Genomic DNA, 57,671 nt, shown 5'->3' with positions numbered 1-57,671 from the left:
CAACAACACAGCTTCTCGCTGTTTTTTGGTCATCTTCTGCACCACCAACAGAAACGAATTATCAATCATCCGCTCTATTTCTCCACGAGGTACAGAGCCGTCCAGGATCACCGTGTTCCAAAGTCGCTTATTCATATGATAACCGGGGATCACAGCCTCAAAAATATCCCGCAATGCCTGCGCTTCATTCGGATCACACTTCAGATTTAGCCACCAATGACGCGTTTCACCTTCGCTATATCTGCCCGGTGACAAGGTGGCGAACATTTTGTCTTTCACTTTAAACACATCTACATCGGGTCCAAAGGGTTGCCCAACAGAAGAAAAAGGTTTATTGAGCAGGTAGGCGTGTGCTTGTGTATGGTCCATGTTCCATTCCTTTACAGATATATAAGCACACCATACACCTTCACTTCACCTATGCCAATGCACTAAATGACAGGCTCGCACGCACCATATGTCGCGAATATATGCTTATAGAAATGCGCTTTATGGGCCATCAATAATGCAGCACGTTTATGGGGAAAATCAAACTCAAACTGTTTGTCATAACCCAGCTCCGCCATGCGGGTCATCAGACGCGCGTTATCAGCTCTGGGTTCCAGCACAATGCGTTGAGTTTTTGGCTGACTTTGATAGATAAGATGGCTAAGACTGGTCATCCAGCCTCTGAAATTCTCTGGTCCTCGGCAACTTTGCTCACCCACTAACAGATGTATCCCGCGGTCATAAGTAGTCGCTTCATAGTAGTGTGCCAGCTTGTCTTTCGCAGCCCAGTATACTTCCAGGTAGGCAAAAGGCTGCTCGTCAAGGTACCCTATCAAAGGCAAAGTGTGGGTATCGGCTAATTTGTCACTCAGATATTGCCATTGCATTTCTTCACTCCAGGCTTGTTGCCAGAAATGTGCAACCCGGGGATCATTCATCCAGCGGCAAAAGCGTGGCAAATCATCCGGGCTGATCAGCTTAAGTGAAAAGTGTTTATTAAAATAAGGATTGAAGTACTCGGCCAGCACGGCTCCCATTTCCCGGGGTTTGTCCTGCTCAAGTCCGGTGGACCATAAATTTAAGATATTCATAAATAAAATAGTAACTTTGGCGGATAACACATATGAGACGAACACAATGCAGACAAATTTATATCACACACACTTAGTGACACATCCATTTCACATAGCAATAACGCAGTCGGTTTTTACTTTGCCTGAACCGGGCACTTTATAACAAACCCATTTTCTACATCCGATTTAAATCCCACCTTTTCATACAACTTGTGCGCGCTGTTCCTGGTCGCCCCAGACAACAACATCACCTTATAACAATGCTGTTCCCAGGCACACGACAACGCCTTTTCGAGCACCCGCTCACTAAGCCCCTGACGACGAAACGACTCCGCGGTAATGACATGTTCAATGATGCCAAATGGGCGGCACCCGTTGGTGAGTGTCGGAACAACGCCCAACTGACAGGTTGATGCAAGCTGCCCATCTACCTCAGCAACCACAATACTGACGCCCGGGTTATTCAATATCCCGACCCAGGTCGATTCAAGTTCCTGCTCACTCACATGGGGGTCATGTCCACGTAACTCTTTATACAACTTCACAATCCCGGATAAATCTTCTCGTGTTGCTACTCGAATGTTGGTCATCTTTGCACCTCGTCCTTAATTTCAGTAAGCGTGTTTTTGGGCATGCATTTGAAAACGCAAGACTCTGATTTATTGTACTGAGTGACTGTTTCACCATTGCATCAATCACTTTAGCGACTATTAAATTAACCTACCCAAGCTAAACATGTATACAACAGTATTCAGCCATCGGATAAAAAGAAAGGGCTCTGTTGAGCCCTTTTCAGTTCACTGAGATAACAGATTAAATCTGCGGCAATGACTGACCTGGGACCCAGGGTGCCCCTTTGGCTTGCAGCTGCTGCTCAAACGCGGGAATAGTCTCGCTCAGAATGGCCTGCAGTTCATTGCGGATAGCTCTGAGTTCTTCCGTTGCCAGATCCACGCTGGTACGAATAGCCGGGGTCGGGCCATACGTCGAGAAGCTGGTGCCAATCAGAGCGTGGAATAGGCGGTCACCTACTGTAGCCTTATTATTCGAGGCACCCACCTGGTTTTTAGCTGGATTACCGTTCAGGCGGCTATCCAGTGCCAGTAACTGGCTGCGGATGGTCGCAAACTGGCTGTCAAACTCACCCAGCTCCACGGACGTGCGATCCAGTGACTGTTCAAGCATATCCAGGCGCTTCACGGCTTTACCCAATGCCTGACCTGTGGCACTGGCTACGCGCTGCACATTGGCCAGCTCTTTCCAGAACGTCGCCACTTTTTCGCCATCAATGGCTTTTAGCGCATTACGCTGGTGCAACTGTACCACTTTAAAGGTTTGCGGCGCCGCTAATTGGGTGATCTGGCCATCGACCTCTTTGCTCATGCTAACGCTGTAGATGCCTGGTGTCACCAGTGGGCCCTGAGGGTTAGGCGAGAAATAATTGCCCTGTACGCCTATGGCCTGATGCGCTGGCCAGCGCAGATCCCAGTTAACCCGATGCAGGCCTTTTTTGGCTTTACCCTGTACCTTGCGGATCACATTGCCCTGCTCATCGCGAATAGTGAACCAGATAGCAGGCTGCTGTTGACGCACCTCAGCTTCGAGTTTATCCCATGCTGGCACACCCACTGACTTATCATCTTCTTTCAGAGCTTTTTCTGTTGCCTGGCGCTGTGCCTTGAGACTCTTGATGTCATCTTTCAGGTAGTAGGTAAAATTGGCCCCAAAATCCGGATTCGGCGCACGGTATTTATTACCACCTTGAGTGCCCACTTCACCTCCACCGAGCGGGCTGCGCTCGATGTACCATAGCGCATCACGGGTTGGGAATAGCAAAGATCCCTGCTCCAGCTTGTCTTCTGACAGGTTACGCAGCGCCCGATAGTCATCCAGGACAAAGAAACCCCGTCCAAAGCTGGCCCCCACCAGATCATTTTCACGACGCTGGATAGCCAAGTCGCGGAACGAAATCGTGGGCACATTACCCGTCAGCTCGACCCAGCGCTTACCGCCATCCACTGTAAAGAACAAACCAAATTCAGTCCCAGCAAACAGCAGATCCGGATCGACATGGTCTTGTACTACACGCCAAACCAGGTGTTTGTCAGGTAAATTGCTGGCAATAGACTTCCAGGACTTACCACGGTTGGTACTTTTTAGTAAGTAAGGCTTATAATCGCCGAACTTGTGGTTATCCAGCGCAATATATACAGTATCAGGATCGAATAAGTCCGCTTTGATGTCATTGATAAATGCTGTATCTGGCACCCTAGGTAATCGTTTGACATCCACTTTGCGCCAGGACTTGCCCCCATTTTCGGTGATCTGAATATGGCCATCATCGGTACCGGCATACAGCAAACCTTCCACCAGGGGAGATTCAGACAAGGATGTAATGGTGCTGTATTGTGACATCGCAAACATATCCCAGGCACCATCCCAGCCCTGCTTACCACCCATGATAGGCTGATGAATACGTTCTCGATTCTTAGTCAGGTCACCCGAGATGGGTGTCCAGCTGTCACCCCGGTCTTCCGACTGCCACACCCTGTGTGAGGCAAAGTATAAACGTGACGGTTTGTGTGGGCTGACCAGAATGGGGGCATCCCAGTTAAAGCGTTCAGGCTTTTCACCCTTACCCGGCTGAGGCTTAATATAAACTACTTCACCTGTGGTGCGATCGTAGCGAGTCAGGTTGCCCTGCTGCCACTGCGCATACACAATATCCGGGTTACCTGGCTCAGTGGCAGGTTGGTGACCATCACCAAACAGCACCACTTTCCAGTCGGTATTGAGAATACCGTGACTGTTTAGAGTACGAGACGGGCCACCCTGAGTATTATTATCCTGTGTCCCACCGTAAATATTATAAAACGGCTTATCGTCATCCAGTGCCAACTTGTAATACTGAGTGACAGGTAAGTTTTCGTGGTAGCGCCAGTGCACGCCACTGTCGAAGCTTTCATATAAACCACCGTCAGAACCCACCATCATGTAGTTCTTATCACCGGCAATAAATTCCATGGCATGGTTATCGCCATGCTTGTCCTTTTCTTCCATCCGATTAAAAGATTTGCCACCGTCTTTGGACTCATGCAAACGTACACCAGCCAGGTAGATATGGTCAAAATGGTGAGGACTGGCGTAGAGTTCCTGATAGTAATGTGGCCCGGTGCCACCAGCGACGGCATCGGCCCCTTTAACCCAGGACACACCCCGATCAGCCGAACGGTAGACGGCTCCTGTGCGGCGGTTCAATTCAATGGCTGCATACACTACATCCGGGTTTATCGGCGAGACTTCGAGGCCGATTTTGCCCATTTCTCCTTGCGGTAATCCTTGCGCCAACTTTTGCCAGGTTTTGCCCCCATCGGTAGATTTATGTAACCCGGAACCCGGACCACCACCATAATACGCCGCCACAGTACGATGGCGCTGCCAGGTCGCGGCATACAATACGTTGGGATCACGAGGATCAATAGCAACATCGGTCACGCCGGTCCAGTCATTGTCACCCAGCACTTTGTCCCAGGTTTTTCCGCCATCGGTGGTTTTGTACAAACCGCGCTGACCACCTTTGCTCCACAGTGGACCCTGTGCAGCCACCCACACTGTGTTTGAGTCGGCTGGGTGCACAATGATCTCTGAAATATGGCCAGAGTTTTTCAGCCCCATATTGGTCCAGTTCGCGCCACCATCATGACTGACATAGATACCATCACCAAAGCTGACGTGGCGACCACCGACGTTTTCACCCGTGCCTACCCAAACGGTATTGCTATTCTTTGGGTCCAATACCACAGCACCGATTGAGTAAACGGGCTGATCATCAAAAACGGGTTGCCAGGTCACACCCGCATTATTCGTTTTCCATACTCCGCCGGAACCAACCCCTACATACCAGACACTGGTATCTTTGGGGTCAATGGCGATATCAGCGATACGGCCTGACATAAAGCCAGGACCAATATTTCTCAGCTCTAACCCTTTAAAAGTGGCAGCAGAGAGTACCCCTTCGTCCCCTTTGGCAGCCAGCCCAGGTAAGCTACAGAGCACAGTGGCTGCACCGAACAATGCAATACGCATAGTGCGGCCAAGTTTTAGTTGATGCATACATTTTCCCTATTTTTATTTTTGGATTACCCAGAGTGTTACAACATCACACTTTGAGAAACTTATTAACCGTATGTTACTTCCTTGATTGGTGCAATAAGTGTGCGTTGGCGCTCAAATAAAACGCGATAAAAGCCCGAGGTGAGAAACCTAAAGGTCAGTTCCATACAAAAAAATGGCATTTAGAGGCATGATTTATCTAGAAAAGCCCCTCTTAAAGGGAGCGTGATCGCTATGTCGGACAAAGTCTGCCTGACCCGATTCTTATTGCCCCTTTCAGGTTCGATATCGCTTGGCGTGAACAATTTTGTGAATTACTGTTAATTATTCCAAGCAGTGGCTCAAGGCACTGCCAGAATAATTAAACACCACATACCCGAAAAAATGCAGATATAAGCAGAGTTGCGCTTTACACTCCAGCTGGCTGCTTTTGCTTCATCAGGGCCACAGCCAGGCCAGAGGCGATAAATGTCGCGCCAGCTCCCACATTCAGGCCCAACACAAAACGAGGCTTATGTTGTAACCACGCCGATAGATGAGATGAGAAAACCCCCATCAGCGCAAACCCCACTGCTGTCAGCAAGGCAAACCAGATACCATAGCCAAGCATTTGAGTCGTGACTGAGCCCAACTCAGGATTCACAAACTGCGGCACAAACGCCAGCACAAAAATACCCGGCTTAGGGTTCAGCGCGGCAGATAGAAAGCCCGTGGAAAAAATTCGCAGTAATGGCTGAGCCGGCGCATCGTTCAGTGAAAACAACTGACGGGTCCTGAGCACCTTTACGCCCAGCCAGATAAGGTAAGCCGCTCCAACCAGCTTGACCGCATAAAAGGCAATCTCCGAGGTTTGGATCAGCAAAGTCAGACCAAAAGTTGCAGCCAGAACATGAAATAATATCCCGGCACCTGACGATAGCCCGGACACAATGGCTGCCAGCCGCCCCTGGCTCAAACCGCGTGCTATCGCCAGCAAATTATCAGGCCCGGGCGAGATCACCAGCAGCAGGCATGCCAGGGTATAGGTCAGGAAAACATCAAGCGGAAACATACAGGCTCCTTATTGTAGGTGTTTACTGAGCCTATATCTTATCGGGACATCGCGTCAATCGATTACATACCAGCCAGAGAAAGAAAAAAGACTATTTAGGTCCGCATACGCAAATGATAGTGGATATCATTTGTATTTTTAGAATAATCCAGTATTATGCCCGGGAAAAATTATTTATAACTCTCTTACTCTCTGGAAGCGTGACGTATGAAACTGAATATTTTGGCTAAATCTGTCGGATTAGCGCTGATCTCTGCTGCTACGGCATCAACTTCAGCCATTGCAGATGAAGCAAAAGAACTGGATGTTATCGTAGTACAAGGTCAGAAGATTGACCGTACTTTGCAGGAAACCCCAAGCAGTGTTGCGGTTGTTACCAGCAAAGATATGGAACAGAATAATTTGCAAAATATCAATGATGTATTTGCAATGATGCCGAATGTCGCCGGTGACTTTAACCAGGGTTTCAGTATTCGTGGCGTCGATTCATTCTCAGTTTCCGGTGGGGGTAATAGCTTCTTAACCAGTATGTACCTGGATGGTGCACCACTGCCATTTCGCATGGTAAAAAGCGGCGGTTTGTCTGTCTGGGATCTGGCACAGGTTGAAGTGTTCCGTGGCCCGCAATCTACCCTGCAAGGGCGCAACGCGCTGGCAGGTGCCATCATGATGCGTTCACAAGACCCAACTTATGAGCCAAGTGCAAAGCTAAAAGCAACAGTGGGTCAACATGGCCAGCAAGAGTATGCTTTTGCCGGTGGCATGGGTCTGGTAGAAAACATGCTAGCATTCAGAATCAGCTACGAAGACAAACAAACCGATGGTGATATAGACAACATCACCCGGGGTGACACCGCCAATTTTGAAAACAGCGAAACACTGCGTGCCAAACTGTTATTTGAGCCAAACGATGATGTGGATGTGCTGTTTACTTACACCAACAATGACAACCGCTATGGTGCGCAGTTCGCCATGTATGACTTTGGTGGCACACCATTTGACCGTCAGGTTAATTATAATTCACCTATCTGGGAAGAAACCAAAACCGATATTTATAACCTGGAAGCAAGCTGGGACCTCAACGAGACAACGTCGCTACACTCAGTCACAACCTATAACGAGTCTGACTATCGCTACAACTGGGATGGCGATATGCTGCCGACCCAGCTGGTAAAAGACAACTATGACCACCGTATCGATGAAACCTTCAGCCAGGAATTTAGAGTGACCTATGAATCTGATGCAATTCAGGCTGCATTTGGTATTTATGCGTCACAAGTTGACGTGGATGATAAAGCACAAGGTCAGCGTCTGATGACCCTGGAGCAAGCGGTCAGAGCACCCGATCTGGTTACCGCGGTAACAGGCCTGCTAATGCAACAAGGCCTGCCTGCTGAGATGGCAGCACAAACAGCGGCAGCGGTTGCGCCATTCTACCCAGATATTGACCCAATTAATCTTGAACTCAATTATGGATTGACGCAGAAAATCAAAACGGCCGCAATTTATGGCGACCTGACCTGGTCTGTCACAGACCAAGTTGACCTGCTGGCCGGACTGCGCTACGACACTGAAGAGCAAACCAATAGTGCCAACAATGCTTACAAGATCAATAACCCAATGCCAGATCCAGCTCAGGTTCCGGCACAAATTGCACCGGTTATTAGTGGCATCAACGCCTATCTGCACGGCTTTGCACAAGCCGCTTCTGGTGTAGAGCCAGCAACCAAAGAAGACTTCAGCGCATGGTTGCCAAAACTGGGCGCGACTTATCACTTTAACCAGGATATGTCGACCAGCTTCATCTACCAAAAAGGCTATCGCTCTGGCGGTGTCGGATTTAACGTCGCACGCTCAAATATTTTCAGCTACGACCCGGAATACACCAACAACTATGAGCTGTCTTTACGCTCTGTGTGGCTGGATGGCAAACTGGTAATCAATGCCAATGCCTTCTTACTGAAATGGCAAGATCAGCAGGTAATCAAGCGTTACTCTTCATCACCGTATGACACAGAAACCATCAATGCCGCAGAATCAGAAGTGAAAGGGTTAGAGACTGAAGTATTCTATTACCCAAGTAGCAATTGGTCTGTGACCGCTGGTGTGGGACTGGCAAAATCTGAATTTACAGACTTTGGCCACCTGACTGGGCGTGCATTTGAAGATGCACCTGAGCTCACGGCGAACCTGGCGACCAATTACGCCTTTGACAATGGCCTCTATGTGAATGTCAACGCAAAGTACACCGACTCAAGCACGGCATACCTGGATCCAGCCGCTTCCTTAACAGCAGAAAAGTATGCGGTTAATTCAGATCCAATCAATGATCAGCATACGATTGTGAATACGCAGCTGGGCTACAACTGGGATAACTACACCGTGCGCCTGGATGTGAGAAACCTGTTTGATAAAGAATATGTCAGCACCTACTTTAAAGATGCCGATAATCAGGGTAACCCGTTCACCAGCTACGGTCAGATGTACCTTGGTAAATCTCGTCAGGTGTCATTAACGCTTCAGATGGATTTCTAAGCGTTTACGAACACCCATATTTAAAAGCCGCCATCGGGCGGCTTTTTATTACAACAGATTTTTGCCATCAAATTCACTAATCGAAAGCAAACGTGGGTCCAGTCCCTCTACGCAACCTAAGTTCACTCGATAAGCGCCCGGCTCGTATGTCGTGTCATGAAATGGGTAAATCCCACACACCTTACAAAAATAATGATTCACAGCACAATCGCCCCAATGGTAAGTACTTAACTGTGCTTTACCTGATAACAGTGAAAACGCTTCTGATGAGAAGCTTTGCTTCGACATAATCGCGTTTTTTCTGATACACACAGAACAATTGCATTGTAATGCCTCTGTGATCTGTTCACTTTCAAACTCAAATTGCACCGCTTTACAGTGACAACTTCCCGTATATTTCATTACTTTTCCTTATATCACCCACAAACACTGTATATAAACACATGAAAAAGTAAAAGGGAAAATTGCTCGGTGTGTTACAATCAGCATAAAAAACTTTTGATTCCCTTATCTATCATAAAGTTAAAACATGGATGTGTATGAAAATCATTGTTGCCGATGACCACCATATTGTCAGGCAGGGACTGCTTGCTCTTATTCAAAAAGCGCAAATTGGCACCATCATTGCCGATACCGATTCAGGCGAACAGGCATGGTCTCTGATCCGCTTACATGAACCAGATATCGCAATTTTGGATATCACCATAGGCGACATAAGCGGGTTGAGTATCTGCCGCCGCATACAGGCACATGAACTGAAAACACGGGTGATCTTCCTTACCGAGCATAAAGATATCAAAGTCATCGACCATGCCCTGGAGGCAGGGGCATCGGGTTACTTGCTCAAAAACGATACCTTTGCCACTTTGGTTGATGCTATGCAGGCCGTATATCAGGGTAAGGGTTACATCAGCCCCGCCAACAAAAAACAGCTACATCATTACCGCACCAACAAGAATGAATATGAGATCACATTCAGAGAAAAAGAAATAATCCGCCACATTGCTCAAGGGCAGACCAATAAAGAGATTGGCGAAGCCCTGTGTATTTCGGCCAAAACGGTGGATGCACATCGTACCCGAGTTATGAAAAAGCTTGGGGTCAATAAAGTTGTCCAGTTAGTGCGCTTCGCAATTAAGGAAGGCTTATCACTATAAATCAAGACTCACATTATCAGTGTGAGCGACTAACCAGGATAAGCCACTGTACCGCACTTTTCTGTTCCACCGTTAAATAATAGGGGAAATACCCTATTCATGTCAGTTGATTAAGCTTGTACCTTTGTTGGGCATTTCATAGAGATGTAATTTCAACTTTATTTAAATTGGTGCTCAAGGAATAGATAATGAAATCAATAATTGTAAACCCAATAAAATACGCAACTACTCGCAAAACTCCACTTAGCTTATTAACACAGATCACCTGTAAAACGCTGTTTATAGGTATGTGTGGATTACCCTTGCTAAGCTATGCTCAAACTCCACACAAAGTAGGTCCAGCTTTTACCGTAAACACTTATACTGAAGACCATCAGAGTATACCTGTGGTTAGTAAACTTAAAGACGGAAAATTCATCTTTGCTTGGTCCAGTTATGGCCAAAGTGGTGAGGGTATCTGGGCTATTTATGCTCAGCGCTTTGATGCTACGGGGCAGCCCTTAGGGGGCGAGTTTAGGGTGGATAGCACAACATTGGACAATCACTTGTCTCCCAAAGTGACCTCTTTAGAGGATGGCAGTTTTGTCATAGCATGGCTTGACGGCAGTGGCGATAACATCATATATGCAAAGCGCTTTAATGACGAAGGTACGCCGACAGGGGACAAGTTTATTATACACAGAAGCTCAGCAGAATATATGTCCGACCTGACAATCGGCTCTCTCAGTAACGGTAATTTTGTTGTCAGCTGGGGTGATAAGTTCACGGAATCTTATAAAGACAGGGCCAAAGTGCAGGTGTTTGATACTAGCGGAAACCGCGTAGGCTCGACAATCACGATGAGTAAATATTCACGTAAAGTATCTACCACTGGTTTGCCTGACGGTGGCTTTATGGCTGTATGGGAAGGCTCCGGCTATAACATTTACGCTCAGAGATATAGCGCCACGGGGAGTGCACAGGGAGCTGAGTTTCTAGTAAGCGAAGACACTAACCTTTCACATTCAAGGCCCAGCGTCAGCCGTCTAAGTGATGGTGACTTGCTATTCACTTGGCAAAGCTTCGCCCAAGGTAACATCCATGCCAGACGTTTTGATACCAACGGGACTCCCAAAGACGATTCATTTCTAGTAAACACATTTACTGAGGATAGATATTCATATCCAGCAATCGATGCACTTGATAATGGTGGCTATGTCATTGTCTCACAGAAGGTTGATTCGGCACGCTCCGATGATGATATTTTTGCCCAGGTTTTTTCAGCAACCGATGAAAAGGTAGGTGAAGAAACACTGGTTAATAGTATCACGGATCTCCGACAGTTTATCCCGGTTGTTAGCGTGACGGATAACAACGACTTTGTCGTTGGCTGGATACATCAGGAGCCATCCGGTAATTACGATATCAGAGCGCAACGATTCCAGCTTGAAGCCGTTCAGGCTAATACAATGACAATCACGCTGCCACAAACCACAGTGTTAGAAGGTGACGTGGTCACGCTGCCCCTGCAAGCAGCTGGTGCTGACATTTACGGCCTCGATGCCATCGTCAGTCTCAGCGACACCACCCAAGCGCGCATTTCTGGCGGGGAATATGGCGAGTTCCTGCCCTCCGATGAGCGTCTATCCGTGCCCATGGGTATCAATGACAATCAATGGGATGGTGCACTGGCGCTGATGGCCCCGGCCACCGCCAAATCTGGCGAAGGTAACTTTGCCACTGTTACCCTGATTGCCGAGCAAGCCGGGGCGGTGAACCTCACCTTGCAAGCACAAATGACCGACCAGCAAGGCAACTACCTGCTCCAGGGTAATACCGATTATACGTTTACCATCGAAGAGTCTGTGGCCTTGACCGGTAATGTCGCCGACTTAGGCATTGCTGGTGACTTTATTTACGTCACCCTCACTATCAACGGCCAGCGCGTCACCATTAACCCGGATGGCAGCTTTTCCGTGCGCGTCGGCTTGGGCGACGTCACTATGTCTCTGAGTGCCCCCGGCCACCTCACTGCCGAGAAACAAATCACACTGGCTGCGGGTCAGGCTGACATCGACTTCGGTCAGATTAACCTCGTCGGCGGTGACAGCAATGGCGATAACCTCATCGACATTGCCGATCTGACCCAGTTGCTGGGTGCTTATCGCTCAGTAGATGGCCAACAAAACGGTTATGTGATGGCCGCTGACTTTAATCGTGACGGTGCCATTAACCTGCAGGATTTAACCCTGCTGGGTGCTCACTTTGGTAAACAAGGGCCGCAAAGCTGGTAACACTACCTAAGAGGCTGCTGCGTTGCAGCCTCATTTACTTATTTTTAGGGAGTAAAAGTATGAAATATATAATGTATATTGCCACGTTAATGATGAGCATCAGTGCCTTTGCAGAGCAAGGGCGCATTTACCTACAGACCGCTAATCCACAAATCAAAACCGGCAGTGAGTTTTATGTCGATGTAATGGTAGAGCATTTACCTGACGTATACGGCGTGCAACTAACCCTGAACTATGACGCCAAATCCATCACCTTGGTAGATCAGGACACAAAAACCAAGGGAGTTCAGCTAGAGCACGGTAATTTTCTTAACGCCAAAAGTCTGTATGTATTGCAAAATCAAGCGAATACACAACAAGGAACAATACAGTATATCGTAAGCCAGGTTGCACCGACAAAAAGCGCTGCGGGTAGTGGGCGCCTTGCCCGGCTGTATTTTAGTGCACCTGCGGACGCCACGGATACCGAGCTATCCATTCAGGTTGCTGAGTTTGGTACGCGAAGTGGAGAAAAATACACGTACACCCCTCATGCTGCTTTGAACCTGAGTTTTGATACCCGCTATCAAATCCAGGCCAAACCCGGCATTGCGCTCAAAGCCTGGGGACTGGGATTAGCTGCATGCTTTTTACTGCTAGCATTGGCGTCAACCCTGTTTCGCAGAAGCCGCTTGGAGACTAACGCTCAGCCAACAACTTAAGATGATCTGGTATCGAGTTTCACCTTGATTAAATATCGCAGCCCGCTTTAGGTATAGAGACACGCTACTTTTAGACATATACTCAAAGCGAGGCTAATCCATCAAGCTTTTCAGTTCGTGTCGGCCCGGACGAAGTCATTCTGTCGTTACGCTGACACGTTAGTCCCCCCGAAGCTCATCGGTATTCAGATCATTTGTTAAATCAATACTAAATACTTATTTAACCTGCGCGTTCAGAACATTTCACACGCGCTATTTCATGAATATATTCATCACTAATTTTTACCTTGCTAAAATTGTAATCCTTTCTTTTCATTATAATTATGATCATTTATCCTAGCAGCGTGCATACAAACTAGGCTCTAAAAAGAGACCAAACTATAATGTAAGGAAATAGTACTATGACACTTTTAAATACCCGCTCAAATACAACTCACCCGTCATCATCAATCAAAAAGTTTGCCCGCAATGCTGTCATGCTTGGCTTGCTTGGCCTGCCGTTACTCAGTAACGCGCAAGCACCTGTACAAGTTGGAGACCCATTTGTTGTCAACAATTGGAAGGATCAAACACAATACTTCCATGAGACCGCCGTACTGAAAGACGGCAGTTATGTCGCGATTTGGACAGGCAAAGACCCAATGTTTGGACAGGACCCGGTGTTCGCTCAACGCTTTAATGCAGATGGCACACTGGCTGGCGGAGAAACTTATTTGAGTTACTCTCCAACGCATCGCCACAACTCTGCTGCTATCAGCCCACTCAATGACGGCGGTTATGCTACAGCCTGGGCGCGTTATAAAGACAATTCAACTGATTTAGTTGTCCGCACCTTTGATGCGGACGGCACCCCAAGAATCGACGAATTAGTGATTAAATCTGTCCAGATGGACTTACTTGGCAGTCCGACAGTAACCACACTTAGCAACGGCGAATTTGTTGTGGCCTGGGCCCATGCCAATCCGATCGCAGCCAATAGCGACATCTATGCACAACGCTTTCTTGCCAATGGTACACCTGCCAGTGACGCATTTATTGTCTCCAATACCGTTGAATATGAACAAAAACTTGTGTCGCTAACCGCATTAAGCGATGGCAAATTTATGGCCTCCTGGCATGGTCAAGGAATAGGTGATGACCACGGTGTGTTTATTCGTACATTCGCTGCTGATGGCACACCACTCACTGATGAAACCCTGGTCAATGACAATAGCGACGGCCAGCAACAAACCGCAGCAATCGATACGCTGCCAGATGGTAGCGTTGTCGTGACTTGGGTAAGCTTAACAGCTGACAGCACAGACATTATGGTCAAACGTATGAATGCTGATGGTACTCCGGCTGGACAACAAACTTTGGTAGATCAATCGACAGTTAACCTGTTCACCATCCCTTCTGTAGCTGCTCTGAGCGATGGCCGCTATGTGCTGTCCTGGCAGGGAGAAGACGACGTTGCCAGCCCCTCTTATCTATATACCCGAGCGTATAACGCCAATGACACCGCGACTGGCGACAAAGTGGCAATATTGAGTATGCACTATGCTGGTGTACAAAATCAGGTAACCGCACTATCTGATCAGGACTATATTATCCACTGGTCAGATGAAAATGTATTTACTAGCATGGACGTATTCGGCCAGCACATGACACTAAATGGTGGGCCTGCAACTGCACTGACACTCGAATTACCGCAAACCACAGTCCTTGAGGGGGATACAATTACCCTGCCACTCACTGTATCAGGCAGCGATATTTATGGTATTGATGCGTCAGTCCGTGTCAGTGCGATGTTCGATATGGCCCGCATCACCGGCGGAGAATATGGCGAGTTTTTACCGTCTGATGAACGCCTGTCGGTGCCCATGGGGATCAGTGACAAGCTTTGGGATGGTGCATTGGCTTTAATGGCCCCTGCCACAGCGAAAACAGGTGAAGGCCAGTTTGCCTCTATCCAGTTACTTGCAGAGCAAGCCGGGTCGATCGACCTGATTGTCAACGCTAAAATGACTGACCAAGAGTCTAACTATTTACTGAACAATGAAACCACTTACTCTTTGACTATCAAAGAATCAGTGACCCTAACTGGAAACGTTGCAAGCCTTGGCGTCACAGGTGACTACAGCAATGTTGTGCTTCGCATCAATGGTCAGCTTGTCACCATTAATCCAGATGGTAGTTTCTCGGTACGCTCAGCACTGGGTAACGTAACACTGACACTAGAAGCGCCAGGATATCTGAGTGCCGAGAAGCAACTCAACTTCTCAGCGGGTCAGGAAGATATCGACTTTGGACAGATTGAGCTCGTCGGCGGAGACAGTAACGGTGATAACCTCATTGATATTGCTGACTTGACGCAGCTACTGGGTGCTTATCGTACTAAAAAGTCAGACAACAACGGCTACGTTTCTGATGCTGACTTCAACGGAGACAATGAAATCAACATCCAGGACTTGACCTTAATGGGTGCCAACTTTGGCAAACAAGGGCCGCAAAGCTGGTAATACACTCTGAAAGACCATAGCCAGCTATGGTCTTTCATTCTGATGTAGGACAACAAAATGATAAAGAGCTTGATATTAACCACTTCATTTTTGCTGGGCTTCGCCGCGCACGCGACCGAAGGCAGGGTGTTTCTTGAAACCTCGAGTACACAAATCAAGACAGCCAGCGAATTCTATGTTGATGTGATGGTCAAAGATCTGCCAGAGGTGTATGGCGTGCAGCTATCGGTCACTTATGATCCTAAGACATTAACGCTCATTGACCAGGATCCTAAAGCCACTGGAGCACAGCTTGAACACGGGAATTTCCTCGATAAGAAGCGCCTGTACACTTTGCGCAACCAGGCAACCGCCGAGGCTAATGCAGTTCAATATATCGTCAGTCAGGTGGCTCCCGCTGAAAGTGCTTCAGGAGACGGGCGGTTGGCACGGCTTTACTTTTCAGCCCCAACAAACGCGACCAATACCGACATTTCTATCAAGCGCGTCGAATTCGGTACTCGACATGGTGAGAAACACATTTATCAAACAAACACGCCTCTCAACCTGAGTTTCGATGCACAATTTAGCCAACAAGAAAAACCCACTCCAGAGATGCCAGATTGGCTAGCGGTGCTATCGGCATTACTACCTGTCAGCATCATTGCCATGCTTTTCTGGCGCAAGATGAAATCGCGAGGAAGATCTGAGCAGAGCGCGTGAACAACACCGCTGAAAATGCGTTAAGTACTCATCTGTGCTTGTACTGCGTCGGACAGTACCCTCTCGATACTGAGGCCGGTCGCAGCTTACTGTGCTTGGTTACTCGTGCACTGACACGCTGACGCCATAACCGAAAACTGGCAGGTTTTAGGTTATGGCGCATCAATCGGATAAGTGCTGATTCACTTAACCCAAATTGATGTTCAATTGCTTCAAACGGCGTTCTGTCCTCCCAGGCCATTTCAATGACTCGAGATAGGTCGTGGCTGCTTAGTTGCATTATTTTTCCTACAGTATTTTCTCTTGTTATATCGCATGACTAATACGCACCACAAAGCCCCCTGGTTTAATTAAACCCGCTTTTTGCAACGGCCTGGATTAAGATTCTTTTTATTTTGCATCACCGCCAAAAGGTGTAAGCACTCACACTCAATCGAGTTACTATTGCCAAAGTGACCGGGGGCTGGATCTTTAAAATGGCTCATTTCACCTTGCGTAAAGACCGCGCTAAAGCACGACTTTACAAGATTGCCGCGAAGCTTTGCTTCGGTCTTGAATAAGCGACGAGTGGACACACGTCCGTGTGGAGGGCTTCCGGCTCGACGTCCATGTCTCGCGTTCGCAAAAAAAGAGATACTTAATCTCTTTTTTTGCTCACCCAAACATCTTCGTGGAGGGTGCCTTGATAGCTGACTTTGGTCGGGTCGAAGTGGATTTTTTCGGTCGATTTTTTCTGGCTTTGGTAGTCTTTCGTCAAATTCATGATGGTAGGCGTGAGCTGCACAATGGCGTAGATGTTCACCAGTGTCATCAAACCCAATGCCATGTCTGCAAGGCTCCAGACTTGCTGTAAAGTGGCACTGGCGCCCCACAACACCATCGCCAAATATACGGCGGTGTAACCCAGCCGCCCGGCTTTATTATCGAGTTTGAATAAGTGTAAATTGCTCTCCGCGTAGGCGTAATTGGCCACGACAGAGGTAAAAGCGAATAAGGTAATGGCGGCAGCAATCAGGTAATCACCTATTTCACCAAAGTGTGCCTGCATTGCGTTTTGGGTCAGACTGATACCTGCCATTTCTCCACTGACGGATACACCAGACAATAACACCACCACAGCGGTACAGCTACATAACACCAGGGTATCAATAAAGACCCCCAACATTTGCACATAGCCTTGCGCAACTGGGTGATTGGGCACAGGCGTTGCCCCAGCTGCGGCATGAGGCACACTACCAGCTCCCGCTTCGTTGGAATACAGCCCTCGCTGAATACCATTTTTAATCGCAGCGCCCAAAGCGCCAGCCCCCGCTTCGGTCAGACCAAATGCCGACTGGAAAATATCCAGCAACATGGCAGGCACCTGAGCAATATTGATGAGTAAAATGAGTAAAGCCGTTGCAACAAACGCCAGGCCCATAAAGGGCACAATCAACTCAGCGAAACGGGCAATGCTGCGCAGGCCGCCATAGACAATCGAGCCAGCCAGTACTGCAATCACCAACCCAGTGTATAAAGGATTAATAGAAAATGTGTTATTGAGCGCTTCAGCAATGGTATTGGCTTGCATGGCGCTAAAACTAAAGCCATAACCCAGGAATAAACACAGGGCAAACACCACTGCCAGCTTAGGTTTTCCAAGCCCGGCCCGAATATAATAGGCAGGACCACCACGAAACTCTCGATGCTCATCGCGGACTTTATAAAGCTGGCCCAGCACACTCTCCGCAAATCCGGTCGCCATGCCAAGCAGGGCTATCACCCACATCCAGAATACCGCGCCGCTGCCACCCAGAGAAATGGCCATCGCAACCCCGGCCAGATTACCCGTGCCGACCCGGGCAGACAGGCCGGTACACAAGGCAGCAAAGGAACTGATCCCAGAGCTGTCACCACTCATGCTGCCCTTCATCACACTGAACATATGGCCAAAGTGGCGAAACTGGACCCACTTCAATCTCCAGGTAAACCAACATCCGGCGATCAGTAACAGATAAATGAGTATCTGGCCCTGCCCCCACAGAAGATTATTAATTGGGTCAACGATAAATGCCATCATACTCACCTGCCTGTTGTTATTGTTTTGTAGTACTTATTTGTTCTAACGCCGGGATAAATGCACACCGGCCAGCATGCAACGTACCGAGCCTCCGGCCAGTTCAATGGCAGACACGTCCAGCGGTAATAACGTAACACATGATTCGAGCACCGCAATTTGCTCGGCTGTCAGCGCATCATATGCGGTTTGTGACAGCGCCAGTATGCGCCCGCTGTTTCCGTGTAGCTCAAGCGCATTGCCACAAAACGCATTGATCTGAGCCTCACTCAACTCTATCAGCTTTTTGCCGGCAAGCTGCAACCTTTGTTTAATTTCTGCACGCCGGCCTGGTTCGACTATCATCTCAAAGCCGCCCAGTGCGTAGTCACTCCCCACGCACAACAACACGTTAGTATGATAAACAGGCACTCCCTCTTCACTGAGCGCATCAAACACCATAGGTTCAAAGTTGAAATGACTGCAAAAGCGTTCCAGCACATGCGAATCGGTGCGTTTTGAGCGCGCGGTGTAAGCAACCCGCTCAATGTGATCCAGCACCATCGCACCAGTGCCTTCCAGAAACAAATCGTCATATTCCAGGCCAGAATAATCAATGACATCCTGCACCCGGTATTCACGCTTTAATAGCTCTATGATATCAGCGCGCCGCTCGCGACGACGGTTTTTGGCATACATGGGATAAATGGCGATTTGCCCACCCGCATGGGTTGAAAACCAGTTATTGGGAAACACTGAATCAGGCGTATCAGTACCCAAATCTTCAAACAAGTGCACCCGCACACCCGCTTGTTCGAGCTGTTCAGCCACCCGAGATACCTGCTCGTAAGCCAGCTGGCTGATACTACCGTCAAACTGCTGAGCCTGAGATTGAAAACTGTTGTCGGCCCGGGTTTCTTCATTGGGCGAAAAGCAATGTGGCCGGATCATCACAACGGCATTGGGGGCTTGTGGGAACATAACTAAATACCTCTAATACTGATACTAAAAATGTACGCCGCTTTTATCTTCCAAAAAAGCAGGCCAATGGCTTAAACACACCAGCAAAACAAACCAGGTGCATCAGCTAGACGTATGAACAACGGAATACTTTTTCACCAGTTAACGTCCATAAAGAAAACAGCCGCAAAAACTATAGCAGTGATTTACTCCCTTACCCAAAGCACATACACTAGGCGCTGGCTTTACGAATTCAGGAAGTAGTTATGATCACGGTAGGTATCGACTTAGGCACCACCAATAGTGCTGTCAGCTATTGGGATGGTGAAAAAAGTGTATTAATTCCCAACTCTCTGGGTGATTACCTGACCCCATCGGTGGTCGGGGTGGACAATAGCGGCGAGATATTAGTGGGTAAAGCGGCCAAAGAGCGGCTGATCTCACACCCACTAAAAACCACGGCATTATTCAAACGCTATATGGGCACACAACGCACAGTAACGCTTGGAAAGCAGCATTATACCGCCGCTGAGTTATCATCACTGGTGCTCAAATCACTCAAAGCCGATGCCGAAGCCCAACTATCGCAACCTGTTACACAAGCAGTGATCAGTGTGCCAGCGTACTTCAATGACTATCAGCGTAAAGCCACTAAGCTGGCCGCAGAGCTGGCCGGGCTGGAAGTACTGAGACTGATCAATGAACCCACAGCCGCGGCACTGGCATACGGTTTACAATCACAAGAAGATGACACCCATTATCTGATCCTGGATTTAGGTGGCGGTACCTTCGATGTCACCATTCTCGAATACTTCGATCGCGTCATGGAAGTCAAGGCGTCGGCTGGTGACAATCATCTGGGCGGCGAAGACTTTACCGGTTTACTGATCTCGGACTTTTTGCGTCAGCATCAGTTAGAGCCGCAACAACTGAATGAACACCAACAACAAAACCTGACCCGACTTATCGACGAGTGTAAGTGCGGTTTAAGTGGCGAAAAGCAAACCCAGTTTGACATAGAACTGTCTAACCAGACCTTGCGCTATGAATTAACCGAAGAAAAAATGCGCGAGATCTGCCAGCCTCTACTCAATCGCTTGCTGACTCCTATTGAACGCGCGTTTAACGATGCCGGACTGTCTCCCTCAGACATAGATCATATTGTCATGGTAGGCGGTGCATCGCGTATGAATATCTATAAACAATGTCTGATCAAAGCACTAAAATGCTTCCCCACAACTCAACTCGACCCGGATCTGGTAGTCGCCCTCGGTGCTGGTATACAAGCCGGTCTGGTTGATAAAGATGAAGCACTGGATGATGTGGTACTGACCGACGTATCCGCCTTTAGCCTGGGCACGGGTACCCACAATGAGCACGATCATGATGGCAAAGTGGGTAACTACTTTACTCCCATTATTGAACGCAATACGGTATTACCATGCAGCAAAGAAAATACATTTTTCCCTGTCCATAAATCCCAGGAACACCTGTTGATCACAGTCTATCAGGGGGAAAGCCGGTATGTTAAAAACAACATCAAACTCGGCGAAATTGATGTGCCGCTGCCCAAGGCAGATAACATCGAGGACAAACTAGTCCGGGTACGCTTTACGTACGATGTAAGCGGCCTGCTGGAAGTAGATATTACCGTAGAGCAAACTCAGCAAACCATTAGCCAGACCTTTGAACAATCTTCCTCTGTGTTGTCGGACAAAGAAAAAGCCCAGCTGAAAGAAAAAATGCAAAAGCTCAAAGTCCATCCGCGAGATCAGCAGCGTAACCGCCTGCTAATGGCTAAACTGGAACGTATCTATGAACAAAGCCGCGCTCAGTACCGTGAACAAATTGCTGAGCTGATCGCATTCTGGGAAGCCGCGTTAAGCGCTCAGGATAACCAACGCATTGATCAGGCTTATGAGGAAATTACTCAGTTTTTAAAAGAGTTAGGTGAATAAAGTGACAGAAAACCCCTGGGAAATACTGGGTGTCGACCCCAGTGCAGACAAAAAAGCCATAAAACGCGCCTATACAAGTAAGCTCAAGCTGTGTAAACCCGATGAAGATCCGGAAGGGTTTCAGCGGCTGCGTGCCGCCTATGACGCAGCACTGGTACATCTGGAAGCACAGCCTCAGCAGCGAGTGAAATTAAGCGCAACAGATGAACATCCATCAGCACATGCAGAACCCGAAACCGTCACGCCGGAGATTTTACCAGACACAACCCCGGCGGCTCAGTTTGAGCCACCCCAGGCACAATCCAGCTCGCCGCCTCAGCTCGATTCAGAGATGCAGGAGTTTGACACTGAGTTAACAGAGTTGCTGGACAATTCGTATCGCCGCAATCAACAAGGGGCCTGGCAGTTGCTCATTGAGCACCCAGCCTGTGTCAATGTACAAAGCCGCCGGGCCGCGTCGCACCGAATATTCCACAGCGTGCTGAACTATCAAAAGTCAGAACGCGCAGAAGTCACCCCGCTGGACATAGAAGTATTGGTATTTCTGAGCCTGCATTTTGACTGGGCGGAAGATCAGGAACTGGAGCAACAGGTGGGTCATCCCGACTTTTACAATATGACCCATAAAGAGATGCCAGAACCAGAGATCCGCATTGAACCGGTGGGTGATACCAGCAACATTGCCAACCTGTTTATTGGCCTGACCATACTCTGTGCCCTTGGCCTGATCATGATTTCTATCTAAGCGTCTGGTACCTCTGCGGTCTGTTTAACTGACTGAGGTAACAGGCCGTGACTATGTTTGCGCCACCAGGTGGCCAACACAGAGCCACTGACATTGTGCCAGATCGAAAACAAAGTACCCGCCAGTGCACTGGCGGGGGCAAAAAACTTCATCGCCAGCGCAACTGCCAGTCCGGAGTTTTGTAGCCCCACTTCCAGTGCAATCGTACGACAGCTCGTTTCAGGTAAACCCAGCTGCTTCGCCACCAGATATCCGAGCGACAAACCCGTCGTATTATGCAACACCACCGCCAGCGCGACTATCGGCCCTATGGTTGGTAAGGTTGCCGCATTTAATGCCACCACAATCGCGATGATCAACACAATTGCAGCCACGGAGAATAGCGGTAAAAGCGGTGCAAGCCGCTGAATAGATGTGCTAAAAAAATAATTGAGGAGCACACCTGTCAGCACAGGGAACAACACAATTTTGAGTAAGTTCAGCATCATACCTGCCAGTGGAATATCAACCACCTGACCTGCCAGTAACTCAACCAACAATGGAGTCAACACCACACCCACAAGGGTGCTCATGGCCGTCATCGAAATAGACAGGGCCACATCACCTTTGGCCAGAAAACACATCACATTGCTGGCTGTCCCGCCTGCGACACAGCCAACCAGTACCATGCCTAAAGTCAGATCGGCATCAAACTGAAACAACATCGCGATCAGTAACGCCACCAGTGGCATTACGCTAAACTGCAACACCAGACCTATCAGCACCGCTTTAGGCTGACTCAGTACATGACGAAAGTCTGCCGGTGTCAGGGTTAATCCCATCGTCAGCATAATAAACGCAAGTAATGGAATGATGGTGGCTTTTAAAGCGACAAAAGGTTCAGGTGTATAAAATGCAAAGACACTGAGCAAAATCGCCCAGAGTGGAAACAGTTGGATGATAAAACGCAGCATATAAGGCGCTCAGTATGGCAATCAAGATGACTCAGTTATACCGTAATTAATCGGGAAAACAAATCCTGCCTCTGTGGCTCGTTTTTTATCACCTATATGATAAGGTTAGGCCCTGTATCGTGGATTTATGCGAAGGACTGACATGGCCGAGTACCGCTTTTTATCTTATCGTTTTGATTGCCAGACTCATACACTAAAACGAGGAAAACAACTTCTGGAGCTGCGCCCCAAAGCTGCCAAAGTGCTAAGTTATTTGCTGCAACATGCCAATACCGTGGTCTCCAAACAGGAGATAATCGAAGCCGTGTGGGGCCATCCTCATGTGCAGGAGCATCGCCTGTTTCAACTGATCAGTGAACTTAGAAAGCTGGCCCCCGAACAAGACCTGATCCGCACCTACCCTAATCAGGGCTACAGTTGGCAGGTAAAAACCAAAGTGGTTTTGCCGCCCTCGCGTCAGCGGATCGCCCTGGCAGCATCATTGCTCCTGTCTGTTGGCGTCGCCAGCGGCGCTTATCTGAACAATCAGCCTGCATCCTCCAGCACACCGGCGCTGCTGCCAGCTTTGTCGGCATACCACAAAGCCATTGTGGCCTTTGAGCACCAGAAGTACCCGCAGGCGCAGCAGTGGCTGACTTTCAGTTTACAAGAAAACCCTGAGTCAATTGAGGCGCAATTGCTGCTGGCCGAAACCTTATTACAAATGAATGAAACAGCGCAGGCACAGCACTATGCCAGTCAGGTGGTTCAGCACACGGCAGTGAATAGCTATTATTTTTCACAAGCGTCAGATCTGCTCAGCCGGCTCTCAGTCAGTCAGGCGCGCTTCTCCGAGGCGCTAAACTTCGCCATTCAGGGACAGCAAGCCATAGATCAGCAAGCAATTTGCAGCGCGGTGGTCATGCGACAGCGCATCGCCGATTTGATCGTCGCGCAACCGGAATCGTTACAGTCTGCAACACTGCACAGTGCCACAGCACAACTCGCTCACGGATCAGCCCCCACCAACACAGCGCAAAATATCGACTCACAGCAGTCCGAGCTGTGCAAGCAGCTCACCCAACCCGGGCCAACTTCGATGCGACTTTGTACACCGTCCAATGGCGCTCACATAGGTCGAGAGAGACTTGCTTAACCAGTTGATTTGATTACTTTGATAGAAATTTATAGGTCATTTTAAGGCGAATTTAAAAGCCATTGTCAGCCAGCTTAGTTATAACCAGGGCATCTTTTTTGTCAGCTGGATATTTACTATGACCTTGTCTACTTCTGTTTCAACGTTTCTGCTTGGCACAGCATTACTGAGTGCCTCTCCTTTGGCCGCAGAGCCAAACACCCCAACGACTGCCAAAGCAGGCTCCCCACAACAACAAGCCAAAAATAAATTGCGCGCGCTGGTCGGGACAAACATCGATTTTGACCTGCACCCCTATTCAGATGACTTCTTTCGCCTGACACTCGGTAACGAACACCTGCTGTTGTCAAAAGATGGTAATTACCTGTTCAGTGGTCGTGTAATTGATGTGCGCAATCGGGTTGATCACATCGCTAAGATACAGCAAATTGCCAATCAACAAAAAATGGCTGATATACCTTATGAGCAATTATTAACCTACCCGGCACAGGATGAAAAATACCGCATCACAGTGTTCACCGACATCGACTGCCCGTACTGCCGTAAATTTCACAAGGAACTGCCCGCGCTTAATCAACAGGGCGTCACAGTCCATTATGTGATGATACCCAGAGGTCGAGCAGGCAGCCCTGCCTATCAAAAAACGGCGGCAACGCTCTGCGCTGAGCGACCAAACCAGGCTATGGATGCCGCAATGCGCAGCACGCCCGCGCCTTTAGAAAACACAGAGTGCGAACACTCACTGGATACTCAGGTTTCACTGGCACAACAGTTTGGGTTTCAGTCAACACCCACTATCCTGCTGCCCAATGGGGAAGCTGTCCCGGGTTACTTACCAGCCAGAGATCTGGTGGCGCGGCTGGCGCAGCGCTAGCCCCGGTTCTGCCACTCTGAAAGGCGGTGTAATTGGCATTCCGACACAAACGGGTTATTATTCAATCATTCATAATGGCCCTTGCCAGATCCAAATGGCGCGAGAAATACGGGTAGTACGATCGGAAGTTCGATGTTAATGATGCGCTTACAGAGCCTGCTCAGGCCAGGATACCAAGGCTTAATTCGCTACACCCTGCTGACGTTGCTATTGTGCTCCTCAGTGGCTCAGGCGTTTTCCATCACAGAAGCAAAGCGCCAGCTAGACGACGCGCAAGACCTCAGAAGCAGCTCGCCTCACTCTGCGATCAAGTTGCTGGCCCAACTCGCAGATGAGCCGGATCTGAAGTCGTATCCGGAAGAGTATTATGAAACGTTAATGGCGCTGGCTCATACCCTGATCAGTCAGGGCGACTACGATAAAGCGCAACAGCGCAGTGAGCAACTACAGCACTTTGCCATCGCGCAAAGCAACCCCTACCACCATGCCTATTCCTTTTTGTTATTGGGATTTATCGCGGACAACCAAAGCCGCTTTGATCAGGCGCAGGCCTATTACAACGATGCACTCGACACCGCGATTGATGCCAATGATAACGAAATGATTGCACAATCCTATGAACGCATTTCTGCGGTACTGCGGCGCCAGGACAAATACATCGAAGCCCTGAAGGTGGCTCAGAAATCCATCAATGTACTCAGCATTCTGGGAGAAACAGAAGTCTACGCCAGAGCGCTGGTTAACCTGGGGATTATTCAGACCGCACTGGGGGATCATGAGAGTGCGCTGGAAACCTTCACCCGCTCTTTTGAGCTCAGCCGGGAGCTGAGTTTTGACAAAGGTATCGCCGACTCCATTTATGAATCTGGCGTGGTGTATCAGCGCATGGAAAACTACCCTGCCGCGCTGAAACACTTTAAGATGGCACATGAACTCGATGAAAAGTCGGGTAACCTGATGGACATAGGCAACAGTGCTATGCGCAGCGGGTTTATGGCACTCGAGACCGGCGACCTGAAAGAAGCAGAATACTTCGCAACCAAGTCACAAAAGCTCTATACACAGATTGACTCAAAAAGTGGCCTGACTCGCAGTTACAACCTGCAAGCCCGGATAGCACTCAAATCGGAGCAAACAGCACTGGCAACAGAGTATGTGGAACAATCGCTAGAAATAGCCAATAACTATAACCTGACAGGCTATTTAGTTGCTTCTCAGCTGACTCAGGCACACATTGCTGCGGCCTCACAAGACCACGAAACAACGCTTGAACGGGCGCATCAAGCCCTCGCCACTGCAACACTGATTAATGACAAAGACGGTCAAATCAAATCCTATCAACTGCTGGCAAATACTTACCAGGCGATTAAAGATCCGCAAAATGCCCTCGACGCGCACCTGAAATTTACCCAGCTCAGAGATGATCTGGGCAACAGTCAGCACAATCTGACACTGGCCGCTTTGCAAAGCCGGGTTGAGTTTATTCGCAAACAACAAGAAATCGAAACTCTCAATCTCGACCGGGCATTGAAGGACACTCAACTCAGAGAACGTGAATGGCAACTCAAGGCATGGTGGTTCGGCACAGCCGGGGTGTTTATGCTGGTGCTCGCGATTGGTTATCGGCAAGTCAAAAAACGCAAACTGGCTGCCGAGCGCGCGGCTCTGCTGCAAGAAGTGGTCGACAAGAAAAATGCGATGCTGGCAGATGTCTCTCATGAGATCCGCACCCCACTCACGGCACTGCAGCTGCAGGTTGAAGCGTTACAGTTTAATATCGCCCAGGATGTCGATGCCTCCTACAACACGATCAATCGTAAATTGTCAGATATTAACCGCCTTATCTCAGACATTCACCAGCTGGCCATGGCCGATTCACAGAGTCTGTATCTCAACCTGGTGCAATGTAACCTCACCGAAGTCATGACACTCTGGGAGCAGGAGTTTGCTCAGTTCTCGCACGGAAAAGGCTTTGACTGGGAAGCCAACATTCAGCTAACAGGCGCAGTGACTGTGAGTTGGGACATGGATCGCATTAAGCAGGTACTCACAAACTTAATCGCCAACAGCACCTTGTATACCGACAAACCGGGTAAACAGCGGCTCAAGGTCTGGCAACAGCATAAAAAAATACACATTACCCTGGAAGACACTGCACCGGGCGTGATTGATGAACACCTGAGCGAGATATTCGAGCGATTGTTCCGGGTAGAAAAGTCCAGGAGTCGGCGTACCGGCGGCTCGGGTCTGGGCCTGGCCATCTGTAAAAGCCTGATAGAAGCGCATCATGGTAAAATAATGGCCCAGCATAGTGAGCTGGGCGGATTGAAAATCGTGATAGTGCTTCCGATAGAGGTTAACTAAGGCGCTTGCTCCCGTTCCTGACTGCCATAATCGCGCATCACCCCGGCGACACGGATACGGTAGTGCTGAAACATCTGCCGTCTACCCTGTTGCTGCGCCGCTCTGTGCTCTTCTTGCATCCGCCACTGCTGTACAGCAGCTTCATCCCGCCAGAATGACAGTGAGAGCAACCGCTCAGGGTCATTCAGGCTTTGATACCGCTCAATTGATATAAACCCGTCGATGTTTTGCAGTCTGGGCTTAAGATCTGCCGCGATATCCAGGTAGGTCTGTCGCATGGTCCGGTGAGGCGTCACCTCAAAGATAACGGCGATCACAATGCCTTCACTCCCTGCAGATAAGTTTGTTCTATACAGGATAAGAAGCTGCGCTTTTCCTGCAAAATAAAGCCCGCTTCTAAGGCAAAGAGAAAATTGGCCCGCCCTTGTTGATCTGCTTTCAGGCGCACGCGGTACGCCTCATATTCAGCCAGACTGGTAAAGCTGATCAGGCCATAAGCGACAAAATTAGTGCCCTCATGGGGCGCAAAATAGCCAATCAGTTCACCACCACACCTTGGGATGATCTCACCCCAATTTCGGGCATATTGCTCGAACAAGTCCAGCTTACCCGGGTCAATCCGATACTCAATAAAACACGTGATCATAATGCATTGTCTCCGCTTGCGTTTTTCGGCACTATATCGACCACTCAATATCCATGCTTCGGCCCATATCGAACTATCTAATGCACGATCCCGACATCACAGTAATTGCCAGCTTGATTGGTGAACCTACCAGGGCACGTATGCTCCTCGCCTTAATGTCGGGTAAAGCCCTGACAGCAACAGAGTTGGCACTTGAAGCAGACATCACTGCTCAGACGGCAAGCAGCCACCTGTCAAAATTGCTGGACAGTTCACTCATTACGGTCAGAAAACAAGGCAGACACAAATACTTTCAACTTAAAAGTCAGGCTGTTGCGGAATTAATTGAGCAGCTACTCACACTCAGTAGCAGCACGACACTGAAAACCAACACCGGGCCAAACGATCCTTACCTTCGACAAGCACGGGTGTGTTATGACCATATTGCCGGTGAACTGGGCGTTCAGCTCTATGATGCGCTGGTCGCGGCGAACTACCTAGAAGATAAACAAGCACAGACTTTGCTGACTCCCCGAGGCACTGCTTTTTTTGAGCAGCTGGGCGTCTGTTTTAGCACCTTTAGAGAGAAAAAGCGCCCGATCTGTAAATCATGTTTGGATTGGAGTGAAAGACGCAATCACCTGGCTGGTAGTCTGGGAAACTGGATCCTGAATGATGCACTTGAACGAGGCTGGCTGCAAAGAGTACCCGATTCACGAGCACTCATTTTCAGTGGTGAAGCGCACAGGAGGCGCTTTGCTAAATCCTATGGTTTAAAGCTCACAGACAATACTGAGAAATAATTTTATAGACCTGATTAATGTTGTCACCGGCTTTAAATTCTTTGGTCAGCGGCTCAGGCTCAGAACCTATCCAGATTTTTAGTTCAGCATCCAAATCAAAATGACCAGCCGACTCCTTACTGAACTTAGTGATTTTGCCGTAAGGAATGCTGAGCATTTCCACTTTAGAGCCGGTGACACCTTGCTTATCTACCAGGATAAGTCGTTTGTTAGTAAACACAAACATATCCCGAATGACTTTATAAGCCTGCTCAACGCTTTCCCCGTCAATCAGGGTATCGTTTAACAGCTTGTCCAGCTCATCGCTGTCTACTTCACTGGCGTTACCCAATAATCCACTTAATAGTCCCATCTGATTGCTCCTTTTATTTAATCAGCCACAAGCTTAGTAACATAACACCTGTTTGTCGAAAGCCTTATCTTATTGCTCGCCTACGCTGCCATAAGATAAGGCTCTCGGCCTTGATGCTTGTCTTTTCGACGATAGCTGCCTTTGCCTTTTTTACTTTTTTCAACTTTGCATTTGAACAAAGGGCTGGTCACTAATGCTTTCAAGGCATTGTCTTTAATGTCGCCACGCTGATGGTCGTGGGACTGGCTGCGTTTGCTTGCCATACTTTATGTGCTCCTGATTATGAGATGAAATATTAGCCAGTTGTGGCCGCGCTGATTATTGATGTATTCAGGCCGCTATGCAAGTATATTTTGATGGCAACGCGTAAAAAATTTTGCTTCCTTTGCGCTGCAAATCAAGATTGTAACTCTCTATGAGCTATACTTTTTTCTTCAAAGTTGACTGACTCTGTTAAACCCTATGCGTAGCATTAAAACCTCAAACGGCCTCACCCTGAGTTACCAGGACTGTGGTAACCGACATGCACCAGCCATTATCCTGATCATGGGACTGGGTGCACAAATGACCGTATGGCCCGATGAGCTGTATTTTGGTCTGGTCGACAGAGGATTTAGGGTGATCCGCTTCGATAATCGCGATACCGGATTATCGAGTCACCTGGACGAACAAGGCACTCCCAATCTATTCAAAACCTGGTTACGTCGTAAAGTACCCTTTGGCAAACAAGCGCCCTACTCACTGGAAGATATGGCCGATGATGTACTGGCGCTGATGAAGGCCTTAAAAATAAAGAAAGCGCATCTGGTCGGCGCATCTATGGGCGGCATGATTGCACAGATCCTGGCGGCCAAACAACGCAAAAAGGTACTCAGCCTGACTTCGATTATGTCTAGCGCTAACAACCAGTTAATCTCAGGGAAAAGCCTGGGGATATTATTGAAACTGGCTCGACTAACACCGCGTAATAACAGCCCTCAGGCCGCGATTTCCTATAATGTCAGACTTAACCAACTGATTGGGAGTCCGGCCTACCCGCGAGACGAACAAACTCTGCGTGAACAGGCGACCATGCACATCAGCCGAGCCCATAACCCGGCCGGCTTTAAACGCCAGCTTGCTGCCATCACCGCCAGCGGTGACAGGCGCCATTTACTCACCCGGATTAAAGCACCCACTTTGGTGATCCACGGCACTCATGATCCCATTTTCCCGCTGACAGCCGGCCAGCAAACCGCCGCCGAGATCCGTAAGGCAAGACTCAAAATAGTAGAAGGCCTGGGCCATGACTTTCCGCCTATGCTGATGGGTAAAATGGCTAAGTGGATTGCCAAACACGTGAAAAAAGCCGAACTCAAACGACTTAAAAAGAAGCGAAAGAAAAAAGCAACGACTGAGCAAGTCGGGCAACCATCAACACAAACAAATAAGCCCGACCCGTCCAATTAAGCCCGGCGTGAAATATTCGCTTTTCTTATATGCCACTTTCCCGGTATGCTTACAACACATCAGACCAGTTCAGATCATCAACATGAAAACACGCATTACCGACTTACTCGGCATAGAAAAACCCATTGTTTTACCCGGCATGAGCTGGATCTCGGTTCCTGAACTTGTGGCGGCTGTGTGTAACGCCGGTGGACTGGGGATTTTGGCCACCGGACCACTGACACAAGAACAAACACGCCAGGCCATCGCCAAAATTCGTACCCTGACCGACAAACCCTTTGGCGTCGGGATCACCTTGCTGATGCCCGGCGCAAAAGAAAATGCCAAGGTGGCTTTGGCTGAGCAGGTGCCGGTGATTAATTTTTCACTGGGTAAAGGCGACTGGATAGTAGAAGGCGTAAAACGCTACGGCGGTAAAACCATTGCCACAGTGGTCACCGAAAAACACGCACTGGCTGCACAAAAAAGTGGCGCCGATGCCTTGCTGGTCACCGGTCATGAAGCCGCTGCTCATGGCGGTGAAGTCACGTCGTTGTGCTTAGTGCCTAACATTGCTGAACTCGTCGATATCCCTGTGATAGCAGCTGGCGGGTTTTCCGATGGCAAAGGCTTACTGGCTGCACTGGCATTAGGCGCTGATGCCGTAGCCATGGGTTCTCGCCTGGCTACCAGCACGCAAAGCCCGGTCCATCAGACCGTCAAACAAGCGGTGGTCGACAAAAAAGTGGCGGACACCATTTACTCTAAAAACTTCGACGGCCTGTATGCGCGGGTAATGAAAACCCCGATGGCAGAAAAAGTCACCCGCCGTCCAATGAACCCTGTATTGGCCGTCTTTAAATCCTTCAAAGCGTCAAAATTGGTCGATATGCCGCTGTGGAAGTTACTACTGGGACTCCTGGCCCAGTTTGACAAAATCCGCATGCTGACTCTGTTTGGTGCCGCCACCGAAAAACTGGAGGCCGCCACCGTAGCAGGCGACCTGGAAAACGGCGTGCAGTTTATTGGCCAGTCTCAGGGGATGATCCGTGATATCGAACCTGTTGAAGTACTGATGGAACGCATTATGGTTGAAGCAGAAGCCGAACATACCCGGATCAACAAACTCATGATGCAATGACCTTAAGCTCATATTCGCTCACGCTAAACAGCGATGCATGTTAGCCAAGCGATGGGGTGCTCTTACAAGGGGTCTGTGTAATAATTAACTGTAATTAAAACACTTAATCTTATCCAGACACCCAGATGCAACAGGTAATCGACATCCAGTGGTGGCAGCTGGGCTTATTCAGCCTGACCTTGCTACTTCCCTTTACCATCAACGCGCTGTACCAACTCAAGATTGGCCAGGAAGCAGTTGTCGGACTGATCCGCATGGTCTTGCAGTTATTACTGGTCGGCCTGTATCTGGAGTATCTGTTTACCCTCAACAACTTGTGGGTAAACCTGGCCTGGTTGCTGGTGATGCTGCTGATCGGCAGCAGCGCAATTATCAGCAAAGCCCGGCTCCCCAGACGGCCGTTATTTCTGGCCGTCTTTACGGGTTTATGTGCAGGGCTGTTGCCTTTACTGAGCTTCATTACGGTAGTGGTTGTCCAGCCAACCCCGTATTACCATGCTCAGTACCTGATCCCGCTGGCAGGCATGTTGCTGGGCAACAGCCTCAATGCCAATATCGTTTGCCTGCAACACTTCTTCGATGCCTTTAAAACCCGCTGGTCGGAGTATGAAGCCGCGCTCTCACTGGGCGCTCCGGTGCGCGCAGCCACCCTGCCCTTTGTACAAAACGCCTTGCAAAAAGCACTGGCGCCCATCCTGGCCACTATGGCTACTACCGGACTGGTTTCACTACCCGGCATGATGACGGGCCAGATCCTTGGCGGCGCCAGCCCCATGGTCGCTATCAAATATCAGGTGATGATCATGATAGCCGTCTGGGTCATGATGAGTGTGTCTATCACGATGTGTTTATTTATTGCGGTACGCAATGTGATCAGTCCACACGGCAGACTACATTCTGAATGCCTGGGACTGAAAGCAAACAAACATAGAACATCATTAGACCCATAAACGATAAACCCGCCTTCAGTGGGCCTGTCACCTCGGTTTCTGCGAAGCGCCTTGAGCTTTGGATTGGTTTCTGGAACAATTTCACACTTCTATATCCACGCAATTTATTTTGAGCCTTGCAGATTTAGGTGTCTATTTAACGCTGCGCACTTAGCACTAACAAAAACAGGCTCAATGTATCCAAAATTCATTCAAAGGAATAATTATGAATCTTTTAAAAAAAATATCTGTCTCACTCATTTTCCTGGTCAGCCTTCCTGCTTTTGCTGATTCTTTTTGTACAGGCAAGGTTACAAAACTAGGTGTTGGCCGTCATGGGGTTGTTTATGTATCTGGTCCCGGCGGTTTGCCGGTCGTTTACTTGTGTAATCTTCAGGGTAAGAGCAATGGTATCGAGACTGAAAGTTGTAAAGCAATGTATAGCTCACTGCTGGCCGCGAAGGCGCAAAACAAAACAGTAAGCATTACATTTAACCCTAGTATTGGGTCTTGTTCAGAGCTAGGCTCGTGGAGATATGCGCAAAATGTCAATTGGGTGATTTCTGAATAACATAACCTGAGACTCTGCGCCAATGGCTTAATGATTGCCATTGGCGCTTCCTACCTTCATGTAGCGTAGCGTTTATATTAAATAACTATCTGGACCTGTAGCACCAGAAAGCAGCAATAAGCCAGTTTAGCGCTCTCTTTTCCGTAGATGGAACCAATAAACCATTTTGTTACGCCCCCTGACTCTTGGCGTGGTTATTCCCAAAACTACAATCGTGCTCTGAGCGCTTATAAACATTTTTCATCCAAACTTTCCTGTTCTTTGCTGTTTTGACCTGCTCAGGTAGAGCGTAAATCAGCAACAAGTAGTCCCCCGTTTCAATATCTTTGTCATTAAACGAGGGAGAGTTGGCATCTGAAACCATAACGGGTTGAATCACAGCAGTCTTGCTATTTCCGCGTAACTTCAACCTCTCTACGGTGCCCAAGCCTGATGCCGAGTGGAAGTGGCCGTTCAAATGAACCAGTTTATGCTCAGGATGCGCAGCCAATGCCTTATCAATTGACTCAGCCATGGTGTCATCACGTACCACCTGAGCATGGTAAGAATTCAAATTGGGCTTAACCCGCTTTGGGTCGTTGTCACTGCTTATGGATTTGAGCTTTTTATTCATTAACCCAGTGAATTTTTCAAAATAGGCGCCTTCCTCGGGCATATAAAACGAAGAAGCTATTTGATTTTTTCGTTGGGCTGGTACTTTATCCAGCACACTGAGACCCTCTCTACCTATACACACAACGATGTCTTTTGGTGCATTGGCAGCAATGACTGGCAAATCATGTTGTTTTGCCATTTCTACCAATGGACGGTAACTGCTTTTATAGTTTTCCCAGGCGCGACCAAAATGACGAAGAGGCCACTCGCCTATCTTACCAGCCAGGTAATCGTCTACGATTGGCTGAACATCACGTTCAAATTGTTCCATAGATAAAATCACTTTTTCGCCGCTGTCCAGCATACGGTGGTAAATTGCAGCTTGTGCCAGGTGATTACCGGGGTGACCATGATTTTCCCCAATAAAGACAACATCATAGTCAAGTAGCCCGCCATTATTAAAGCTAAGGTCCACCACAACGGGCTTGCCACTTCTTACATCAATGAGTTCATAGTCATACAAATTAACCAGCGGTCGAGTGAGCTGCCACCCAGCTTTCGTTGCAACTAACTTTTGTGAAGGTGATGAATTGTGTTGACTTGAACAAGCACTTAAAAAAGTAAAGGTGATGGCAATACAAGCCGTACAAAGTTTATTCACGAGACACTTTCCTCTTGAAAAATAGTGCAGAAATATTTGCATTAAAAGCGTGCTTGGCGCCTCGCAACCAATAATAACTCAAGAGCTTGATCTTGATCTTTCTAACACTCGTACAGCGTTTTGTTAGTCAGTTGCATAAACAAGCGATCCTCGTTCAATGCTTGCACGACACCTCTGGCTATATCACGAAGAGTAACCGGAAATAATCAATTACTCTGGTACTAACCAGACACCCATATATGGTGACGAAGACATGAAGATATTTTACAAAGATCTGGCAGCAAAAAAAATTGATAAACTGGTCATAAGCTCGCTTGATCTGGCGCTGTACCAGGCAATAGTAATAATAAAAGGTACAGAGCACATCGTTTGGAAAAATGAAAAAACAACATTATTAACCAGGAACTTAACAGAGATGCGAGAATACTTCGAGCAGTTTGATATCAATGAAATAACGCTCAGACAAGAAAGTGCTTACGATGAAATGATAGGTTCAGAACCAAAAAAGAACAGCAACAGGCTAGAAGTGCCACTAGGTAAAAGCCCTTACGCTTTACCAAAACACTTACATTGAACTTCTGCATGAAATATACAACTGCATCTCGTTGCTGCAAAGATCTACAAATTGCCTCACCAGTTAGGCTGCTGAATTGCCGCTCTCCGGCCGCCATTATTTAAAAACGAATACCTACCCCCGCAACAGTTCAGGGTATATCAAAAGGTCTCGTCGTTTACCAAACGTCTGTTTTAGTATACCTTTCAGTATGTTAGGATTGGCTAACAAATCAGCTATGTGAGTGTGGCCGCAACCCATGAAACCAAAATTATTTGTTCTGAAAATGCCGTTCGAAGATGGCCCTGGTAAAATGTGGATTTGCTCACATTGCGCATTAATAGAAGGGGCATTGTCGGTCAATCCGCATTGGCAAGAGGCTGTCGATGTTCGTCGCATCGATTTCCCAAAACCACGCAGTGAAGTTGTTGCGCTTTTAGGTGAAGACAAGCAGTGGCTGCCTGTTCTCGTTATAAATAAGCACAATACAATTACTGATCCGGTGGAGATAATAAATTACCTGGCAGCAAAATTTGGCGGTGCCAGCGTACACCCCTAATTCAGAGGTAATTACCTCAAGGCTGGTCCGGTTAGTTGTGGTTATTCTCCATACTGTATATAAGACTTATTACACAAATCGATTTTCCCAATCTTTGCTTGTTTAGAAAGGAGTTGCTGTTGGAAAAAGTACTAGTTAGTTCCTGCTTGCTTGGTAACAAAGTTCGCTACAATGCCAGCTGTTTGTCGATCCCCGACACCGATTTACAGTGGCTTCAATCAAATATGAAACTGGTTACGCTTTGCCCTGAAGTATCGGCAGGGTTACCCACACCCAGAGCGCCGGCTGAAATCATTGCAGGACAAGGCCTGGATGTACTCAACGGCTCAGCCAGGGTAGTTGAAAAGGATGGGACTGATGTCACAGCCCCCTTTGTTAAAGGCGCACAAAACGCGCTGGCACTGTGCCAGCAACAGCAAATAAAATATGCGGTACTGGCACAGGGGAGCCCTTCTTGCGGCAGTGCAAAGATTTACGATGGGACATTTACTGGTGTCAAAGTCGATGGTTCAGGCGTAACTGCGGCGTTACTGACCGGCAACGGCGTGCGGGTTTTCAGCCAACATACGATAGCCCAGCTGCGCGATTTACTGCAAACACATAGCTAGGCCACAGATATCGGCTTTGTGTTCAATATAAGCACATCCTACATTCAACGGTCAGATTCTCACCCGAGCTCATACTATACAATGCCATGCATCACAGATGCCAGAACAAAGAGAGCCTAAATTAGGGCATGCTCTAACTATCAAACTAAAAATAAAACAAAGTATTACATATAGTTAAGAAAAGCTCGCCACTAGAATAAACCTATTTAACTAGAAAATAGCTTTTTTATAAGACACCTGAATGACCTACGCTCTATGTTAATTGACCTATAACAGTACAAACTCAGGTGTTTTATGTCGCACAATTCCAGACGTCACTTTATGAAAAATCTTGCAGCAAGCACGCTGGCAGGTGCTTTTGCAAGCTCTGCACAGGCACAAATAATATTAACTCCCAGAGAAATGGAGGGCCCGTACTATCCCATAACTGTGCAAAAAGACAAAGATGCCGACCTGACCAGGGTTGCCGGAAAAACGGGTGTGGCTCAGGGCACGCATATTGAAATAGCGGGACAAGTGTTTGATCAGAATATGACTCCTGTCGAAGGTGTCACGCTAGATTTGTGGCAAGCCAATGCCTTTGGAAAGTATCATCACCCCCACGATACCAGCGAAGCCCCTGTCGATGAGCACTTTCAGGCGTGGGCCATAATCCAAAGTGGTAAACAAGGGCGATTTCGCTTCAAAACCGTCTTTCCCGGCGCCTACCCGCTCAATGCTCGTAGTCAGCGCACGCCACACATTCACCTGAAAGCGACAAAGCGGGGTTACGACTCCCTACTAACTCAGCTGTACTTTCCGGATCATCCGTTAAATCAACAAGATGGTCTTTTTAGAAGAAAAAGCGTGCAGGAACAAGCGCTGATGACAGTCAGGCAAACTGAACAAGAGAATCACTACTTGTATAACCTCATACTGCACAAAATTCCGCTTTAAACACCTTATGAATAATTAACCAATCCCATGTTAATGGATAAGCCCGTATCGCCTGTCGGCTTATCCTCCAGTCTTACTTCTCCATCAAAAAACAGCTAATGACCTGATTTAGTTAAGTTTTAAATCACCATTTTTTGAATAAATGCTCTAGTGAAAATCGACCAAAAACAGAAAAAAGGATGATTAAAAATTAAAAATCTACACATTTCTTCCTTATTTCATTCCTACACTAATGTTGGAATGGCAATTTTTTATTCCACACAATAATGACCTTTCTGACTGAAAGTGAGGAAGGCGATACACACTCTCAATTACGTTATATGTACAGCCATACCGGAGCGCTACCCAACCAGGTTTGGCTGTTAAGGAACCTATCCATGAAATCAAGACAATTTTGGCGATGGTTACTGCCCTTGTACTTATGCTCTGCACTGGCACAAGCGGACACCAACACACTACCCACACCACAGCAGTTAACCGCAAAAGTGCACAGCAGTAACCAGGTTGCACTGACCTGGCAGGCCCCCGAAGACACCAGCAATATTAAAGGCTATCGTATTTATCGTGATGGCAAACGTATTGCTCGCACCACACTGACCTTTTATCAGGATAACAGTGCCATGGCTGGGACTGAATACAGCTACTTTGTCCAGGCTTTTGCCAAAGGCAAAGACAAAAACAAGCTCATCAGCGATCCTTCAAACACTGAAACAGTGACCACCCTGTCGACCGACAGCAATGATGGCATGCGTAATGGCTCAGTGATCAATATTGGCATTGCTCGTCTGGTCGATTTGTGTGGCACCAATGATCTCAACGCTGTCCCCGATGACCAGCTGGACACCTGTATGGACAAAGTCATTGCGCACTATGAGTTGCAGCAGGGGCTGGAAGATATGCAGGCGTACGTTGCACGCTATCGTCGCCAGGAAGATCCGCAATTAATTGCCCTGGGCAAAAGGCTGTTTTTCAGTAAAGCATTGAGTCAGGATTACGATACTTCCTGCGCTTCATGCCATCACCCGGCGCAAGGCTGTGGCAGTGATGGCTTGTCCTTGTCCATTGGCGTCAATGCCGAAAACCCGGATGTGATGGGACTGGGACGTACCGATGGTAGTATGATCCCTTCTGTTGGGCGCAGTTCGCCTCAAATCTGTAACACCGCCTTATGGGTCAACAGCATGTTCTGGGACCAACGCGTTAAATTACGCCAGAGCAACCGGGACAGCGAAGTTGGCCTGGTATCAACTGCGCCGATTATGACACCTGAAGATGAGGTGACCCGGCTGATGAACAGCCAGGTTGCAAATACTGACCCGTTGCGTCTGCTGATGGCACAGGCCCATTTCCCGGTGACAGCCGCCGCTGAAATGGGCGATCCAAGCAGTTTTGAATCGCCGCAAGTTTACCGTGAATTTATCGCCTCTCGCTTATCCGATGAATGGAAAAGCCATTTTTCAGCAGCCTATGGTGATGAACAGGTAAACTTTTTGCGCATCGCCAGAGCCCTTGCCGCCTACCAGGCATCATTCCTGTTTATCGACAACCCGTTCTTCAACTATATAGAGGGCGATCTGGCCGGCCTGAATAATACCGAGAAACGCGGTGCCTTATTGTTTTACACCTCCGCAGGCTGCGCAAACTGCCATGACGGCGTGATGTTTACACCCGAAAAAACCCGCGGTCCACTGTACCCGCAAATTGGCCCGAACGCCGTGGCAGATGGCAATGCTAAAAACCAGTTCCGTATGCCCAGTCTGTTGAACGTCGGGATCACAGCCCCTTATGGTGACAAAGGTGTCTTCCAGACACTGGAACGCGTTATTGAGCACTATAATGATGTAACCGGCTCTCTGGAAAGTTTCTATCACAATGTAGAAACCTGTCAGCTACCTCAATTTCAACACCTGACGACAGAACAATGCCGCCAGATTGTAGGCGGCGGCGAGGACTTTGTGCTGACACTGAATGCTCAGAATCGGGCCATCTCCGACCGTAGCGACGAAGCAATCATTAAACACTTCACCAGTGATGAAATTCATTATCTGGCGACTTTCCTGCGCTCACTGACCGATCCTAATGCGGTGGCTGGCAGCAATGCCATAGAAGTCCTTATTCCACCTCGGGATGGAGGGCCTGATGGCCATCAATTTGATGCCATAGATAAAAACGGTAATTCACTTTAACCTCCCAACCAAAAGGGCTGCATACCGCAGCCCTTTTATAAAATCACATTAACTCGTCCGGCTAAGCCCTACATATAACTCTCTGCATCATAGAAAAGCGGCTTCAGCGTACCGCAATTAATAAACTTGTAAGTTAACTCACCTTCGCTGGGTACCCGCTTGGAAGCGCGGAACTTTTGCAGACAAGCGCCAGTTAAATCAACGAAAATCAGGTGATTGAAACTGGGCTTTTGCTGAATTTTATGCACATATATGCGCTCCGTTTTATTGATTTCTATGACGTCATACTCATGCCATTGTGAAGCCGGTTCCAATTTACTGAGCTTGCGAGCAAACAGTTTATCACTCAGTACCAGTTGTCGCTCGGGATACACCAAACGACCCCCACGCGCATAATGGCCCTCGTATACATCGGCCATAATCGTGACTTCTTCGCCGCGCTCAAGTCGCTGTAAATTAAATGGCTCAGGCTTAATGGTGATGAGTTTTGAGTCACGAACCAGGCTCAGAAAGGCCACATCTGGATTTTCCAAACGATATACCACATGTATGTCGCTGGGTAAGCTGTAGGATGGAAAGTTCGTGGCGTAAATACGAGAGCCTCTGTTCATCAAAGCCATCCCATGCTCCCCCTTATATGCGGGGTTAAGTGGTGGCGCTTGTTTTTCATCGGCTAAAGCAATGGCAGTAAAAAAGAAGGTCGCTATTAACAGAATCACGTGCATTGTCAGTGTCCTTGTGGTGTTTTCACTCAGTATAGCAAGCAATTACAAACACACTCGGACTTGACCGCCATAATCCTCTTTAGCCTCGAATATTTGCACATTGCACAAGACAACCTGTGCACAAATCCACTTCCAACCACCCGTTCAAGCAAATCAATACATAAAAAAGCCGCTCAGACAAAACCTGAGCGGCACATTATCAACGTTGCCAAAAAATGTATCGGTTATGGCTTAACCGGGATAAGGTTAAAGTTTTCTAGTCGACCTTCCAGATTGCGGTGCGCTTCAATCTCAGCGAAGAACGCCTGACCATTGCGTGTCGCTGGCTTAACGACGGAATAAAATACAAAGTTCAGACCTGCAACAACCTGTTGCTGTGCAGCCAGGATGTCATAGTGTACACCCACTAGAGACTCAATTTGTTCTGCAGCTGCTTGCTCTGCTTCAGTGAAATCATCACGCAGTGCAACACCGTCGAATGAACCAATAGGTGGCACAAGTACAGGGCGGCTTAATACACGCTCTGCGGTTTCAGTGTACTTGTCATCCAGCGCGTGGATCACGATAACTTCAAGCTTATTTACTTTTGCCACATCCGGTGCAACAACCGGCTCAACCAAACAATAAAACGCATAGTTAGTGCCGTTCACCAATTGCGACTGACCAGCCAATGGCGTGATTTTAACACCGTCACGCTGGTTGATGTGCTCAAACGCATTGATAAAGTCTTTGCTGAAATCTTTCGCCAGTACAACTGCGCCATAGGCACCCAGGTTATGAACTGTTTGAGACATAATAGTTTCCTTTTTATTTCCAGTAATCCCGCACCACGCGGGGCTTAATTAACTGGCCCTCAGTGTAGATGCGAATGATCCGCTTTGTGGTATCAGTTTAGTATCAGTTTAGTATCAGTTTGGTATCAGTTACCCAACCTTGAAACCTAAGTCATTTGGGTGAAAAAAAGCTGACAGCCTGTAGCATAATCTGAACACCTGAAGTGTTAACGGTATGTGGCAAAAGCCACCAATGGCTGCTAGCCTTTGATCCCAAATTCAGTGAGGAGCACGTCAATGGACGGCAGAGTGAAACTCAATTGTCATCGGCTTAAGGAACTTAGAAAAAGCCTGGGCCTGAGCCAGGAAAAACTAGCCTGCGCTTGCCAGGATCAGGCTTTGTGTGTGTCTATTGCTACACTGAAACGCGCCGAATGTGGCAGCCGCGTCTATTATCGCACCGCTGGTGACCTTGCGCGCTTTTATCAAATCCCGGTCGCAGAGTTGCTCAATGAGCAATCCAGTTAGTCCTCTGCAAGCCCACAGTCGCCTGCGATAACGGCCTCGGTAAACAACAAAGGGTGACAAAAATTGCTATGTTGGGGTAAATCTTGTACTCTTCCGGCCCGCATTCTTCAGAGTACACAATCATGAGCTTCAGCAGTCTCGGCTTATCTCCAGAAATCAATCAAGCCGTAGCCGATCAGGGCTACTCAACGCCAACCCCCATTCAGGAGCAAGCGATCCCCGCTATCCTGCAAGGGCGAGACATCATGGCGGCTGCCCAAACCGGCACAGGTAAAACCGCAGGCTTTACCCTGCCCATGCTGGAACTACTCAGTAACAAACCAAAGGTTCAGGCCAATCAGGTCAGAGCGTTAATTCTGACACCCACACGCGAGCTGGCCGATCAGGTATGGCAAAGTGTCGAGCTATACAGCAAACATCTGACCCTATCTTGTCAGGTTGTCTATGGCGGGGTCAAAATCAACCCACAAATGATGAAGTTGCGCAAAGGTGCCGACGTGCTGGTTGCAACACCTGGTCGACTGCTCGATCTGTACCAGCAAAATGCAGTGAAGTTTGATCAACTGGAGATGTTTGTACTCGACGAAGCTGACAGAATGCTGGACATGGGGTTTATTCATGATATCAAACGTCTGATCAAACTACTGCCACAGCGCCGTCAGAACCTGCTGTTTTCAGCCACCTTTTCTGATGAGATTCGCAATCTGGCAAAAGGCCTAATCCAGGATCCGGTTGAGATTTCCGTGGCACCGGCAAACAGCACAGCCAAAAGCGTGACTCAATGGGTTTACCCGGTTGATAAAAGTCGCCGCACCGCGCTGCTCAAACACTTGCTAACCACCCATGACTGGCAACAGGTACTAGTCTTTACGCGCACTAAACATGGTGCCAATCGCCTGGTACGGGATCTGGAGAAAAGCAAAATTAACGCGGCTGCCATTCATGGTAACAAGAGTCAGAGTGCTCGTATGAAAGCACTTGCGGGCTTTAAGAGTGGCGAGTTGCGAGTGCTGGTGGCCACCGACATCGTCGCGCGAGGCCTGGATATCCAGGAGCTGCCACACGTTGTCAACTTTGACTTACCAAATGTGTATGAAGATTACGTGCATCGTATTGGTCGTACAGGCCGTGCAGGCGCGACAGGCGAAGCCGTTTCCTTTGTCAGCGAAGACGTCGCCAGTGACCTGTTTGGCATTGAGAGACTGATCCAACAACTGATCCCTCGCGTTGTTGAGCCGGGCTTTGAGCCACAAAATCCGGTACCTGAGTCTAAGTTAGATACGCGCCCCATTAAGCCCAAAAAACCTAAGAAGCCCAAAAAGCCGAAAACCGATGCGGCTCAGCAAGGTGGGCAAAACGGCCAGGCCAACAAACCAAAAAGCAACCACAAAGTGCACTCTGGCAATGACAAGCAAGGCGCGCCAAAACGCCGCAGAAGACGACCGGCTAACAGTCAGAATAAACCGACGGGCCACAAACCGGCTGCACAGAAAAAACCCAGCCCGAATAGCGGAGCTAAGTAAGACGTTTAGCCCACTAACTTTGCAGCAAAACACGATGCCGCCGGGCAAGACACACCATCAGGTAGTCTGCCCCCGTGGCATGTTATACTTACCCTTTCAACCAAAAAGAAACCAGCTATGAGCACCTCCACGCCATTTTCCAGCATCAATTTGTCAGCTGCTTTGCAAGAAAACCTGACCTCTCTGGGTTACTACACTATGACCGACATCCAGGCTCAGACACTGCCACAGATCCTGGCCGGTAAAGACGTCATCGGTCAGGGAAAAACCGGCTCAGGAAAAACGGCAGCATTTGCCCTTGGCCTGCTCCATAACCTCAGGGTTAAGCGCTTTCGGGTGCAGGCACTGGTTGTTTGTCCCACCCGGGAGCTGGCAGATCAGGTCGCCGTGGAGATCCGTAAACTAGCACGTGCCATTCATAATATTAAAGTGCTGACCTTGTGCGGCGGCGCCCCGATGGGACCACAAATAGGCTCACTGGAGCACGGCGCACACATTGTGGTTGGCACACCCGGGCGCATTGAAGAGCATTTGCGCAAAGGCCGCCTGTGCTTAGATGAGGTCAATACCTTTGTGCTGGATGAAGCCGATCGCATGCTGGAAATGGGCTTTGAAGAAGCCCTGGATTGTATCGTGTCACACTGCCCACAACAGCGCCAGAATTTGCTATTTAGTGCCACTTACCCGGCGAAAATCGAACAGCTGGTTGGCCACATTATGCGAGACCCGGTTAAGGTTGAAGTCGTCGCACAACATGATCACAGCACCATAGAGCAGCATTTCTATGAGGTGGCCGATAACAACGAGCGTGACACTACGCTGCATAAATTGTTAAAACAATTTCAACCCAACGCTGCAGTGGTATTTTGTAATACCAAAGCACAATGTCAGGACATCAGCGAGATGCTTCAAAGCTATGGTTTTGACTGCGCGGCCCTGCATGGCGACCTGGATCAGAAAGACCGGGACAAAACCCTGGTACGCTTTGCTAACCGTAGCTTAACTGTGCTCGTTGCGACCGATGTTGCAGCACGAGGCATAGATGTGGACCATGTCGACATGGTGATTAACTACCACATTGCCCATGACCCTGAGGTACATGTACATCGTATTGGCCGTACCGGTCGCGCCGGGAAAACCGGGGTAGCCTGCTCGCTGATGAGCTACAAAGAATCCCACAAGGTGAATATGCTGGAAGACTACCTCGACTTGCGTATTGAACCCACTGCACTGCCGGGCGAACAGGTACTCTCAGCTCAGATTAATCGCGCGCCTATGGTCACGATACAAATTGATGGCGGCAAAAAAGCCAAGTTACGCCCGGGGGACATTCTTGGGGCACTGACTGCCAACCAGACCTTACAAGGCGATCAAATCGGTAAAATCAAAGTCACCGCCATGTCCTCCTATGTTGCGGTGGAACGCAAATACGCCAATCAGGCAGTCAAAATGATCAGTGAAGGGAAAATGAAAGGCCGCAATTTCCGGGCCCGAAAACTTACTCGCTAACGATAATATTGCTGTTAAGTGGTGGCGGCTCATCCATTGAAGCCGCCACCTCTCTCTCAAATTTGGCCCAACCACAAAGACACGATTGCGAATTATTTTCATTTACTATTTCCATTACAGTTTTGTTATGATATAACACACGAACTGAATGATTGGAGAAGAAAATGAAGCCAGATATCCACCCTGATTACCACTTAGTTGCCTTTCACGATACCTCGGTAGACAAGTATTTCATTGTTGGCTCTACCATTAAAACCGACCGCACGGTAGAAGTAGACGGAGTGACTTATCCCTATGTGCCTATCGATGTGTCGAGCGAGTCTCACCCGTTCTACACAGGTAAACAGAAACTGGTTGCCAGCGATGGCCGTGTTGCACAGTTTAATCGCCGCTTTAAGAATCTGGCTGGTAAAAAAGGATAATCACCATGAAAGTGCTAAGCTCACTAAAAAGTGCCAAGTCTCGTCCAGGCTGTCAGGTAGTCAAACGTCGTGGCCGTGTTTACGTGATCTGTAAGGATAACCCGCGCTTTAAAGCAGTTCAGGGCAAGAAGAAAAAACGCTAACTAACAAGTTTGATACAGCCGGCTCGTTAAGCAGCCGGCTGCCTGCAACGCCCGCCAGTATCACTCACCACCGACATGAAGCAAGCAATTGCAACACGACAAAGCAACCACTCTAGCTGCGCAAATGGCAATACCAGGACGCTTGCAAGCTGACTGATGCAGCTGGCTGGTTTCCAGTTTCCCCAATAACACTGTGGACATAGCTTAGAGATAGCCCGGCGCCATAAGGTCCTATGTACAACGAAACGGCAGTACGTACTCAGCCCTGCAACCACCTAGGTTGAGCAAAGTAAAAGTTTGTAAACATTAACGGTACATTAAATCAAAACTAACAACCGGGGTCTACGCTGAAAGAGAAACAACAAAAAAGGACCTGTAATTATGGTAAAAACTGCACATCAACGTACTCCTTCTGACGTCACCGTAGACATGAACCCCATGCTGGATATCGTATTTATTCTGCTGATTTTCTTTATTGTCACCGCCAGTTTTGTCAGAGAAAGTGCTCTGCCACTCAACCGGACGGAGCAAGCGGTCACCTCTGTGGTACCAAACCTAACGCCGGTATTTTCGATCGATGCTAAGAATCAGATTTACCTGAACAATCGGCAAATCGACCTCGACAGTGTCAGTATTAACATTGCCCGTCTCGGCGCAGAAGGGGATATCACCAGCATTAGTTTGCGAGCACATCCTGACAGCCAGCATGCCACGCTGGTTGGTGTACTCGATGCCATCAAAGCCCAGACCAGTGCGCCCGTCTCTTTGGGTGAAACACTGAACTAGACTCAATGCTAACCCGGCAAACCTGTCGGGTCACCTCACTGTTTTGCGACCTGTACATACTTAAACCACTTTTGCTGTATGCCTGCCAGTTTGCCGTTACTGCTGATCACAGCAAAGCCTTCCCGATAGCGGGCCACCAGGTTGGGGTCGGAGTCAATATTAAAGGCAATACTGAGATTGGTATTGAGCTCTGTCAGCTCTGCAACTTTGTTTAGGGTGCTGAAATCCATACCCGCCTTGTTCGCTCGCTGCCAGATGGTTTCTTCGGTACCTACCACCAGGTCCAGGCGATCTTTTTCCAGCATTTGCAGTAATTGCTCTTCATAACTGAGCGGTTTGAGATTTGAGAACTGTTGTTTAGCTAGGTAGTGGGCAACATTAGACCCCCGCAGTACAGCCACCCGATGCTGTTTAAGCAAAACCAGGGCGTCCGATTGCACGGGAAAGCGACGCTTCAGGCCCCATAAATAAATGGGGTCTGTCTGCACTTCCCCTATCCAGTGAAACAGCGGACTGCGTGCCTGAGTATGAACAATAGAGTAAATGAGCACATTCTCGGTCGTGACCGCGGTCTGATAGGCCCTCGCCCAGGGCATGACGGTAATATCCGGCACATCGCCCACCTGCTGGCACAAAGCATGCACTACCTCAGTCATAAAACCGCCTAACGAGCCATCCTCATTTTTGATTTGATAAGGGTACAGATATTCAGTGACCACCTGAACGGTTGCGCCACTGGCTGGTCGCCCGGCGCTGAGAGACAACGCCAGACACAAGAACAACACCCACTTCATAACGCCCCCGGTACAACAATGGCCTTATTGTTAGTCTAGGGGCTCAGGTTATTATTGCAAATTACGCATTATTGAATACCAGATGTGGTCAGGGTTACTGCACCTTCTTCCAGATTTCCCGCTCCACAAACTTGCCATTTTCGTACAGCTCATGGTGCCACAAATCGCCTTCCACTTTATAACTGAAGGCCATGGTCCTGCCCAGCAAAGAGGTGACGTTGCCGTACTCATAGGTCTCAATAAACCTGTCTCCCTTCAGCACATAGGTGCCACCGCCAGCGTATTTGAACTTTCCCTGGCTCTGGGTGATATAGCTATGATGCGTGGGCGTGATTAACTTCACTGAGGTTAATTCCGGGGCTTTGGCAGACACAATGCCCTCTTCCGTGGCATATTGCCCTTCAACAAACTCCCAGCTACCCAGTAATGGATTAGCCAATGCCGAGCCGCTCAGCAGCGCCGTTAAGATCAGAGATTTCATAGTAGTTCCTTGAATAACATAATGTACTTATGAGTTTTACATACCTGAGCCGGAAAAACAGTTGAGGATCTCTCAAGTCGGTACACGCAGCATATGGCCTGCCTAGAGCATCAAGCGCCCAGATACACCAGCCCTAAAATGCACATTTTTTACTCACCCCATGAAATAGACCTGGTGGTGTTCAGGTCTTGTTATCAGACCCTGACTCACACACACGAGGCTGATATGAGCACAGCAAACACATCTCTTTGCGCACTAATTCTGTTCACCCTGACGGCATGCGGTGGAGGCGGCGGCGGTGACACAAGCCAAACCAGCGCCAGCAATAATACGAGCAATGAAACAAGTACAGATACATCAAGCGATACAAATACTACTAATACGTCAGACAATAATGCAGGGAGCTCAGACGACAACACGAGCACAGACACAAGTACAGACACCACTGACACTGTGCAAGCCGAAGATACGGTAACGTACCAGCTTACCTTTACCAGAACCTGGGAAGCCGACAACTTTCCGACCAATTTCCCGAGGAATTCACACTTCTCCCCCCTAGTCGGTCTGACACACAATGCAGACGGCTTCATCTTTAAGCCCGATACTGAGGCATCAGCTGGCATAGTTAGCATGGCTGAAACCGGTTCCAAATTTCAGCTTAAAGAGGAAATTAGCGCTATCCAGAATACCGGGAATTCCAACTACCTGATTGACGAGTCGGGTGTGTCAGGCAGTGCCAAAAGCGTGACTTTTACGTTTGAAGCAAGTCAGGCGTTTTCGTTGCTCAGTGTGGTGTCTATGGTTGCCCCCAGTCCCGACTGGTTTATCGGCCTGGAAAGTTTGCCCTTGTTCACAGACAATCAATGGCTTGAAAGTCAGACGATCCAGCTGAAGGTCTATGACGCCGGCAGCGACAGTGGCACACGTTTTGGATCAGCCAATCAGGCTACCAGCCCGGCCGAACCCATAATGCTGCTGACAAGCGACCCCACGGACAGCGACTTTTCTGCTGGTGTGCACAGCGACTCAGGCGCCTATATTGGCATGATCGAACTAAAGCTAATGCAATAATATCGCCACTGTCTTTTTCTCAGGCGGGCAGGCTGTGATCTTTAACACCTGCCCGCCCCACCTTCCTAAGAAGTCAAAGTAAGCTTATTTTTCATATAGTTAAACAAGATGCCTAGCTCTTGTTGAAAAACATACCCTGTTTATCCTTATCGATCAGGACACCTTTGTGCCAGTGCGTTGTTATAACCGGGCTAAAACAACAAACGGCAACGCACTAAGGGGCAATATTATGAAACTCTCCTCTTTTATACTCTGTACCACCTGTCTGGCACTTACTGGATGTGGCAGTGATAACACCGTAACTCACGCCTCAAAACCTAAATCAGCAGCAATGCCCGTGTCGCTCAGTGAAACAAAAGAAACCATTCGCTTTGATATCAATACCGACTATCAAAGTTTGCTTGATCAGGTCGTCGCGGCCGGGCTAACCGGGGTATCTGTATATGTTGCCACGCCCGGCTGGTCCGCAACCTATACCAGCGGTCAGGCCAACCAGGACACTCAGGCCCCGCTGAATCCGCAACATCTGTTCCGCATTGCCAGTAATACCAAGAGCTTTGTTGCTACACTCACTCACCTGATGGCAGCACAGGGGCAAATTGACCTGGATAGCAGTATCAACACCTATCTGCCAGACGACATTACTGCCCGACTCCCCAATACCAGCTCCATCACAGTGCGCCACTTGCTGCGACACACCAGTGGCCTGAAGGATTATCTGAGCGTCCCACAGTTCTGGCACAAAACAAAAGCAGAGCCCGATCAAGACTGGCAAGTGACTGAAATGCTGAGTTATGTTTATGATGAACCCGCGCAGTTTGAGGTCGATAGCCGCTTTGACTACTCCAATACAAACTACCTGCTACTCGGGATCATACTGGATGACGTGCTGGGCTATGATCTGGCGATTGCAATCCGTCAACAGATACTCGAACCACTGGGTATGACCGAAACCTATTACTATCAGCGGGAACCTCTGGGCGCTGAGCTGGTTCACGGCTATGAACTGGAGGAAGGCACACTAAAAAGCTATCGGCACATTAAACTGGGATATCGTGCGGCAGATGGCGGTATGGTCAGTACACCCAAAGATCTCAGCCGGTTTTTCAGCGCCTTTGGCAAAACCCAGGCTCCGTTTACGGCTGCGATTAAAACGCAAATGCTCAATAACCTGAATACAATGGATACAACCCGGGAGTATGGGGCCGGCATTGTACGCAAAACAGAGCACAGTACTTTTGCGTCGTTGTCAGGCAAAGTGGCCTACATGCATGGCGGCTACAATAACGGTTATATATCCAGAAGCTATTATTACCCACAAGAAGACGTGAGCATCAGTGTGTTCTACAACCGCGTATTTGACCGTCACACAGAGCAGGACAAACATAAGATGGTTGAGAATTTTCGTGAAGCATTGCGCGCCAAAGTCTTCGCAGAACTATAAACACGCTAGCAGCCGGTGCTCAAACCGGCTGCTCCCTCACGCCTGACAGAGCCAGATCAGCAGATGACCTCAAGGGACACATCGCTGTGACGCTCCAGATTCAGGTAAGGATCAATCGCCGCAGTCATGAACGCGTTAATCTTGCCATCATAATGATGATTTTCAACCGCCCCATTTTTTGACACTGTGATCAGATCCAGTTTTTGTACCGGCGCTTCGAAGTCGGCATTCGCCAGATCAAACCACACAATATTCAGCGTTCGGGCATTACTGAAATAATAAGCAGGTTCACTGTGACTGGCGTAAGTGGACCACAGCGTATTTGAGATATTCGGACTGTCACTAACCGTAAAGTTGTAACCCAGCGGTACAGACGCATTGGCAGCCACAGTTCTGGCCTGAGCCAGTGCGTCATCAATATGCGTGGGCGCGTCCATATGGTGCAGATAGAACGTTGCACGTTCAAATCGATCCGTCGAAAAAGCGCCCCCCGGGATGGTGTGGCTTGGGTTGCTGTTTTCTGCAGACCATTGCCAGGTCCAGTAATCATTGATTTTTAACTGCTTATCAAAGCTCGGCTCATTGGTCATTATCTGATAAGCGCTGCTTTCATAACAAACAAACTCCCCGTCTACCACTTCAATGATGGCGGAATTGCCAGTGACATCTGACACAGAGAGATGTAATTGCGCCGGTTTACCATCGCTGTTGGGGACCGCTGCGCCCACCAGCAAGATATCCTGTTTACTAAACGCCTTCACAACTTCTTTTACAAAAACAAAGTTATCCAGCACATACTGTACCCACCGCAACACACTCAGCTGCTTTTTATGTGTACTGAAGGATTCCTGAGCATAGCTGGCACCAGAGTCATACAGCACATTCGCCATTAACCCCATAGAGTTTAGGCCATCCGAGGCGGCCCAACCACTGCGATCATCGCCGACCATGGCCACGATGCTGCTATACGCCGAGCACCATTTGAGCGCTTCATCCATACAGCCATCCGCTCCCGACAGGCCAGTTTTACTCAGCCCCTTATCAAACGCAAAGAAGCTGGTTGGGAGTGGATACATCCAATCCATATTACGGGCTGTCGCCAGATAGTCACGCTGGCAATTATTAAATACTCGGGTACACATCTCACACCTCATTGTGTGCCATGGCTATCGTTTGATAGCAGGCTCTGTAGTTCTTTTCGCAGATACTAATCTGAGTTCACTCGTAAAAACATTACGCAGGATTACAGCCCGGATCGGGGAATTTACCCGTCAGGTTGAAAATCTCTCATTTGCACTGTTCCCATAAACACGATTTTATAGACCTCTTTTTGATCGGTATTTCAGGGAAATGATCGCTATGATAGTTCGATTCAAGACTTTGCTGTGTGGTGTGATTACAAGCGTGCTGATGTTATCTGCCAACATCGTCAGTGCGAAGGACCAGGCACCCATTTTGATGCCTGTCCCCGCTTCACTGGTACAGTCAGCGCAAGCTCTGACAATAGATCGTCCTCTAGTATTGTCGCTCACCGGTCTATCTTCGCAGCGCAGTGCCTTCGTAAAGACTTATTATCAACAGCAGTTCTCTGATTTTGGCTACCAGGTTGCACCTGTCACCTCAGGATCGGCACTCCCCATCAATGTCACAGTGCAAGCACCGCAAGCCAGTACAAGTCAGTACCCCCGGCTCAACCAGAATGAACACTATCAATTGCGCATCAACAACACAGGTATTGATATCAGTGCCACCTCTGATTTTGGCGCGCTGCACGCACTTTCAACCCTCAGCCAGTTACTCTATTTTGCCCGTGACAGTCGCGAACTGGCTCTGTTACAAATAGACGATAGCCCCCGTTTTCCCTGGCGTGGACTGCTGCTCGACAGCGTCCGCCATTTTCTTTCTATCCCGGCGATTGAACGGCAGCTACGCGGCATGGCTGCCGCCAAACTGAATGTATTTCACTGGCACCTGACAGATGATCAGGGCTGGCGATATGCCTCAGCAGCTTATCCAAAGTTGCATCAACTCGCGTCCGATGGTCAGTACTATACGCAGGCCGAAATCAAGCACATCGTTGAGTACGCCAGCAACCTTGGTATCCGTGTGGTACCTGAATTTGATGTACCCGGTCACGCCTCAGCCATTGCGGTTGCCTACCCTGAATTGATGACACAGGTGAAGCCCTATCAGATGGAAGATGACTGGGGCATATTTGAGCCTTTGTTAGACCCCAGCAAACCTGAAGTGTACGTCTTCATTGATGCAATCGTTGCAGAGCTGGCTGAACTCTTCCCGGACCCCTACTTGCATATTGGCGGCGATGAAGTACACCCAAAACATTGGCAAGATAGCAAGCGGGTCCAGGCATACATGCGCACGCATAAACTCAACACCTCCGCTGACCTGCAAGCGCATTTCAACACGAAAGTGCAGGCTATCTTGCGTCGGCATAACAAAAAAATGATGGGCTGGGACGAAATATTTCATCCCGCACTGGACCAGGATGTGATGATCCAGTCCTGGCGTGGCAAAGCGAGCCTGAGCCAGATTGCCGCACAGGGGTACCCGGCGTTGTTATCCGCCGGATTTTACATCGATCAGCCTCAGCCGACTGCTTACCACTATCGCAATGAGCCATTGGATACCGGTCTGCCCACAGCACACCCGCTCAACGACAACGAAGCCATTCAGGCCTGGGATTTCACCATGCCCAGGCTCAAAGGCAGTGCCGTGCGTGGCAAACTGGTGCTGGTGTCCTCTCAGCAAACACTGAATCATGTATACCTGCAGCTCAATGATCGTCCCTTTAAACAAGCCCGTCTGGATAGCCGCCTAGTCCCGCCCGAAGCGGGCTTATCACGACTCAACGCCACCATCGACAGCTGGATGGGCCCAACCCGCGCGGAGCTCACACTGAACCCTGAATCAGGTTTAACGGGCCGGATCCTGATCGGCAATGCTGTCTATCCGGTAACGGGAAAATTGGATACACAGTTTACCCGGGCAGACTTTACCAATATGCCTTTCCAAAGCGCAATGAGTACGCAGACACAACACAATATCCTGGGTGGAGAAGCGACTCTCTGGAGTGAACTGGTTACCGAACACAATCTGGATGTGCGCAGCTGGCCACGCCTGTTTGCTATCGCAGAGCGTCTGTGGTCTGCACGTCAGTACTCGGACCCCACAAACATGTACCGTAGATTGTTGCCCATCTCTGACTTTGCCGATGCCATCGGCCTGCATCATCAAAAGCAGTTCAGACAGGGGCTCAAAAGGCTACTGGCAAAGCACGATAGTCCACACAACCTGGCTTTATTGATGCGCTTTGCTGAGCAGCTTGAACCAGCCAGCTACTACACGCGTCATCATATTAAGTATCAGCAAGGCTTGTATCATCAAAATGCACCGCTGGACTCTTTCGTAGACTACTTACCTATAGAAAGTCATACACTCATCACACTAAATCAAAAGCTTGCTCAATTTAAAGGTGGAGAGAAAACGGCACTAGAAGACATCTTGCGGATACTTCGAACCTGGAATGCAGATTATGCAGATTTAACGACGCTACTCACTAAAACGCCAAGTTTGAGGGCACTTCTACCACAGTTGAAGCTTGCTAAAACCAGCAATGAAATTGCACTATCAATCGCCAGACGCTGTAAGATCCAAACCCCAATTTCTCCGTCAGAAACGCGCCTGTTGATTGCCACACTCAGAGAGCCGCAAAGTCAGATGCAGGAGATAGTGGTTGCATCGACGCTTTTTACCGAGTCTTTGCTCGCGACATGCGGAGACCCAGTTCGATAGGCAAAAAGTGGATATAATGCCAATTCCACTTACTATCTGTTCAATTTGAAGGAGTAAATATGACGCTAGCGGTTACAAACTTCTTATTTAGAACATTGTCTCGCCTACAGGGATGTAGGTGCCTCAGCGATAGCAGGACGCGAGTGTGGTGTTATCGAGCCTGGATTATCACCTCAAAATAGAGCACTTAATTGAGCAAATTGGTATAAATTTGGACTGAAAGTCACCGTTATCGCAATTCACATCATCGGATGGTTTTGACTTAGCTATGCAGGTCAGTCGGCAGACTGGCCTGCAATGGTGGATTTTTATTATTAACGGTTAATGTACGTCCCGCGATATAACCACATTGAGTCCATGTTCTCATTGTGATTGACTAACCCCACTCCTGTCACGACCGAAGTGTTACCGGATGCAGGTGGGAAGTAAGATACTTCTATACCACCACTACCCGGGTCATAACAGGTCTTTGATTGGTCATTCGACTTAACACCTGTTCCATAATAAATTCTGGTGCCTAAATTACCTTGACTATCAAATTTGCGATAACTCACCCTCAGAGCAGCAATATCGTCCGAGCCATTAATCCGCCACTCCATGCCGGTAATTGCGATTTTGTCTTGTGTATTTACATACTGGCACTCAAGCTCATGACTAGGTTTGCTGCCATAATTTGTACTCTCTAGCGGACCAAACTCACCATTACCGAGTATCTGGCGGTACCACAAAGTGATTGTTGTTACCGTCGTCTTGCCAGCACGGGCACCAATACCAACCAATACATGATCCGCCAGCAGCTCTGGCATTTGGGGTTGCTCTGGTACCATGGTGGCACGCTCACCGTATTTGTACACGTCTACGTCCGTGATGTAGTAACCTGAGTTATAGTCATTTGCATACACAGTGGATGCACTCAGCATGACCAAAGATGCTGCAATTGTTTGTACGCTTTTCATTAAATTTCTTCCTTATAAAATTAAAGCTTATTAAAACCACAATCATGATCACATTAAAAACCCAAAAAAGAAACAAAAATTAAACATTTATTAATTTTTTATGACTTGACGCAAAACTCTATAAGTAAATAGCCTAAGCAATTACTTCTTGTATAATTTTTCTTATCCATACATTTTTTTCATTCGCACTGCGCTTGCTCAACCACAACATAGCAATATCGAAGTCTGGTACAGGCAGCGGCGGCTCAAAGTACCTCAGCCCGGCATCCTCACACGCCAGCTGAGCCATTTTTAGCGGTACAATGGCCACTAACCGCCGCTGGCTGAGCAAGCGTTGTATGGTCAGGAAGTTGCGACTGGCGACCGTCACCCGGCGTGTCAGACCTGCCCTGGCAAGCAACTGGTCGACCTGAGTTGTTAAGCGACCATCCGGGCTCACCAGAGCATGCTCCGTCTGTGCAAACGTAGCCATACACATGGGGAGCTCTGTGGTAAATACCGCCGGGTCCACCAGACAAACGTGACGCTCAGTGTACAAAACCTGACTGCTAAACGTCTGATCAGGTTCAGTGATACTGCCAATGACCAAATCCAGTTTCTCCTGTTCGGTCAGTGTCATGTAGTTACTGCGATTCACGTTTACAAAACTTACTTGTGCCTGAGGCGCGGCGGTGCGAATACGGTCGTATATCAAAGGCGCAAAATTTAGCTCAGCATAATCCGTCAGGCCAATGCGGCATACGCCTTCATACTGCTCAGGTATAAAGTGCTTTTTGTGCAGCAAGCCATCCGAGACTGTATCCAGCAACTGCTCAATTAAAGGCGCTATCTGATGGGCGTACTCTGTCGGCTCCATGGTATGCCCTTTACGCTCAAACAACTCGTCATCCAGCAGACGTCTCAGTCGTGCCAGAGCATGGCTCATCGCTGATTGGCTGACACAGCCCTGCTCAGCCGCGATGCTGACGCTGCGACAGCGGTATAAATAAGCAAAGGCCACGAGTAGATTCAAGTCTACCTGCCGCCATGGCACATCACTAAAACTCACAGTCCAATCCCATATTATTCATAGATAAAATCAAAACTATTAATTTGAATCATTCTATGTCATTTTTTACTCTAGCGGCAATTGTGATAACAGAGCGCGCATTGTTATGTTTGCTATTTTTAAAACCTTCTTTTTACTTGGCTGGATAAGCTTTGGTGGTCCGGCAGCACACATAGGTTACTTCCGCCAAACCTTTGTGGAAAAACGCAAATGGCTGGATGACGCCGATTATGCTCAGCTGGTTGCGCTGAGTCAGTTTTTGCCCGGCCCCGGTTCAAGTCAGGTCGGATTCGCTCTGGGCTACAAACGCGGTGGACTGAGTGGTGGCTGCGCAGCCTTCATCGGCTTTACGCTACCGTCAGTCATTATCATGGTACTGCTGGCGCTTATGGCCAGCCAGGTGACCGATACCAGTGTGTTTCAAAATCTGGTGCACGGGCTTAAGCTACTTGCCATTGTGGTTGTCGCCGACGCCGCCTGGGGGATGTACAAGAACTTTTGTAAAAGCTCCCTCACTGTCGGCGTGTGTATTATCACGGCCATCGCCCTGCTGTTAATCCCGGGTATCTTTACGCAAATGGCGGTGCTGTTGCTGGCAGCCCTGATCGGCGTCTTTTACCTGCGCGGTAGTGCCCAAAAGGTGCACTCCAGTGCCACTTTCAAAGCAAGCTGGCTGCCTTTGGTGGTGTTTGCAAGCTTATTTATTGCCCTGCCTTTTGTCGCCCACCTGAGTCCCTCAGCGGCCCTGTTTAATGATTTTTACCAGGCTGGCAGCCTGGTGTTTGGCGGCGGTCATGTAGTGCTGCCGCTGCTGCAAAATATTGTCGGCGACACCCTCAGTCAGGATGCCTTTTTGACTGGATATGCCGCTGCTCAGGCAGTGCCCGGCCCGATGTTTACGTTTGCCACTTATCTTGGCTACGCATTAATGCCAGCAAATCCCGTCACAGGTGCATTGGTGGCGACTTTAGCCGTATTTCTGCCTGGCTTTTTGTTACTACTGGGCGTGCTCAAGAACTGGCAACTACTCGCCAACCGACCCGCAGTGGCAGGTGCGCTGAGTGGCGTCAATGCTGCTGTGGTTGGCTTGCTGGTGGCTGCACTGTATCAACCCGTCTTTACCAGTGCAGTAACTTCAGCACAAGATATTGCCCTGATTCTGGTCGGCTTTTATCTGTTAAAACACCTCAAGCTGCACATCGTCTGGCTGGTCGTCACCTTTATGGTAGCCGGGGTCGCTCAGGGGTTCCTCTGATATCATTTAACGTGGTGGTCTGTGGACCACCCGTATTCGCTTATCACCCTATCTCAGTAAGATCCCCCTTTTCAGGTTGAACTATCTCGTGTCTGCAACTAGCTTTTAAACGCATGATTGCAAACGCTCTGTGACTCTCTCAATTCTTTTACCGAGGTAGGTGTATGGAAAGCTTCTTAGAAAAAATCGATATCAATCAATATTTACCTGTCGCCGTTGACTGGGCAACCAACCTGGTACTGGCATTATTAATACTGATCATTGGCATCTGGCTGGCGGGCAAGGCTTATAAAGCGGTTGTCTCTGTGGCGAATCGCTATGACAAGCTCGATGATACTTTGTTTAAATTTTTTGGCAGTGTTGCCAAGTACACAGTGTTGGCCTTTGTCGGCATCGCAGTGCTCAATCGGTTTGGTGTCCAAACCGCCTCGATCATTGCTTTGCTCGGTGCCGCCGGGCTTGCGGTAGGGCTGGCACTGCAAGGTACCCTGTCCAACCTTGCGGCAGGCGTCATGCTGTTAATTTTCCGCCCCTACAAAGTCAATGACTTTATCGACACAGCAGGACAATTTGGCAAAGTGACAGAAATTGATATGTTTACAACCATATTGCAAACCTTCGACAACCAACAAATTGTTATTCCTAACAGCCATATCTGGGGCAGTAAAATCGTTAATCACTCACATCATGCAATTCGGGGTGTCGATATGCGTTTTGGCGTTGCTTACAATGAAAACACGGATGAGGCCAGGGCTGTGATCCAATCCGTGTTGCAGGCACATCCCCATATTTTGTCGGATCCGGCTCCGTTTGTAGAGGTGGAGTCGCTCAATAACAGCTCAGTGGACTTTTTAGTCAGACCATTTTGCGACGGCGCACATTATTTTGATGTGCTTTACTCCGTGCCTGAGCAAGTGAAAAAAGCCCTCGATGAAGCCAATATAGAGATCCCCTTCCCTCATCGTAAGGTGATTCTGGTCAACGAAAGCGACGCCTGACTTTGCTAAGTATGGATCAGCCTGTTGACGGGCTGCTCCATATACAACCGTATCTCACGCACAAACTTGGGGGCCCTGTTATTCCTTGTCTATAGTGTGTATAGATAATCCACTACATACCAGGATGTGATATGGCGCTCTTCGGCTTTTCAAGAACAAAAACAACAGAACCACAAATCACCCTACCGCAAACATTGCCTTGGCTAAAGCTCGACCGACACGGTAATATTCTCGCCACCAGCGAGGCTTTTAATACCGCACTGGCATTTTCGAGCAGCGCACCACCCAAGACATTGTCAGCACTGTGCAATCGTCACAGCGACTACCAGACGTTACAT

55 protein-coding genes (2 of these 55 running past the window's edge) are annotated in these 57,671 nt (G+C 48.5%); 33 read left to right on the top strand and 22 right to left on the bottom strand.

All coding sequences use genetic code 11. The features are described from left to right. From QNM19_RS19365 to QNM19_RS19345, 5 genes are all read right to left on the bottom strand, one after another. A protein-coding gene (locus QNM19_RS19365; RefSeq protein ID WP_284027113.1) for an MmcQ/YjbR family DNA-binding protein crosses the window boundary here: on the bottom strand, positions 1 to 369 show its 5' portion. 9 nt of this gene lie to the left of the window's left edge; only the first 369 of its 378 coding nucleotides appear in the window; the start codon lies at positions 367 to 369; its stop codon lies beyond the left edge, outside the window. Between the two features lie 62 nt (positions 370 to 431). Continuing rightward, positions 432 to 1,079, bottom strand: coding sequence for a GNAT family N-acetyltransferase (locus tag QNM19_RS19360; protein ID WP_284027112.1), 648 nt, complete (start codon positions 1,077 to 1,079; stop codon positions 432 to 434). Positions 1,080 to 1,195: 116 nt separating this feature from the next. Further along, positions 1,196 to 1,651, bottom strand: coding sequence for a GNAT family N-acetyltransferase (locus QNM19_RS19355; RefSeq protein WP_284027111.1), 456 nt, complete (start codon positions 1,649 to 1,651; stop codon positions 1,196 to 1,198). 223 nt (positions 1,652 to 1,874) lie between these two features. Next, positions 1,875 to 5,174, bottom strand: a complete 3,300-nt coding sequence (locus QNM19_RS19350; protein ID WP_284027110.1) for a VPS10 domain-containing protein — start codon at positions 5,172 to 5,174, stop codon at positions 1,875 to 1,877. Positions 5,175 to 5,583: 409 nt separating this feature from the next. Then, complete coding sequence (locus tag QNM19_RS19345) at positions 5,584 to 6,225, bottom strand: LysE family translocator (protein WP_284027109.1); 642 nt, start codon at positions 6,223 to 6,225, stop codon at positions 5,584 to 5,586. Between the two features lie 207 nt (positions 6,226 to 6,432). On the opposite strand from QNM19_RS19345, the gene QNM19_RS19340 reads away from it, so the two are divergent. Next, positions 6,433 to 8,760, top strand: coding sequence for a TonB-dependent receptor (locus QNM19_RS19340; protein ID WP_284027108.1), 2,328 nt, complete (start codon positions 6,433 to 6,435; stop codon positions 8,758 to 8,760). A 48-nt stretch (positions 8,761 to 8,808) separates the two neighbouring features. Here QNM19_RS19340 and QNM19_RS19335 read toward each other — a convergent pair whose 3' ends face one another. Beyond that, the gene (locus QNM19_RS19335; RefSeq protein ID WP_284027107.1) at positions 8,809 to 9,162 is read right to left on the bottom strand and encodes a GFA family protein; all 354 of its coding nucleotides are present in this window, start codon (positions 9,160 to 9,162) and stop codon (positions 8,809 to 8,811) included. Between the two features lie 137 nt (positions 9,163 to 9,299). On the opposite strand from QNM19_RS19335, the gene QNM19_RS19330 reads away from it, so the two are divergent. The 5 genes from QNM19_RS19330 to QNM19_RS19310 all read left to right on the top strand — a co-directional run bounded on the left by QNM19_RS19330 (position 9,300) and on the right by QNM19_RS19310 (position 16,094). Further along, positions 9,300 to 9,917 (top strand): response regulator transcription factor, encoded by a 618-nt coding sequence (locus QNM19_RS19330; RefSeq protein ID WP_284027106.1) that lies wholly within the window; start codon positions 9,300 to 9,302, stop codon positions 9,915 to 9,917. Between the two features lie 188 nt (positions 9,918 to 10,105). Then, positions 10,106 to 12,190: a dockerin type I domain-containing protein gene (locus QNM19_RS19325; RefSeq protein ID WP_049865531.1), complete on the top strand. Its 2,085-nt coding sequence runs from the start codon at positions 10,106 to 10,108 to the stop codon at positions 12,188 to 12,190. A gap of 59 nt (positions 12,191 to 12,249) precedes the next feature. After that, a complete protein-coding gene (locus tag QNM19_RS19320; protein ID WP_082225522.1) occupies positions 12,250 to 12,891 on the top strand; it encodes a cohesin domain-containing protein in 642 nt (213 codons plus the stop codon). A 401-nt stretch (positions 12,892 to 13,292) separates the two neighbouring features. Beyond that, positions 13,293 to 15,392: a hypothetical protein gene (locus tag QNM19_RS19315; RefSeq protein ID WP_049865529.1), complete on the top strand. Its 2,100-nt coding sequence runs from the start codon at positions 13,293 to 13,295 to the stop codon at positions 15,390 to 15,392. Positions 15,393 to 15,449: 57 nt separating this feature from the next. Beyond that, on the top strand, positions 15,450 to 16,094 hold the full coding sequence (locus tag QNM19_RS19310) for a cohesin domain-containing protein (RefSeq protein ID WP_049865528.1): 645 nt from the start codon (positions 15,450 to 15,452) through the stop codon (positions 16,092 to 16,094). A gap of 28 nt (positions 16,095 to 16,122) precedes the next feature. Here QNM19_RS19310 and QNM19_RS19305 read toward each other — a convergent pair whose 3' ends face one another. From QNM19_RS19305 to ctlX, 3 genes are all read right to left on the bottom strand, one after another. Continuing rightward, positions 16,123 to 16,374: a TIGR03643 family protein gene (locus tag QNM19_RS19305; RefSeq protein ID WP_049865527.1), complete on the bottom strand. Its 252-nt coding sequence runs from the start codon at positions 16,372 to 16,374 to the stop codon at positions 16,123 to 16,125. A gap of 357 nt (positions 16,375 to 16,731) precedes the next feature. After that, complete coding sequence (locus QNM19_RS19300; RefSeq protein WP_049865526.1) at positions 16,732 to 18,153, bottom strand: alanine/glycine:cation symporter family protein; 1,422 nt, start codon at positions 18,151 to 18,153, stop codon at positions 16,732 to 16,734. A gap of 42 nt (positions 18,154 to 18,195) precedes the next feature. After that, a complete protein-coding gene (ctlX, locus tag QNM19_RS19295) occupies positions 18,196 to 19,110 on the bottom strand; it encodes a citrulline utilization hydrolase CtlX (protein ID WP_049865525.1) in 915 nt (304 codons plus the stop codon). A gap of 245 nt (positions 19,111 to 19,355) precedes the next feature. On the opposite strand from ctlX, the gene QNM19_RS19290 reads away from it, so the two are divergent. Both QNM19_RS19290 and QNM19_RS19285 read left to right on the top strand, forming a co-directional pair. Next, positions 19,356 to 21,047, top strand: coding sequence for a molecular chaperone HscC (locus QNM19_RS19290; protein ID WP_049865524.1), 1,692 nt, complete (start codon positions 19,356 to 19,358; stop codon positions 21,045 to 21,047). Next, a complete protein-coding gene (locus QNM19_RS19285; protein WP_284027105.1) occupies positions 21,040 to 21,792 on the top strand; it encodes a J domain-containing protein in 753 nt (250 codons plus the stop codon). The genes QNM19_RS19290 and QNM19_RS19285 overlap by 8 nt, the downstream gene beginning before the upstream one ends. Here QNM19_RS19285 and QNM19_RS19280 read toward each other — a convergent pair. After that, positions 21,789 to 22,745: a bile acid:sodium symporter family protein gene (locus tag QNM19_RS19280; protein WP_284027104.1), complete on the bottom strand. Its 957-nt coding sequence runs from the start codon at positions 22,743 to 22,745 to the stop codon at positions 21,789 to 21,791. The genes QNM19_RS19285 and QNM19_RS19280 overlap by 4 nt on opposite strands. A 142-nt stretch (positions 22,746 to 22,887) precedes the next feature. On the opposite strand from QNM19_RS19280, the gene QNM19_RS19275 reads away from it, so the two are divergent. From QNM19_RS19275 to QNM19_RS19265, 3 genes are all read left to right on the top strand, one after another. Next, positions 22,888 to 23,880 (top strand): winged helix-turn-helix domain-containing protein, encoded by a 993-nt coding sequence (locus QNM19_RS19275; RefSeq protein ID WP_049863648.1) that lies wholly within the window; start codon positions 22,888 to 22,890, stop codon positions 23,878 to 23,880. 118 nt (positions 23,881 to 23,998) lie between these two features. Then, a complete protein-coding gene (locus tag QNM19_RS19270) occupies positions 23,999 to 24,754 on the top strand; it encodes a DsbC family protein (protein WP_049863647.1) in 756 nt (251 codons plus the stop codon). Between the two features lie 138 nt (positions 24,755 to 24,892). Beyond that, positions 24,893 to 27,118, top strand: coding sequence for a tetratricopeptide repeat protein (locus tag QNM19_RS19265; RefSeq protein ID WP_197094244.1), 2,226 nt, complete (start codon positions 24,893 to 24,895; stop codon positions 27,116 to 27,118). Here the strand turns inward: QNM19_RS19265 and QNM19_RS19260 are convergent. Continuing rightward, complete coding sequence (locus QNM19_RS19260; RefSeq protein ID WP_049863645.1) at positions 27,115 to 27,435, bottom strand: antibiotic biosynthesis monooxygenase family protein; 321 nt, start codon at positions 27,433 to 27,435, stop codon at positions 27,115 to 27,117. The two genes, QNM19_RS19265 and QNM19_RS19260, sit on opposite strands and share 4 nt — an antisense overlap. Beyond that, positions 27,432 to 27,764, bottom strand: a complete 333-nt coding sequence (locus QNM19_RS19255; RefSeq protein ID WP_082225364.1) for an NIPSNAP family protein — start codon at positions 27,762 to 27,764, stop codon at positions 27,432 to 27,434. Before QNM19_RS19255 ends, QNM19_RS19260 begins: the two co-directional genes overlap by 4 nt. A gap of 80 nt (positions 27,765 to 27,844) precedes the next feature. On the opposite strand from QNM19_RS19255, the gene QNM19_RS19250 reads away from it, so the two are divergent. Next, positions 27,845 to 28,546, top strand: a complete 702-nt coding sequence (locus tag QNM19_RS19250; protein ID WP_049863644.1) for an ArsR/SmtB family transcription factor — start codon at positions 27,845 to 27,847, stop codon at positions 28,544 to 28,546. On the opposite strand, the gene QNM19_RS19245 is transcribed toward QNM19_RS19250, so the two are convergent. After that, a complete protein-coding gene (locus QNM19_RS19245) occupies positions 28,524 to 28,898 on the bottom strand; it encodes a PH domain-containing protein (RefSeq protein WP_058796197.1) in 375 nt (124 codons plus the stop codon). The genes QNM19_RS19250 and QNM19_RS19245 overlap by 23 nt on opposite strands. 80 nt (positions 28,899 to 28,978) lie before the next feature. Then, entirely contained in the window at positions 28,979 to 29,161 is a 183-nt protein-coding gene (locus QNM19_RS19240) for an alternative ribosome-rescue factor A (RefSeq protein ID WP_284027103.1), read from the bottom strand. 199 nt (positions 29,162 to 29,360) lie between these two features. Here QNM19_RS19240 and QNM19_RS19235 point away from each other — a divergent pair, with 199 nt between their 5' ends. The 4 genes from QNM19_RS19235 (at position 29,361) to QNM19_RS19220 (ending at position 32,967) form a co-directional block, all read left to right on the top strand. Next, complete coding sequence (locus QNM19_RS19235; protein WP_049863643.1) at positions 29,361 to 30,347, top strand: alpha/beta fold hydrolase; 987 nt, start codon at positions 29,361 to 29,363, stop codon at positions 30,345 to 30,347. A gap of 82 nt (positions 30,348 to 30,429) precedes the next feature. Further along, entirely contained in the window at positions 30,430 to 31,467 is a 1,038-nt protein-coding gene (locus QNM19_RS19230) for an NAD(P)H-dependent flavin oxidoreductase (protein WP_049863642.1), read from the top strand. A 125-nt stretch (positions 31,468 to 31,592) separates the two neighbouring features. Continuing rightward, positions 31,593 to 32,417 carry an ABC transporter permease gene (locus tag QNM19_RS19225; RefSeq protein WP_049863641.1) on the top strand — a complete coding sequence of 275 codons (825 nt, stop codon included), beginning with the start codon at positions 31,593 to 31,595 and terminating at the stop codon, positions 32,415 to 32,417. A gap of 205 nt (positions 32,418 to 32,622) precedes the next feature. Then, complete coding sequence (locus tag QNM19_RS19220) at positions 32,623 to 32,967, top strand: hypothetical protein (protein WP_284027102.1); 345 nt, start codon at positions 32,623 to 32,625, stop codon at positions 32,965 to 32,967. 169 nt (positions 32,968 to 33,136) lie between these two features. On the opposite strand, the gene QNM19_RS19215 is transcribed toward QNM19_RS19220, so the two are convergent. Further along, positions 33,137 to 34,222, bottom strand: coding sequence for a ChaN family lipoprotein (locus tag QNM19_RS19215; protein ID WP_049863639.1), 1,086 nt, complete (start codon positions 34,220 to 34,222; stop codon positions 33,137 to 33,139). 253 nt (positions 34,223 to 34,475) lie between these two features. On the opposite strand from QNM19_RS19215, the gene QNM19_RS19210 reads away from it, so the two are divergent. From QNM19_RS19210 to QNM19_RS19190, 5 genes are all read left to right on the top strand, one after another. Beyond that, positions 34,476 to 34,796, top strand: coding sequence for a DUF6482 family protein (locus QNM19_RS19210; RefSeq protein ID WP_049863638.1), 321 nt, complete (start codon positions 34,476 to 34,478; stop codon positions 34,794 to 34,796). Positions 34,797 to 35,034: 238 nt separating this feature from the next. Further along, the gene (locus tag QNM19_RS19205) at positions 35,035 to 35,334 is read left to right on the top strand and encodes a DUF3088 family protein (protein WP_049863637.1); all 300 of its coding nucleotides are present in this window, start codon (positions 35,035 to 35,037) and stop codon (positions 35,332 to 35,334) included. A 119-nt stretch (positions 35,335 to 35,453) separates the two neighbouring features. Next, positions 35,454 to 35,942: a 2-thiouracil desulfurase family protein gene (locus QNM19_RS19200; RefSeq protein WP_049863636.1), complete on the top strand. Its 489-nt coding sequence runs from the start codon at positions 35,454 to 35,456 to the stop codon at positions 35,940 to 35,942. Between the two features lie 294 nt (positions 35,943 to 36,236). Then, positions 36,237 to 36,878: a dioxygenase family protein gene (locus QNM19_RS19195; RefSeq protein WP_082225363.1), complete on the top strand. Its 642-nt coding sequence runs from the start codon at positions 36,237 to 36,239 to the stop codon at positions 36,876 to 36,878. 377 nt (positions 36,879 to 37,255) lie between these two features. Continuing rightward, complete coding sequence (locus tag QNM19_RS19190; RefSeq protein WP_049863634.1) at positions 37,256 to 39,064, top strand: cytochrome c peroxidase; 1,809 nt, start codon at positions 37,256 to 37,258, stop codon at positions 39,062 to 39,064. Between the two features lie 68 nt (positions 39,065 to 39,132). Here QNM19_RS19190 and QNM19_RS19185 read toward each other — a convergent pair whose 3' ends face one another. Both QNM19_RS19185 and QNM19_RS19180 read right to left on the bottom strand, forming a co-directional pair. After that, entirely contained in the window at positions 39,133 to 39,789 is a 657-nt protein-coding gene (locus tag QNM19_RS19185) for a hypothetical protein (protein ID WP_284027101.1), read from the bottom strand. Between the two features lie 224 nt (positions 39,790 to 40,013). Beyond that, entirely contained in the window at positions 40,014 to 40,583 is a 570-nt protein-coding gene (locus QNM19_RS19180; RefSeq protein ID WP_010384181.1) for a hypothetical protein, read from the bottom strand. Between the two features lie 276 nt (positions 40,584 to 40,859). Between QNM19_RS19180 and QNM19_RS19175 the strand changes: the two genes are divergently transcribed. From QNM19_RS19175 to QNM19_RS19150, 6 genes are all read left to right on the top strand, one after another. After that, complete coding sequence (locus QNM19_RS19175) at positions 40,860 to 41,090, top strand: helix-turn-helix domain-containing protein (protein ID WP_049863632.1); 231 nt, start codon at positions 40,860 to 40,862, stop codon at positions 41,088 to 41,090. A gap of 122 nt (positions 41,091 to 41,212) precedes the next feature. Then, positions 41,213 to 42,613 carry a DEAD/DEAH box helicase gene (locus tag QNM19_RS19170; RefSeq protein ID WP_284027100.1) on the top strand — a complete coding sequence of 467 codons (1,401 nt, stop codon included), beginning with the start codon at positions 41,213 to 41,215 and terminating at the stop codon, positions 42,611 to 42,613. Positions 42,614 to 42,730: 117 nt separating this feature from the next. Beyond that, a complete protein-coding gene (gene dbpA, locus QNM19_RS19165; protein WP_049863631.1) occupies positions 42,731 to 44,122 on the top strand; it encodes an ATP-dependent RNA helicase DbpA in 1,392 nt (463 codons plus the stop codon). 164 nt (positions 44,123 to 44,286) lie between these two features. Beyond that, a complete protein-coding gene (locus QNM19_RS19160) occupies positions 44,287 to 44,544 on the top strand; it encodes a type B 50S ribosomal protein L31 (RefSeq protein WP_010384175.1) in 258 nt (85 codons plus the stop codon). Positions 44,545 to 44,549: 5 nt separating this feature from the next. Further along, on the top strand, positions 44,550 to 44,687 hold the full coding sequence (ykgO, locus tag QNM19_RS19155) for a type B 50S ribosomal protein L36 (RefSeq protein WP_046003577.1): 138 nt from the start codon (positions 44,550 to 44,552) through the stop codon (positions 44,685 to 44,687). Between the two features lie 381 nt (positions 44,688 to 45,068). After that, entirely contained in the window at positions 45,069 to 45,473 is a 405-nt protein-coding gene (locus QNM19_RS19150) for an ExbD/TolR family protein (RefSeq protein WP_049863630.1), read from the top strand. Positions 45,474 to 45,508: 35 nt separating this feature from the next. Here QNM19_RS19150 and QNM19_RS19145 read toward each other — a convergent pair whose 3' ends face one another. After that, entirely contained in the window at positions 45,509 to 46,267 is a 759-nt protein-coding gene (locus tag QNM19_RS19145; RefSeq protein WP_049863629.1) for a substrate-binding periplasmic protein, read from the bottom strand. A gap of 94 nt (positions 46,268 to 46,361) precedes the next feature. Further along, on the bottom strand, positions 46,362 to 46,748 hold the full coding sequence (locus QNM19_RS19140) for a hypothetical protein (protein WP_049863628.1): 387 nt from the start codon (positions 46,746 to 46,748) through the stop codon (positions 46,362 to 46,364). Between the two features lie 225 nt (positions 46,749 to 46,973). Here QNM19_RS19140 and QNM19_RS19135 point away from each other — a divergent pair, with 225 nt between their 5' ends. Further along, complete coding sequence (locus tag QNM19_RS19135; protein ID WP_197094243.1) at positions 46,974 to 47,819, top strand: spondin domain-containing protein; 846 nt, start codon at positions 46,974 to 46,976, stop codon at positions 47,817 to 47,819. Between the two features lie 229 nt (positions 47,820 to 48,048). Then, complete coding sequence (locus QNM19_RS19130; RefSeq protein ID WP_049863627.1) at positions 48,049 to 49,263, top strand: serine hydrolase domain-containing protein; 1,215 nt, start codon at positions 48,049 to 48,051, stop codon at positions 49,261 to 49,263. 56 nt (positions 49,264 to 49,319) lie between these two features. Here QNM19_RS19130 and QNM19_RS19125 read toward each other — a convergent pair whose 3' ends face one another. Beyond that, a complete protein-coding gene (locus QNM19_RS19125; protein ID WP_049863626.1) occupies positions 49,320 to 50,405 on the bottom strand; it encodes a linear amide C-N hydrolase in 1,086 nt (361 codons plus the stop codon). A 217-nt stretch (positions 50,406 to 50,622) separates the two neighbouring features. On the opposite strand from QNM19_RS19125, the gene QNM19_RS19120 reads away from it, so the two are divergent. Continuing rightward, the gene (locus QNM19_RS19120; RefSeq protein WP_049863625.1) at positions 50,623 to 53,076 is read left to right on the top strand and encodes a family 20 glycosylhydrolase; all 2,454 of its coding nucleotides are present in this window, start codon (positions 50,623 to 50,625) and stop codon (positions 53,074 to 53,076) included. Between the two features lie 314 nt (positions 53,077 to 53,390). Here QNM19_RS19120 and QNM19_RS19115 read toward each other — a convergent pair whose 3' ends face one another. Together QNM19_RS19115 and QNM19_RS19110 are read right to left on the bottom strand one after the other, a co-directional pair. Continuing rightward, entirely contained in the window at positions 53,391 to 54,032 is a 642-nt protein-coding gene (locus QNM19_RS19115) for a hypothetical protein (RefSeq protein WP_049863624.1), read from the bottom strand. A 133-nt stretch (positions 54,033 to 54,165) separates the two neighbouring features. Beyond that, positions 54,166 to 55,044, bottom strand: coding sequence for a LysR family transcriptional regulator (locus QNM19_RS19110; protein WP_284027099.1), 879 nt, complete (start codon positions 55,042 to 55,044; stop codon positions 54,166 to 54,168). A gap of 142 nt (positions 55,045 to 55,186) precedes the next feature. Here QNM19_RS19110 and chrA point away from each other — a divergent pair, with 142 nt between their 5' ends. From chrA to QNM19_RS19095, 3 genes are all read left to right on the top strand, one after another. Continuing rightward, a complete protein-coding gene (chrA, locus tag QNM19_RS19105) occupies positions 55,187 to 56,335 on the top strand; it encodes a chromate efflux transporter (RefSeq protein WP_049863622.1) in 1,149 nt (382 codons plus the stop codon). Between the two features lie 164 nt (positions 56,336 to 56,499). Beyond that, the gene (locus QNM19_RS19100; protein ID WP_010384161.1) at positions 56,500 to 57,333 is read left to right on the top strand and encodes a mechanosensitive ion channel family protein; all 834 of its coding nucleotides are present in this window, start codon (positions 56,500 to 56,502) and stop codon (positions 57,331 to 57,333) included. A 131-nt stretch (positions 57,334 to 57,464) separates the two neighbouring features. Next, positions 57,465 to 57,671, top strand: partial view of a methyl-accepting chemotaxis protein gene (locus QNM19_RS19095; RefSeq protein WP_049863621.1) — the start only. 2,514 nt of this gene lie beyond the right edge of the window; 207 of the gene's 2,721 nt are visible here — the first part of the coding sequence; the start codon lies at positions 57,465 to 57,467; the stop codon falls past the right edge of the window.

It is taken from the genome of Pseudoalteromonas ardens, from assembly GCF_030125445.1.
GTDB lineage: Bacteria > Pseudomonadota > Gammaproteobacteria > Enterobacterales > Alteromonadaceae > Pseudoalteromonas > Pseudoalteromonas ardens.
This window is presented reverse-complemented; position numbering and strand designations above follow the sequence as displayed.

Coding starts and splice junctions, on each gene's coding strand:
- QNM19_RS19360 (WP_284027112.1), bottom strand. CDS start 1,079: ATGAATATCTTAAATTTATGGTCCACCGGACTTGAGCAGGACAAACCC.
- QNM19_RS19355 (WP_284027111.1), bottom strand. CDS start 1,651: ATGACCAACATTCGAGTAGCAACACGAGAAGATTTATCCGGGATTGTG.
- QNM19_RS19350 (WP_284027110.1), bottom strand. CDS start 5,174: ATGCATCAACTAAAACTTGGCCGCACTATGCGTATTGCATTGTTCGGT.
- QNM19_RS19345 (WP_284027109.1), bottom strand. CDS start 6,225: ATGTTTCCGCTTGATGTTTTCCTGACCTATACCCTGGCATGCCTGCTG.
- QNM19_RS19340 (WP_284027108.1), top strand. CDS start 6,433: ATGAAACTGAATATTTTGGCTAAATCTGTCGGATTAGCGCTGATCTCT.
- QNM19_RS19335 (WP_284027107.1), bottom strand. CDS start 9,162: ATGAAATATACGGGAAGTTGTCACTGTAAAGCGGTGCAATTTGAGTTT.
- QNM19_RS19330 (WP_284027106.1), top strand. CDS start 9,300: ATGAAAATCATTGTTGCCGATGACCACCATATTGTCAGGCAGGGACTG.
- QNM19_RS19325 (WP_049865531.1), top strand. CDS start 10,106: ATGAAATCAATAATTGTAAACCCAATAAAATACGCAACTACTCGCAAA.
- QNM19_RS19320 (WP_082225522.1), top strand. CDS start 12,250: ATGAAATATATAATGTATATTGCCACGTTAATGATGAGCATCAGTGCC.
- QNM19_RS19315 (WP_049865529.1), top strand. CDS start 13,293: ATGACACTTTTAAATACCCGCTCAAATACAACTCACCCGTCATCATCA.
- QNM19_RS19310 (WP_049865528.1), top strand. CDS start 15,450: ATGATAAAGAGCTTGATATTAACCACTTCATTTTTGCTGGGCTTCGCC.
- QNM19_RS19305 (WP_049865527.1), bottom strand. CDS start 16,374: ATGCAACTAAGCAGCCACGACCTATCTCGAGTCATTGAAATGGCCTGG.
- QNM19_RS19300 (WP_049865526.1), bottom strand. CDS start 18,153: ATGATGGCATTTATCGTTGACCCAATTAATAATCTTCTGTGGGGGCAG.
- ctlX (WP_049865525.1), bottom strand. CDS start 19,110: ATGTTCCCACAAGCCCCCAATGCCGTTGTGATGATCCGGCCACATTGC.
- QNM19_RS19290 (WP_049865524.1), top strand. CDS start 19,356: ATGATCACGGTAGGTATCGACTTAGGCACCACCAATAGTGCTGTCAGC.
- QNM19_RS19280 (WP_284027104.1), bottom strand. CDS start 22,745: ATGCTGCGTTTTATCATCCAACTGTTTCCACTCTGGGCGATTTTGCTC.
- QNM19_RS19275 (WP_049863648.1), top strand. CDS start 22,888: ATGGCCGAGTACCGCTTTTTATCTTATCGTTTTGATTGCCAGACTCAT.
- QNM19_RS19270 (WP_049863647.1), top strand. CDS start 23,999: ATGACCTTGTCTACTTCTGTTTCAACGTTTCTGCTTGGCACAGCATTA.
- QNM19_RS19265 (WP_197094244.1), top strand. CDS start 24,893: ATGATGCGCTTACAGAGCCTGCTCAGGCCAGGATACCAAGGCTTAATT.
- QNM19_RS19255 (WP_082225364.1), bottom strand. CDS start 27,764: ATGATCACGTGTTTTATTGAGTATCGGATTGACCCGGGTAAGCTGGAC.
- QNM19_RS19250 (WP_049863644.1), top strand. CDS start 27,845: ATGCACGATCCCGACATCACAGTAATTGCCAGCTTGATTGGTGAACCT.
- QNM19_RS19245 (WP_058796197.1), bottom strand. CDS start 28,898: ATGGGACTATTAAGTGGATTATTGGGTAACGCCAGTGAAGTAGACAGC.
- QNM19_RS19240 (WP_284027103.1), bottom strand. CDS start 29,161: ATGGCAAGCAAACGCAGCCAGTCCCACGACCATCAGCGTGGCGACATT.
- QNM19_RS19235 (WP_049863643.1), top strand. CDS start 29,361: ATGCGTAGCATTAAAACCTCAAACGGCCTCACCCTGAGTTACCAGGAC.
- QNM19_RS19230 (WP_049863642.1), top strand. CDS start 30,430: ATGAAAACACGCATTACCGACTTACTCGGCATAGAAAAACCCATTGTT.
- QNM19_RS19225 (WP_049863641.1), top strand. CDS start 31,593: ATGCAACAGGTAATCGACATCCAGTGGTGGCAGCTGGGCTTATTCAGC.
- QNM19_RS19220 (WP_284027102.1), top strand. CDS start 32,623: ATGAATCTTTTAAAAAAAATATCTGTCTCACTCATTTTCCTGGTCAGC.
- QNM19_RS19210 (WP_049863638.1), top strand. CDS start 34,476: ATGAAGATATTTTACAAAGATCTGGCAGCAAAAAAAATTGATAAACTG.
- QNM19_RS19205 (WP_049863637.1), top strand. CDS start 35,035: ATGAAACCAAAATTATTTGTTCTGAAAATGCCGTTCGAAGATGGCCCT.
- QNM19_RS19195 (WP_082225363.1), top strand. CDS start 36,237: ATGTCGCACAATTCCAGACGTCACTTTATGAAAAATCTTGCAGCAAGC.
- QNM19_RS19190 (WP_049863634.1), top strand. CDS start 37,256: ATGAAATCAAGACAATTTTGGCGATGGTTACTGCCCTTGTACTTATGC.
- QNM19_RS19185 (WP_284027101.1), bottom strand. CDS start 39,789: ATGCACGTGATTCTGTTAATAGCGACCTTCTTTTTTACTGCCATTGCT.
- QNM19_RS19180 (WP_010384181.1), bottom strand. CDS start 40,583: ATGTCTCAAACAGTTCATAACCTGGGTGCCTATGGCGCAGTTGTACTG.
- QNM19_RS19175 (WP_049863632.1), top strand. CDS start 40,860: ATGGACGGCAGAGTGAAACTCAATTGTCATCGGCTTAAGGAACTTAGA.
- QNM19_RS19170 (WP_284027100.1), top strand. CDS start 41,213: ATGAGCTTCAGCAGTCTCGGCTTATCTCCAGAAATCAATCAAGCCGTA.
- dbpA (WP_049863631.1), top strand. CDS start 42,731: ATGAGCACCTCCACGCCATTTTCCAGCATCAATTTGTCAGCTGCTTTG.
- QNM19_RS19160 (WP_010384175.1), top strand. CDS start 44,287: ATGAAGCCAGATATCCACCCTGATTACCACTTAGTTGCCTTTCACGAT.
- ykgO (WP_046003577.1), top strand. CDS start 44,550: ATGAAAGTGCTAAGCTCACTAAAAAGTGCCAAGTCTCGTCCAGGCTGT.
- QNM19_RS19150 (WP_049863630.1), top strand. CDS start 45,069: ATGGTAAAAACTGCACATCAACGTACTCCTTCTGACGTCACCGTAGAC.
- QNM19_RS19145 (WP_049863629.1), bottom strand. CDS start 46,267: ATGAAGTGGGTGTTGTTCTTGTGTCTGGCGTTGTCTCTCAGCGCCGGG.
- QNM19_RS19140 (WP_049863628.1), bottom strand. CDS start 46,748: ATGAAATCTCTGATCTTAACGGCGCTGCTGAGCGGCTCGGCATTGGCT.
- QNM19_RS19135 (WP_197094243.1), top strand. CDS start 46,974: ATGAGCACAGCAAACACATCTCTTTGCGCACTAATTCTGTTCACCCTG.
- QNM19_RS19130 (WP_049863627.1), top strand. CDS start 48,049: ATGAAACTCTCCTCTTTTATACTCTGTACCACCTGTCTGGCACTTACT.
- QNM19_RS19125 (WP_049863626.1), bottom strand. CDS start 50,405: ATGTGTACCCGAGTATTTAATAATTGCCAGCGTGACTATCTGGCGACA.
- QNM19_RS19120 (WP_049863625.1), top strand. CDS start 50,623: ATGATAGTTCGATTCAAGACTTTGCTGTGTGGTGTGATTACAAGCGTG.
- QNM19_RS19115 (WP_049863624.1), bottom strand. CDS start 54,032: ATGAAAAGCGTACAAACAATTGCAGCATCTTTGGTCATGCTGAGTGCA.
- chrA (WP_049863622.1), top strand. CDS start 55,187: ATGTTTGCTATTTTTAAAACCTTCTTTTTACTTGGCTGGATAAGCTTT.
- QNM19_RS19100 (WP_010384161.1), top strand. CDS start 56,500: ATGGAAAGCTTCTTAGAAAAAATCGATATCAATCAATATTTACCTGTC.